51 protein-coding genes, 2 tRNA genes, 1 rRNA gene and 1 pseudogene (1 of these 55 only partly in view) are annotated in these 56,805 nt (G+C 58.5%); 17 read left to right on the top strand and 38 right to left on the bottom strand.

Annotated elements, in window-relative coordinates:
* The 11 genes from recB to rppH all read right to left on the bottom strand — a co-directional run.
* A protein-coding gene (recB, locus tag HP564_RS08695) for an exodeoxyribonuclease V subunit beta (RefSeq protein ID WP_371242121.1) crosses the window boundary here: on the bottom strand, positions 1-3,159 show its 5' portion. The gene continues 378 nt to the left of window position 1, outside the view; the window shows 3,159 of its 3,537 coding nt (coding positions 1-3,159); its start codon is at positions 3,157-3,159; the stop codon falls past the left edge of the window.
* Positions 3,156-6,050 carry a pitrilysin gene (gene ptrA / locus HP564_RS08690; protein WP_371242119.1) on the bottom strand — a complete coding sequence of 965 codons (2,895 nt, stop codon included), beginning with the start codon at positions 6,048-6,050 and terminating at the stop codon, positions 3,156-3,158. The genes recB and ptrA overlap by 4 nt, the downstream gene beginning before the upstream one ends.
* A 118-nt stretch (positions 6,051-6,168) precedes the next feature.
* Positions 6,169-9,546 (bottom strand): exodeoxyribonuclease V subunit gamma, encoded by a 3,378-nt coding sequence (gene recC / locus HP564_RS08685; protein WP_371242117.1) that lies wholly within the window; start codon positions 9,544-9,546, stop codon positions 6,169-6,171.
* Between the two features lie 102 nt (positions 9,547-9,648).
* Complete coding sequence (locus HP564_RS08680) at positions 9,649-9,903, bottom strand: prepilin-type N-terminal cleavage/methylation domain-containing protein (RefSeq protein WP_371242731.1); 255 nt, start codon at positions 9,901-9,903, stop codon at positions 9,649-9,651.
* On the bottom strand, positions 9,872-10,339 hold the full coding sequence (locus tag HP564_RS08675) for a DUF2509 family protein (protein WP_371242115.1): 468 nt from the start codon (positions 10,337-10,339) through the stop codon (positions 9,872-9,874). The genes HP564_RS08680 and HP564_RS08675 overlap by 32 nt, the downstream gene beginning before the upstream one ends.
* Positions 10,336-10,869, bottom strand: a complete 534-nt coding sequence (locus HP564_RS08670) for a prepilin peptidase-dependent protein (RefSeq protein ID WP_371242113.1) — start codon at positions 10,867-10,869, stop codon at positions 10,336-10,338. Before HP564_RS08670 ends, HP564_RS08675 begins: the two co-directional genes overlap by 4 nt.
* Complete coding sequence (locus tag HP564_RS08665) at positions 10,860-11,330, bottom strand: prepilin peptidase-dependent protein (protein WP_371242111.1); 471 nt, start codon at positions 11,328-11,330, stop codon at positions 10,860-10,862. Before HP564_RS08665 ends, HP564_RS08670 begins: the two co-directional genes overlap by 10 nt.
* Before the next feature lie 173 nt (positions 11,331-11,503).
* Positions 11,504-12,298 carry a thymidylate synthase gene (gene thyA, locus HP564_RS08660; RefSeq protein WP_371242109.1) on the bottom strand — a complete coding sequence of 265 codons (795 nt, stop codon included), beginning with the start codon at positions 12,296-12,298 and terminating at the stop codon, positions 11,504-11,506.
* Positions 12,295-13,173, bottom strand: a complete 879-nt coding sequence (gene lgt / locus HP564_RS08655) for a prolipoprotein diacylglyceryl transferase (protein ID WP_371242730.1) — start codon at positions 13,171-13,173, stop codon at positions 12,295-12,297. The genes thyA and lgt overlap by 4 nt, the downstream gene beginning before the upstream one ends.
* A gap of 121 nt (positions 13,174-13,294) precedes the next feature.
* Positions 13,295-15,541 (bottom strand): phosphoenolpyruvate--protein phosphotransferase, encoded by a 2,247-nt coding sequence (ptsP, locus tag HP564_RS08650; RefSeq protein WP_371242107.1) that lies wholly within the window; start codon positions 15,539-15,541, stop codon positions 13,295-13,297.
* 11 nt (positions 15,542-15,552) lie between these two features.
* Positions 15,553-16,083 (bottom strand): RNA pyrophosphohydrolase, encoded by a 531-nt coding sequence (gene rppH, locus HP564_RS08645; protein WP_371242106.1) that lies wholly within the window; start codon positions 16,081-16,083, stop codon positions 15,553-15,555.
* A 685-nt stretch (positions 16,084-16,768) separates the two neighbouring features.
* On the opposite strand from rppH, the gene mutH reads away from it, so the two are divergent.
* The 4 genes from mutH (at position 16,769) to HP564_RS08625 (ending at position 19,760) form a co-directional block, all read left to right on the top strand.
* Positions 16,769-17,446, top strand: a complete 678-nt coding sequence (gene mutH, locus HP564_RS08640; protein ID WP_371242104.1) for a DNA mismatch repair endonuclease MutH — start codon at positions 16,769-16,771, stop codon at positions 17,444-17,446.
* Positions 17,447-17,492: 46 nt separating this feature from the next.
* Positions 17,493-18,203, top strand: coding sequence for a TerC family protein (locus tag HP564_RS08635; RefSeq protein WP_371242102.1), 711 nt, complete (start codon positions 17,493-17,495; stop codon positions 18,201-18,203).
* Between the two features lie 159 nt (positions 18,204-18,362).
* Positions 18,363-18,581: a YgdI/YgdR family lipoprotein gene (locus tag HP564_RS08630; RefSeq protein ID WP_371242100.1), complete on the top strand. Its 219-nt coding sequence runs from the start codon at positions 18,363-18,365 to the stop codon at positions 18,579-18,581.
* 138 nt (positions 18,582-18,719) lie between these two features.
* Positions 18,720-19,760 (top strand): NADP(H)-dependent aldo-keto reductase, encoded by a 1,041-nt coding sequence (locus HP564_RS08625; RefSeq protein ID WP_371242098.1) that lies wholly within the window; start codon positions 18,720-18,722, stop codon positions 19,758-19,760.
* Between the two features lie 160 nt (positions 19,761-19,920).
* Here the strand turns inward: HP564_RS08625 and dinB are convergent, their stop codons facing one another.
* Entirely contained in the window at positions 19,921-20,973 is a 1,053-nt protein-coding gene (gene dinB, locus HP564_RS08620; protein WP_371242096.1) for a DNA polymerase IV, read from the bottom strand.
* A gap of 280 nt (positions 20,974-21,253) precedes the next feature.
* Between dinB and dpaA the strand changes: the two genes are divergently transcribed.
* Entirely contained in the window at positions 21,254-21,997 is a 744-nt protein-coding gene (gene dpaA / locus HP564_RS08615) for a peptidoglycan meso-diaminopimelic acid protein amidase (RefSeq protein ID WP_371242094.1), read from the top strand.
* Here dpaA and HP564_RS08610 read toward each other — a convergent pair.
* Both HP564_RS08610 and lpcA read right to left on the bottom strand, forming a co-directional pair.
* Positions 21,968-22,735 (bottom strand): class II glutamine amidotransferase, encoded by a 768-nt coding sequence (locus HP564_RS08610; protein WP_371242092.1) that lies wholly within the window; start codon positions 22,733-22,735, stop codon positions 21,968-21,970. The genes dpaA and HP564_RS08610 overlap by 30 nt on opposite strands.
* A gap of 54 nt (positions 22,736-22,789) precedes the next feature.
* Positions 22,790-23,368, bottom strand: a complete 579-nt coding sequence (lpcA, locus tag HP564_RS08605; RefSeq protein ID WP_371242090.1) for a D-sedoheptulose 7-phosphate isomerase — start codon at positions 23,366-23,368, stop codon at positions 22,790-22,792.
* Positions 23,369-23,591: 223 nt separating this feature from the next.
* On the opposite strand from lpcA, the gene fadE reads away from it, so the two are divergent.
* Positions 23,592-26,039 carry an acyl-CoA dehydrogenase FadE gene (gene fadE, locus HP564_RS08600; protein ID WP_371242088.1) on the top strand — a complete coding sequence of 816 codons (2,448 nt, stop codon included), beginning with the start codon at positions 23,592-23,594 and terminating at the stop codon, positions 26,037-26,039.
* A 177-nt stretch (positions 26,040-26,216) separates the two neighbouring features.
* Here the strand turns inward: fadE and mtnK are convergent, their stop codons facing one another.
* Entirely contained in the window at positions 26,217-27,416 is a 1,200-nt protein-coding gene (gene mtnK / locus HP564_RS08595; RefSeq protein ID WP_371242086.1) for an S-methyl-5-thioribose kinase, read from the bottom strand.
* Positions 27,417-27,535: 119 nt separating this feature from the next.
* On the opposite strand from mtnK, the gene mtnA reads away from it, so the two are divergent.
* Complete coding sequence (mtnA, locus tag HP564_RS08590; RefSeq protein WP_371242084.1) at positions 27,536-28,555, top strand: S-methyl-5-thioribose-1-phosphate isomerase; 1,020 nt, start codon at positions 27,536-27,538, stop codon at positions 28,553-28,555.
* A gap of 29 nt (positions 28,556-28,584) precedes the next feature.
* Here mtnA and HP564_RS08585 read toward each other — a convergent pair whose 3' ends face one another.
* The 3 genes from HP564_RS08585 to HP564_RS08575 are packed head-to-tail and all read right to left on the bottom strand — an operon-like array spanning position 28,585 to position 30,412.
* Positions 28,585-29,127: an acireductone dioxygenase gene (locus tag HP564_RS08585; RefSeq protein WP_371242082.1), complete on the bottom strand. Its 543-nt coding sequence runs from the start codon at positions 29,125-29,127 to the stop codon at positions 28,585-28,587.
* The gene (gene mtnC / locus HP564_RS08580; protein ID WP_371242080.1) at positions 29,124-29,801 is read right to left on the bottom strand and encodes an acireductone synthase; all 678 of its coding nucleotides are present in this window, start codon (positions 29,799-29,801) and stop codon (positions 29,124-29,126) included. The genes HP564_RS08585 and mtnC overlap by 4 nt, the downstream gene beginning before the upstream one ends.
* The gene (locus HP564_RS08575) at positions 29,798-30,412 is read right to left on the bottom strand and encodes a methylthioribulose 1-phosphate dehydratase (protein WP_371242078.1); all 615 of its coding nucleotides are present in this window, start codon (positions 30,410-30,412) and stop codon (positions 29,798-29,800) included. The genes mtnC and HP564_RS08575 overlap by 4 nt, the downstream gene beginning before the upstream one ends.
* A gap of 131 nt (positions 30,413-30,543) precedes the next feature.
* Here HP564_RS08575 and HP564_RS08570 point away from each other — a divergent pair, with 131 nt between their 5' ends.
* On the top strand, positions 30,544-31,704 hold the full coding sequence (locus HP564_RS08570; protein ID WP_371242076.1) for a pyridoxal phosphate-dependent aminotransferase: 1,161 nt from the start codon (positions 30,544-30,546) through the stop codon (positions 31,702-31,704).
* Positions 31,692-32,483: an amidohydrolase gene (locus HP564_RS08565; RefSeq protein WP_371242074.1), complete on the top strand. Its 792-nt coding sequence runs from the start codon at positions 31,692-31,694 to the stop codon at positions 32,481-32,483. Before HP564_RS08570 ends, HP564_RS08565 begins: the two co-directional genes overlap by 13 nt.
* Positions 32,484-32,530: 47 nt before the next feature.
* On the opposite strand, the gene katG is transcribed toward HP564_RS08565, so the two are convergent.
* The 10 genes from katG to hpxU form a co-directional block, all read right to left on the bottom strand.
* Positions 32,531-34,795 carry a catalase/peroxidase HPI gene (katG, locus tag HP564_RS08560; RefSeq protein ID WP_371242072.1) on the bottom strand — a complete coding sequence of 755 codons (2,265 nt, stop codon included), beginning with the start codon at positions 34,793-34,795 and terminating at the stop codon, positions 32,531-32,533.
* Between the two features lie 103 nt (positions 34,796-34,898).
* On the bottom strand, positions 34,899-35,234 hold the full coding sequence (uraH, locus tag HP564_RS08555; RefSeq protein WP_371242070.1) for a hydroxyisourate hydrolase: 336 nt from the start codon (positions 35,232-35,234) through the stop codon (positions 34,899-34,901).
* On the bottom strand, positions 35,231-35,725 hold the full coding sequence (gene uraD, locus HP564_RS08550) for a 2-oxo-4-hydroxy-4-carboxy-5-ureidoimidazoline decarboxylase (protein WP_371242068.1): 495 nt from the start codon (positions 35,723-35,725) through the stop codon (positions 35,231-35,233). Before uraD ends, uraH begins: the two co-directional genes overlap by 4 nt.
* Positions 35,722-36,981, bottom strand: a complete 1,260-nt coding sequence (gene hpxK / locus HP564_RS08545; protein WP_371242066.1) for an allantoate amidohydrolase — start codon at positions 36,979-36,981, stop codon at positions 35,722-35,724. The genes uraD and hpxK overlap by 4 nt, the downstream gene beginning before the upstream one ends.
* Positions 36,978-38,210: an alanine--glyoxylate aminotransferase family protein gene (locus HP564_RS08540; protein ID WP_371242064.1), complete on the bottom strand. Its 1,233-nt coding sequence runs from the start codon at positions 38,208-38,210 to the stop codon at positions 36,978-36,980. The genes hpxK and HP564_RS08540 overlap by 4 nt, the downstream gene beginning before the upstream one ends.
* Before the next feature lie 18 nt (positions 38,211-38,228).
* Positions 38,229-38,960, bottom strand: coding sequence for an amino acid ABC transporter ATP-binding protein (locus HP564_RS08535; protein ID WP_123798580.1), 732 nt, complete (start codon positions 38,958-38,960; stop codon positions 38,229-38,231).
* Entirely contained in the window at positions 38,941-39,600 is a 660-nt protein-coding gene (locus HP564_RS08530; protein WP_371242728.1) for an amino acid ABC transporter permease, read from the bottom strand. Before HP564_RS08530 ends, HP564_RS08535 begins: the two co-directional genes overlap by 20 nt.
* Positions 39,597-40,262 (bottom strand): amino acid ABC transporter permease, encoded by a 666-nt coding sequence (locus HP564_RS08525; RefSeq protein ID WP_371242062.1) that lies wholly within the window; start codon positions 40,260-40,262, stop codon positions 39,597-39,599. Before HP564_RS08525 ends, HP564_RS08530 begins: the two co-directional genes overlap by 4 nt.
* A gap of 9 nt (positions 40,263-40,271) precedes the next feature.
* Complete coding sequence (locus HP564_RS08520) at positions 40,272-41,057, bottom strand: transporter substrate-binding domain-containing protein (RefSeq protein WP_371242061.1); 786 nt, start codon at positions 41,055-41,057, stop codon at positions 40,272-40,274.
* Positions 41,058-41,238: 181 nt separating this feature from the next.
* The gene (gene hpxU, locus HP564_RS08515) at positions 41,239-42,078 is read right to left on the bottom strand and encodes a MurR/RpiR family transcriptional regulator HpxU (protein WP_371242059.1); all 840 of its coding nucleotides are present in this window, start codon (positions 42,076-42,078) and stop codon (positions 41,239-41,241) included.
* Between the two features lie 136 nt (positions 42,079-42,214).
* On the opposite strand from hpxU, the gene HP564_RS08510 reads away from it, so the two are divergent.
* From HP564_RS08510 to hpxZ, 4 genes are read left to right on the top strand one after another with little or no spacing between them, the layout of a single operon-like run.
* Positions 42,215-43,801 carry a gamma-glutamyltransferase family protein gene (locus HP564_RS08510; RefSeq protein WP_371242057.1) on the top strand — a complete coding sequence of 529 codons (1,587 nt, stop codon included), beginning with the start codon at positions 42,215-42,217 and terminating at the stop codon, positions 43,799-43,801.
* A 12-nt stretch (positions 43,802-43,813) separates the two neighbouring features.
* Positions 43,814-43,999: an oxalurate catabolism protein HpxX gene (hpxX, locus tag HP564_RS08505; RefSeq protein WP_371242054.1), complete on the top strand. Its 186-nt coding sequence runs from the start codon at positions 43,814-43,816 to the stop codon at positions 43,997-43,999.
* Positions 43,996-45,384, top strand: a complete 1,389-nt coding sequence (locus HP564_RS08500; RefSeq protein WP_371242052.1) for an AtzE family amidohydrolase — start codon at positions 43,996-43,998, stop codon at positions 45,382-45,384. Before hpxX ends, HP564_RS08500 begins: the two co-directional genes overlap by 4 nt.
* On the top strand, positions 45,371-45,754 hold the full coding sequence (hpxZ, locus tag HP564_RS08495; protein WP_371242051.1) for an oxalurate catabolism protein HpxZ: 384 nt from the start codon (positions 45,371-45,373) through the stop codon (positions 45,752-45,754). The genes HP564_RS08500 and hpxZ overlap by 14 nt, the downstream gene beginning before the upstream one ends.
* Here the strand turns inward: hpxZ and HP564_RS08490 are convergent.
* The 4 genes from HP564_RS08490 to HP564_RS08475 all read right to left on the bottom strand — a co-directional run bounded on the left by HP564_RS08490 (position 45,751) and on the right by HP564_RS08475 (position 49,076).
* On the bottom strand, positions 45,751-46,497 hold the full coding sequence (locus HP564_RS08490) for an HPP family protein (RefSeq protein WP_371242049.1): 747 nt from the start codon (positions 46,495-46,497) through the stop codon (positions 45,751-45,753). The genes hpxZ and HP564_RS08490 overlap by 4 nt on opposite strands.
* 137 nt (positions 46,498-46,634) lie before the next feature.
* Positions 46,635-47,591, bottom strand: coding sequence for an allantoinase PuuE (gene puuE / locus HP564_RS08485; protein ID WP_371242047.1), 957 nt, complete (start codon positions 47,589-47,591; stop codon positions 46,635-46,637).
* A gap of 34 nt (positions 47,592-47,625) precedes the next feature.
* Complete coding sequence (hpxA, locus tag HP564_RS08480; protein WP_371242045.1) at positions 47,626-48,357, bottom strand: allantoin racemase; 732 nt, start codon at positions 48,355-48,357, stop codon at positions 47,626-47,628.
* Positions 48,354-49,076, bottom strand: a complete 723-nt coding sequence (locus tag HP564_RS08475) for a GntR family transcriptional regulator (protein ID WP_371242043.1) — start codon at positions 49,074-49,076, stop codon at positions 48,354-48,356. The genes hpxA and HP564_RS08475 overlap by 4 nt, the downstream gene beginning before the upstream one ends.
* Positions 49,077-49,220: 144 nt before the next feature.
* Between HP564_RS08475 and HP564_RS08470 the strand changes: the two genes are divergently transcribed.
* On the top strand, positions 49,221-50,717 hold the full coding sequence (locus HP564_RS08470; RefSeq protein ID WP_371242041.1) for an NCS1 family nucleobase:cation symporter-1: 1,497 nt from the start codon (positions 49,221-49,223) through the stop codon (positions 50,715-50,717).
* A 53-nt stretch (positions 50,718-50,770) separates the two neighbouring features.
* Here HP564_RS08470 and HP564_RS08465 read toward each other — a convergent pair.
* Both HP564_RS08465 and dnaQ read right to left on the bottom strand, forming a co-directional pair.
* Positions 50,771-50,847 (bottom strand) — tRNA-Asp (locus HP564_RS08465).
* 139 nt (positions 50,848-50,986) lie between these two features.
* Positions 50,987-51,718: a DNA polymerase III subunit epsilon gene (gene dnaQ / locus HP564_RS08460; protein ID WP_371242039.1), complete on the bottom strand. Its 732-nt coding sequence runs from the start codon at positions 51,716-51,718 to the stop codon at positions 50,987-50,989.
* On the opposite strand from dnaQ, the pseudogene rnhA reads away from it, so the two are divergent.
* Positions 51,672-52,240 (top strand): annotated as a pseudogene (gene rnhA, locus HP564_RS08455) (ribonuclease HI). The gene dnaQ and the pseudogene rnhA overlap by 47 nt on opposite strands.
* Here the strand turns inward: rnhA and HP564_RS08450 are convergent.
* On the bottom strand, positions 52,225-52,959 hold the full coding sequence (locus HP564_RS08450) for a class I SAM-dependent methyltransferase (protein WP_371242037.1): 735 nt from the start codon (positions 52,957-52,959) through the stop codon (positions 52,225-52,227). The pseudogene rnhA and the gene HP564_RS08450 overlap by 16 nt on opposite strands.
* Before the next feature lie 41 nt (positions 52,960-53,000).
* Here HP564_RS08450 and gloB point away from each other — a divergent pair, with 41 nt between their 5' ends.
* Complete coding sequence (gene gloB, locus HP564_RS08445) at positions 53,001-53,756, top strand: hydroxyacylglutathione hydrolase (RefSeq protein WP_371242035.1); 756 nt, start codon at positions 53,001-53,003, stop codon at positions 53,754-53,756.
* 71 nt (positions 53,757-53,827) lie between these two features.
* Complete coding sequence (mltD, locus tag HP564_RS08440; RefSeq protein ID WP_371242033.1) at positions 53,828-55,207, top strand: murein transglycosylase D; 1,380 nt, start codon at positions 53,828-53,830, stop codon at positions 55,205-55,207.
* A gap of 269 nt (positions 55,208-55,476) precedes the next feature.
* Here mltD and HP564_RS08435 read toward each other — a convergent pair whose 3' ends face one another.
* From HP564_RS08435 to rrf, 3 genes are all read right to left on the bottom strand, one after another.
* Positions 55,477-56,268, bottom strand: coding sequence for an endonuclease/exonuclease/phosphatase family protein (locus HP564_RS08435; protein WP_371242031.1), 792 nt, complete (start codon positions 56,266-56,268; stop codon positions 55,477-55,479).
* 166 nt (positions 56,269-56,434) lie between these two features.
* Positions 56,435-56,511, bottom strand: a tRNA-Asp gene (locus HP564_RS08430).
* 74 nt (positions 56,512-56,585) lie between these two features.
* Positions 56,586-56,701, bottom strand: a 5S ribosomal RNA gene (gene rrf / locus HP564_RS08425).
* Positions 56,702-56,805 lie beyond the last annotated feature (104 nt).

Here is a 56,805-nt window from a genome sequence, read left to right as displayed (position 1 = left end):
GAACTCAAGGCGCGGCGCTCTCGCAGAGAGTTTGTCGTGCTCGCGCATCAGCGCATCCAGCTGCGAGGCGTTAAGCGGGCGCTCCAGCGGCAGATAAAATGCCATCTCCACCAGCCGGTCACGGTTTTGCAATGCGCCCAGCGTCAGACCCTCCGGGCTCAGCGGCGTATGCAGTACGCGGTCGATCCAGGCTTCCAGCACCGGTAACCAGTGCAGCGGATAACCGTTCTGTTCCAGCTGCGTCTCCAGCAGTGCGCTGTCTGGTGGCCGGGTAAAATCGATAGACTCAAACAGGCCGTGCAGAAAAGTGCCCGGCGCCGCACCGCGCGGAAAGTGATGCGGCGTCAGCAGGTTCTCTGCCTCACCGCCCTCTTCCCCTGCCGCATCAATATCGAAGGTGGGCATCGCCTCCAGCAGCGGCGAACTGCTGTGCTGCTGCAATCCGGAGTAGCTGGTAACGCGCCAGGCATCGCGCAGGTCGCGTGTCACCTGGCGGCTGCTGAGCGCATCGTCGGGCGGCGCCTTTTCTCGCCAGTTTTCGCCGGGGAGCAGCGCGTCGTCCACCACCTCGGTGTCACCCTCCGCCAGCGTCGACAGGCAGGCTCGTAGTCGTGCTGCGTCACCGCTTTCGCCCTGCTGCACCAGATAACCCAGCGCACTCTTATGCAGATCGCTGTCGCCCTCCTTTTTGCGCGCGCCTTTAAACAGCGGCGCGATACCCACGCTACAGTGAAATACTGAACGCGTTAAGGCGACATAGAGCAGACGCAGATCTTCGGCCAGCCGCTCCTGTTCCGCCAGCGCCATACTCTGCTCATCGCCCTGCACGTCAAGCAGCGTCGCAAAGCTTTCGCGATCGTGATACAGGGCGCTGGCGGCCTCACGAAAACCTGCCGCGAAAGGCAGCCAGACCAGCGGATACTGTAATCCTTTGGATTTGTGAATCGTGACGATCTGCACCAGGTGACGATCGCTTTCCAGGCGCAGCTGTTGATCCGCCGACTGGCTGTTGGGCCGGGCAATCTGCTGGGCAAGATAACGCACCAGCGCATGGGGGCTGTCGAGCTGCGTTGAGGCTTCCTGCAGCAGTTCACCCAGATGCAGCAAATCAGTTAGCCTGCGCTCGCCGTTTTCTGACGCCAGCATATTTTCTGCCAGCTGCCGCTGATTCATGACGTCGCGCAACATCGGCAGGACACCACGTTGATGCCACAGCTGCTGCCAGCCAGCGAAGCGCTCGACCAGCGCATCCCACTCCCGTTCGTTCTGACTAAGCCTGTCCAGCGAGGCGGCATCGATCGCAAAAACAGAGGTCGCCAGCGCGCTACGCAGCAGGCGCTCCTGCTCAGGTGCCTGTACCGCCTGGAGCAGCCACAGCAGTTCGCGCGCTTCTGGCGTGGTATAGACGCTGTCGCGGTTAGAGAGATAGACCGATGGAATCGACAGACCATTTAGCGCATCCCTGATCAGTCCGGCTTCGTTACGGCTGCGCACCAGTACGGTAATATCGGACGCCTGTACCGGACGCAGATTATCGCCTTTGCCCAGTAGCGCGCGCCCCTGCTGTCCGGCAACCAGCCATCGGCTGATGTCGGCGGCGCACTGCTGCGCCATAAACTGCTGATAATCGCTGACGCCTGCCCCGTCGCCGGGCTGCACCCAGAAGCGCAGCGCCGCCTGCGGCTGATTATCTTTCAGCAGCCGCAATTGCTGATTGGGCCCGGCGGGATTGACCGGCAAAAACGGGATCGCAGAGAAAAGAAAAGGCGACGCCATCCGGGCAAACAGACGATTCACGCTCTGTACCATGCCTGGCGACGACCGCCAGTTGGTGTCGAGCGTATAGTGGGCGCTCACCTCACTGCGCGCGCGCAGGTAGGTAAAGATATCCGCGCCGCGAAACGCGTAAATGGCCTGTTTGGGGTCACCGATAAGCAGCAGCGCCAGCTCTGGCTGATTAAGGTAAAGCGTGCGGAAAATGCGGTACTGCTGTGGATCGGTATCCTGAAACTCATCGATCAGCGCAACCGGAAAGCGGCTGCGGATCGTGTCGGCCAGCAGCGCACCGCCCGGCTGCTGCAGTGCCTCGTCCAGACGGCTGAGCAGATCGTCAAAGCCGAGTAAGGCACGCAGGCGCTTCTCTTTTCGCACCGCGTCGCGCACTTCCACCAGCGCACGGGCAATGACCAAATCACGCAGCGAGAGCGGCTCGGCAAGAAAAGCGTCGATCGCCTCAAACAGCGGATGGTGCGGCGGTTCACCCTTTTTGGTTTTCTCCACCAGAACGCGCTGGGCGAAACGCTCCAGCTCTTTCGGGAAGAGATAATCTACCGTTTCACTGTTGGCCCACTGAGTGATCTTCGCTACCCAGAGCGGCAGATATTTACTGCTGTAGCTGCGCTTATCGACGCCAGACTGGCTGACGATGCCTTCAACTTCATCGCTCACTGCCTGCCACTGTTGCTTGATGGCCGTAACGCGCGCCAGGTTAGTGGCGTGGCGTGTCGCCAGCGTTTCATCATCGGCAGGGGGGCGTTTCAGCCGCGGCGATTCGCCCTGTAGCCAGGGCCGCAGGGTGGTTAACAGACTTTCCGGGCCAGTCCATTCAGCAATAATGGCGCGCGCCACGTCCAGCGTCAGGGGATAACAGTGGCGTCGCCAGAAATCTGCCGTCGCCTGTTTAAACAGCGCGGCTTCATCTTCAATCAGCTCCTGCTCAAACAGCATGCCTGACTCAAAGGCATTCAGGTTGAGCATGCGCTGGCAGAAGCCGTGAATGGTAAATATCGCCGCCTCATCCATCTGTCGCTCGGCCGCCAGCAGCAGTGAAGCGGCCTGCGGGAGGTCGGCAATCTGCTCCAGCAGCTGCGCCAGCACGGGACTGCTGCTGGCACCACGCACACAGGCGAGCCGCAGCTCATGAATATTTTCTCGAATACGGCCGCGTAGCTCTGCGGTGGCGGCTTCGGTAAAGGTCACGACCAAAATTTCTTCAACCGACAGCGGCCGGCTATAGGCGTTCTCCTCGCCCAGCCCCAGCAGCAGGCGCAGGTAGAGCACGCCAATAGTGAAGGTTTTGCCGGTTCCCGCTGAAGCCTCAATCAGACGCTCGCCGCGCAGCGGTAGCGTCAGAGGATTCAGCGACTCAGGGTAACTCATTGTGTCTCACTCTTAACCGGTAGCGACTGTTGCAGCTTCGCCACCTCACTCCAGGTTTTCCAGCCCGGCAGCTGCGCAAAGGCCATTTTGCCCGCGCTGTTGCCGGCAATTTGCGAGGTCATTGCCATGCCCTCTTCTTGCATCACGGCGCGATGGAAGAAATCTGCCAGCGCGTCAGGCGTCAGCTGCTGGATTTGTGCAATGACTCTTTGCCGTGTATCAAAGGCATAATTCTGGCGGTCAAAATCGCGGCCAAAGCGTGCCGCTTCTTCATCAAGGGTTTGTGGCCGCTGTTTAAGCTGATTGATCATCGCCTGCTGGTACTGGGCGAAATCATTCGGCGACATAGTGCGCAGTCGTTTTTCCGCCTGGGGATAGAAAGCCTGATAGCGCTGCAGCAGATAAGCGGGCTGCTTGCTGTTGCTCTGCAGCAAAAAACCGATCCCCCACTGACGGCCAATCGCCATCTGGAACGCAAACACCGCATAGCCAAGCTGCTCTTCGGTACGCAACTGGTTATAGAACCAGGGCTGCACAATCTGACTCAACATTGAGCTGTTCGCCATGCTCTGATATTCGTCATAGCCCAGGGGCACGTAGAGCGCTGCCAGCGCCGAATCGGTGCTGCTCCCCGCTTTCTGCAGATTGGCCTTCAGCGGCTCAGCAAAAGAGACGTAGTTGTTGCGCCAGAGACGGGTGCCCTGGGTTTGCATCTGCTGCTTCAGCTCGCGTCCAAGCTGGGTCACGCTGTCGGCGCTGAGGTTGCCCACGACCAGCAGTTCAGGCGTCGCATCATGGATCAGATTGTTGCGATACGCCACCACCTCGTCGAGCGTGATCGCTTTCACCAGCGCGCGACGCGTCTCACGCTGCGTATAGGGCAGCTGTGACAACATCTGCATCGGCTGGATAGCCAGCTCAAATGCCTTACCTTTGTCTGCTGCATCCAGCTGATCGCGATACCAGGACTTCGCCTGCTCCAGCTGCGGCGCAGTTGGCTGAAACGTAGCATAGCCTTCCACCAGCTTTTTCAGCAGCGTCGGCAGTCGCTGGGTAAAACCGCTGGCGCTGAATACCAGCCCATCATTTTCACTGGTAGAAAAGCTGATGCCCCCGACCGACGCCTGCGAGTTCAGCTCATCCAGCGCCAGGCTGGAGAGGTAGTCATTCAGGCCAAACAGCACCTGCTGGCGGGCATCGCTGATAGCATGCTGATTGCGTAGCGCCAGCACAATCGACGCTTTTGGCTCACTGGCGTAGTAGCGGCTGGGCATCCAGTATGCGGGCATGGTGTCTTTGTCGACGGGCAGCGCCACCGGATGGGTGTAGGTTTTACCGTCGCCGGGGATCAGGGTGAAATCGTCGGGAATATAGGGGTTTAGCGCGGGCATCGACAGCCGGATCTGACTCGCACGCTGCTGCCAGTCGGCAAAAGTGGCGTCAGGAATGCGATCGACCTGATAGGGCGCGTTAACAAAATAGGCTTCTTTATTATGCGGCTCTTGCGGGCTGATATACCAGATGCGCGCACGTTGCGGCGTCATCTCATCAAGGCGCGCCTTGATCGCTGCCGCGTCATAGTCGTCGGCCAGATAGGGCGCATCCAGCGTATGCTCGACCGGTACGCGCAGCATGGTATCCGCCAGCCATTCAATGTAGTCCATGTCGCGCGTTAGCGAAGGGTAGCGGAAATCGAGCGCCAGTACGTGAGAAACCTCATCGAAATAGCGTTTGTCGATGCCCTGTTCACGCAGCATAGCGATATAGCTAAAAATCGCCGCGACCACCTCGTCGCGCTGCGCCAGGCCTTTATCCGTCAGCGAGGCCGTAATAGCAAAGACGCCACTGCTGCGCTCGCTCATGGGATCCGCTCCGGCATTTACCCCGTCAGCCAGCCCCTGCTTTTGTAGCCAGTCAGCCAGCGTGTTTTTACTGCGGTTGCCAATCAGATAGCTGATCAGCGTATCGGTTTTGCTGCGAAAGCGATCGCTGTTATTGGCGATACGAAACTCGATCTTCAACTGCTTGCGCGGCTGTGCTGGAACATAGTGAATAATGATGCCGCGCTGGGCATCAGTCACCACCGGCGTGTCGATGGCCGGCACTGCTGCATCATGACGGGCAATATGACCAAAGGTTTTGGCCGCGATTTGTGCCATTTCCGGCAGCGGTTTATTGCTGTAGATCACCGCTTTCATCAGGTTGGCAGAGTAGTGGGTCTGATAGAACGTCGCCAGCGCATCCAGCAGTTTGCTGCCAGGTTTATCTTTCAGCGTGTCGAGGTTGCCGCCAGAAAAACGTGCGCCAGGGTGCGCCGGATTCAGCGTCTCAGCCCCCACCTGTGCCATACGCAGCCCGTCGCGCGAGCGCGCCATCGTGAGCTCGGCATTGACGGCATTACGTTCACGATCGGCGTTGACCGGATCGAGCAGCGGCGCGGCCAGCGCATCCGCCATACGATCGACAGCGGGTTCCAGCGCGTCGTTTTCCACCTCAAGGTAGAAGGCGGTGCGGTAGGAGGCTGTGCTGGCGTTGTGGCTGCCGCCATGCTTTTTCAGAAACTCGGCAAGGTTGTCTGGCTGCGGATAGCGCTTCGATCCCATCAACACCATATGCTCAAGAAAGTGTGCCAGTCCCGGCTGGCTGTCAGGATCGTCCAGCGAGCCGATTGGCAGCGTCAGGGCCGCCAGCGACTTGGGAGCCTGCGCATCGGAGACCAGCAGTACAGTCAGGCCGTTATTTAACCTGATAGCCTGATACTGGCGCGGATCTTTTTCGCTCTTGCGAATGGTCTCGTTGACCGGCTTCCAGCCTGTGGTCGCCTCTGCCAGCGCGGCGCAGGCCGTCAGGCTCAACATCAGCGCCGCTATGCAGCGAGCGTATCTACGCATGTAAACCCCTTCTGTTACCCCTGTCACTGCGCTGCCAGGCAGACGCAGCCGGAAATAATGCAAACTGACATAACGGTGTTATATGGCGTCGACGCGTCAAATCCTGTCGAACGGCCTGCTATTCATCATCCTGGTGGGCCTGCAATACCGGCAGATACCAGCGTTGCGCAGCCTCGGTGATTTCTGTAATTTGCGCTTCATTTAGCACGCGGCACAGCCGCTGCAGATAGGGATCGCCACCCTCGCCTTCCTGCTGATAGCCGCCGGTCCAGGCCTGTAGCAGACGGTTGCGCGCTTTCACCTGACTGGCGTCATCGAGCAGCAGCTGCTGCGTTTTTTTGTCATAGCTGGCTGTCAGCCAGGCCCCCCCACTCTTGTTCAGCAGCATCAGCGGACGCGACATGCCCTGTTTATACCCCTGCATATAGTCCGTCAGGCGTGCCTCAGCCTCCTGCTGGGCAACGACCGGAAAACGCCAGCGGCTGTTTTCTCTCCCCACCATGCGGCTTTCGCCACTGCCGCCCAGCGCACAGTAGATCAAATGCTCCAGCCAGAGCAGCAGGCCGTCGTTGATATTGAGGACGCCAGGACGCCAGCGCAGCAGTCCATCGCGCTGAACCTGGGTCAGCCAGCCGGTCAGTAACACGCCGTCGAGCGACAGATTAACCTCCCAGCTTTCCCCCTCGCTGCGCTGCTCGACCACCGCCGCCGCAACCTCCTGCATCTCTTCCTGCTGCGCCTGCCAGAAGAGCTCGCCAAATGCGCCGTAAGGCAGGTTACCTGCCGCCCGGTGCAGCGCAAAAAGCCGCTGCGTATCTTCACCTTCCACCAGCGCATTCAGCAGCTCGGCATTGATCTGATAGCGCTCCAGGCTGTCGAGCGCAAAAGGCTCGTTATCAGCCAGCTCCGTCTCCTCCAGCCAGAAGGTTACGCCGAGCCGCTGATGAAACCAGGCGCGCACCGGATGTCGCCAGAAACGCAGGAACTGCTCGCAGGAGACAGATTCCAGTGCTGACAGCGGCAGCGGCTGCACAAACTCGGGCTGCGCCTCACCTTTACCCTGAGCAGCGGGCAGCCATTCGCGTGCAAAGCTGTGGCAGCGTGCCTGTGGCTGAAAATTCTCAGCGGCAAACGGCATACGGCTGTGCAGATGCTGAATATGCTGCTGCACGCGCTGCGCGCTGGTATCCAGCTCCTGTTCCTCGTCGCCGGGCAGGCAGAAACTCTGTCCGATGTAATCCAGCAGCTCTGTGACCAGCACGGAGGGATAGCGTTCCGTATTATCCTGAATGGCGCGGCCAATGTAGCTGATATAAAGACGGTCCTGGGCCGAGAGCAGCGCCTCAAGAAACAGATAGCGGTCGTCGTCGCGTCGGCTGCGATCGCCTTTACGTGTCTGCTGCTGCATCAGGTCAAAGCCCGGCGCGGGCAAGGTGCGCGGATAGACGCCATCGTTCATGCCAAGCAGACAAACCACGCGGAAAGGGATCGAGCGCATCGGCATGAGCGTACAGAAGTTGATTTGCCCGGCGAGAAAGCGCTGACTGATGCGCTGCTGATCGAGACGCGCGCGCAGGTCGTCGCGCAGCAGCGTCACTGGAATAGCGGCTTCATAGCGCGCGGCCTGGCCATACTCAATCAGCAGCTTCCACTGCTCTTCCACCAGCAGCAACGCGGCTTCCGCTTCAGCATCGCCGTGGAAGAAGTCATTGATCATTTCGCGACAAAGCGGCAGCCACCCCTCCAGTGGACGTGCCTCGGCAAGCCGTGCACGCCAGTGGTTAAGGCGCGTCAGCAGCTCTGCCAGATGCCCGGCCAGTTCACCCACCAGCCCGCTCGATTCGTCGTAGGGCAAAATGCCCTGCCAGTCACCGTGGTGGCTCTCCATCGCATAGCCCAGCAGCATACGCTCCAGGCCAAAACGCCAGGTGTGCTGTCCGGTGACCGGCAGCGCCAGCGCCTCGGCGCTGTCGTCGTCCAGTCCCCAGCGCACGCCCGACTCGTCTACCCAGCGGCGCAGCAGGCGCAGTCCGCTCTCATCCACGGAGAAACGGTTCGCCAGCGCCGGTACCTCCAGCAGTGCCAGCACATCCTCTGCGGCAAAGCGGCTGTCCGGCAGCGCCAGCAGGCTTAAAAAAGCGAAGATTGCCGGATGCGCCTGACTGGCACGGCGGTCAGAGATAGAAAAAGGCAGATAGCGGTCGGTGGGTGCGTTGGCAAACACCGCCTGTATAAAGGGCGCGTAGCTGTCGATGTCCGCTACCATCACGATAATATCGCGAGGTTTAAGCGAGGGATCGGCCTCCATCATGGCCAGCAGATGATCCTGAAGCACCTCCACCTCACGCTGCGGACTGTGGCAGATCTGCACGCTAATGGATCGATCGTCGGGATCAAGCAGGCGCTTGTTGCCGCTGTAGGCCAGCTCCTCAGCGTTCAGCCCCAGCACCGCATTGTCCTGCAAGTACAGCAGATCGTGCTGCATGGCATGCAGCACATTATCTGCTTCGATCTCGACAAAGGCATCGACGTCATCCGCCTCCTCCATCTGGCTGAGCAGGAATAAATTGTCGCGCCCCAGCTTGCCCCAGGAGGCCAGCAGCGGGTTGCTGAGCTGCTGCTCGCCTTCAGCGTTAAATCGTGCGGGAGCCTCCTGCGGATCGCTGAAAAGATCGCGCGCCTCTTCGCTGTCATGGCGACGGCGCTGGCGGCTCTGTAGCTTCGCCAGAAAAGCGTAATCCTGAATATCACCCCAGTAATCACGGCAGGGATTGGTAAAAAGCAGGTGAATATCAATATGGCGGCCCAGCGCCTGTAACGCCTGCAGATAGACCGGCGGCAACGCGGAGATACCACAGATAAAGACACGCTTTGGCAGGCTGGCGGGCGTTTGCTGCGCCTGCTCCAGCGTCTGGATAAAGCGCGCATAGAGGTTCGCGCGATGCCATTTTGGCTGGCCCAGCGCCTCGGTGTAGGCCACCAGATCGCGCCACAGGGCGGACTGCCACAGCTGGGCATCGCCTAATCCCTCGATCAGCCCGCCCTGCTCCCAGCGGTTCAGCCAGTCGGCGCGATAGACCAGATACTGGTCAAAGAGATCGGCCACGCGGGAGCAGAGCTGGAACAGCTTGCGCTTGTCGCTGTCGTCATGCAGGTAGTGGCGCAGAGAAGCAAAGGCGTCCTGCGTCAGCAGTTCAGGCAGGCGATGCATCAGTTTCCAGCTCATGCTGGCTTTGGTGAAGGCGCTTTCCGCAGGGATGTCTGGCAGGACGCGCACAAACATATCCCAGATAAAGGAGGCGGGTAGCGGAAATTCAATATTAGCGGCGATACCAAAGGTTTGCGCCAGTTCCATCTGTAACCACTGCGCCATGCCGGGGCTCTGCACCAGTACGGTTTCAGCCGCGAAGGGATCGCTGAGTGGGTCATGTTCTATCACCGCTGCCGCGAGAATCTTCAGAACATCGAGCTGGTTTGAGTGATAAACGTGAAACATGAAAACTCCTGTGGTGACACTGTCTGGCGCGGCAAAGCGGCAGACTGGTCACTCTACCGCGTATCGCAAGGGTTGCCCATAGCCCGCCAGGGTTTTTGCCTCTCAGCAACGTAAACGGATCAGCGTAGCGTGCGCCTGATACGCGCCGCTGACGTCGGCGCGCTCCAGCGTGCAGCCAGCGAGTGAGATGTCTGGCACCAGCGAGGTTTGCCAGCCCGCGACCTCATGGCCCAACAGACGCTGTGCGGCGACGCGCACCGCGACGCGCTGCTGCCACTGCTGGTGGACACTCTGCGTCAGGGCGCGATGATACTGGAGCAGTGCGCTAACGCTCATGGCCAGCAGCAGCAGGGCCAGCAGCGTCTCCGGCAGGGTAAAGCCGCGCTGCCTGACGGCACAAGGTGACCGTGGCGAGCGGGCAGTAATCGATCCAGCCGTGCGGCAACGGTTTAAGCTGACTCCCCTCTTTCGCCACCCAGCGCCACAGCGCCAGCTCACTCTCTGCCGCCCGGCCATTAAGCAGTGCCCGTTCATCACTGACCTCCTGTAAACAACTTATCCAGCCCCGTTGTCGATCCTGCTGGCAACCTTGCGCCTGTGATGCTGGCCAGCGCTGCCTCAGGCCCCACTGTAGCGCCGACTGTGCCGCCCAGAAGTCTTGAATATGCTGGCGCTCATCAGCCACCAGCGCCACGCTCTGTGCCAGCCTCTCCCGGCTCGCATGCAGCGTCAGGCTCCCCATCACCAGGAGCATCACCACCATGCCCAGTGCGCCAGTGCCTCTCTGACTCACAAATTCTCTCCTTCCACCCAGCTCTCCAGCGTCTCCAGCCACCGTCCGGCGCGCCCTGCCAGCCGCAGCTTGACCAGCCTGCCTGTGCGCTCAACGCTGAATTGTTCGATAGTCAGGAAGGCGGGATCGGTCAGGCGTTCCCAGCCTGCTCCCTCGCATGCGTCGACGCCGCGCTGGATTTCCAGCTGTTTTTGCCGCAGGCGGAAGCCGTAATAGTCGCTTGACCCGTGCGAGACAGGTTCCCATTTGCCATTGCTGTTGTCGTCCCAGCGCAGCAGCAGACAATCAGCGGAGATGATGAGCATGGTCGTGCCACAGTTGCCGTTGCAGTAGCCCGCACGGCGCACCGCCTTCTCCAGCGTCTGCATCAGCTGTTGTAGCTCTTCCCGCAGCTGAACACGCTGTTGCTGGCGCAGGTTTTCGCCGATAAGCAGCGGCAGAAAACGGCCCGCGCTCAGCATCACGACGGCGCTCAGCGCCATCGCTATGACCGCTTCCAGCAGGCTAAATCCGGCGCTCGCTAGTCGCATCTCTCTTCCTCCGGCTGGCAAAGTCGAATACGTGCACGCGCAGAAATTATGAGGCTCAGCCTGCCGCTGGCGTTGCTGAAGGTCAGGCTACCCGCCTTTGCCATATTGTGTCGGCCATAGAAGCCGGGTTCCCCCCGCAGGCCGGTAACATTCACGTCAGGGTAAGGCGAGACGAACTGCAGCGTTTTGCCGCGTTCACAGCTCCCGCTGGGTTTAGGGCCGCTGCCCAGACACCAGCGATCGCCTGGAAGCAGCCAGAGCACGCGATCCTGATTTTGCCAGTTAGCCTGAGCGCGCAGGCGCAGCAAAAAGCTCTGAAGCTGCCGGGCGGTTTCCCACAGCTGCTGTCGCTGCTGCCAGCGCTGCCATCCCTGCAGGGCACTCAGGCTAAGCATGCTGACGATAACCAGCACAAACAGCAGCTCCGGTAAGGTAAAGCCATAGTGACGTTCTGTTTTCATGCCGCTACTCTGCAACCTGGCGGTCGGTACCGCCAGCGGCATTGTTTAAGCGTGCGTAGAGGTTTCCAGTAAAGGCTTGCGCGTTGCCGCACACCGCAAAATCGTGCGAGGCGGGGCACAAAAAAAGCCCCGGCGAGCGGAGCTGCGCCGGGGCTTTTATTGCCGGTTCGAGGTTATACCGCGACCGGTGCCTTAATAGCAGGATGGGGATCGTAGCCCTCAATCTCAAAATCGTCGAAGCGGTAGTCGAAAATGGAGTCGGGTTTACGCTTAATCACCAGCTTCGGCAATGCACGCGGCTCGCGCGTCAGCTGCAGGCGCGCCTGTTCCAGATGGTTACTGTAGAGATGAGTATCGCCGCCAGTCCAGACAAAATCGCCGACCTGTAAATCGCACTGCTGCGCCACCATATGCACCAACAGCGCATAGCTGGCGATATTGAATGGCAGACCGAGGAAAATGTCGCATGAGCGCTGGTAGAGCTGGCAGGAGAGCTTGCCATCCGCGACGTAAAACTGAAAGAAAGCGTGGCACGGTGCCAGCGCCATCTCATCCAGTTCGCCCACGTTCCACGCCGACACGATAATGCGGCGTGAATCGGGGTCCCGCTTCAGTTGCTCAATCACCTTCGCAATCTGGTCGATCTCTTCGCCTTTTGCGCTGCCCCAGCTGCGCCACTGCTTGCCATATACGGGACCAAGGTCACCCTTCTCGTCAGCCCACTCGTCCCAGATAGTGACCTTGTTCTCTGTCAGATAGCCGATATTGGTCTCACCTTTCAGGAACCACAGCAGCTCGTGAATAATGGAGCGCAGGTGCACTTTTTTGGTGGTCACCAGCGGAAAACCGTCTTGCAGGTTGAAACGCATCTGGTGGCCAAAAATCGACAGCGTGCCGGTGCCGGTGCGGTCAGATTTTGGTGTGCCTTCGTTCAGCACGTGTTGCATCAGGTCCAGATACTGTTTCATTTTACCTCTCGAGTGTGTTGCTGTGGGCGACGATACGCCCAGACCATCATAATGATGCCCGCCAGAATCATCGGAATGGAGAGGATTTGCCCCATACTGACGCCGCCTTCAAACAGGCCAAGCTGCGCATCCGGCTGGCGGAAAAATTCAACGATAATGCGAAACGCGCCGTAGCCGATCAGGAACAGACCGGAGACGCTGCCCATCGGGCGCGGTTTGCGGATAAACAGATTCAGAATAATAAACAGCACCACGCCTTCCAGCATCAGCTCATAGAGCTGCGACGGATGACGCGGCAGCACGCCATAAGTGTTTAGCAGTTCCTGATAGCGCGGGTTATTCACCGCCAGCGCCACATCTTCGCTGCGCGAACCGGGAAAGAGCATGGCAAATTTAAAGTCAGGCGCGACGCGGCCCCACAGCTCACCGTTAATAAAGTTGCCGAGACGGCCAGCACCCAACCCAAACGGAATCAGCGGCGCGATAAAGTCAGAAACCTGAAAAAAGGTGCGTTTGGTACGGCGTGCAAAAATCAGCATCACAACGATAACGCCGATCAGCCCGCCGTGGAACGACATGCCGCCATCCCAGACTTTAAACAGATAGAGTGGGTTATCGAGAAACAGCGGCAGGTTGTAGAACAGCACATAGCCAATACGTCCGCCGAGGAAGACGCCGAGGAACCCTGCATAGAGCAGGTTTTCAACCTCCTCTTTTTTCCAGCCGCTGCCAGGTTTGTTGGCGCGGCGAACCGCCAGCCACATGGCAAAAACAAAGCCTACAAGGTACATCAGTCCGTACCAGTGCAGCGAAACCGGTCCGATGGAGAAGATCACCGGATCGAACTGCGGAAATGCGATATAGCCGTTATTCATCATTCACCATTCAATTTTCAGCCCTGAAAAAAGCGGGCGCCAGGCGGATATGTCAAAGGCTGCGCATCATAGCACAGCCTGGTTTTTTACTGAGAAGCGTAAATGTAAACGAGGATAACGCTCAACGCCCGCCGCGGATCAGACCGCCTAGTCCGCGCCGCTCCATAAAAGCGGCCACCAGATGGCGAACTTCGGACGCAGTATGGGCATTTAGCCCCTGCTCGCTGAGTTTCTGCGTTTCCTCTTTATCCAGATGGCGCAGCAGATATTTCACGCGCGGCACGTTCTTGCCGTTCATGCTGAGATGGTGATAGCCAAGCCCAACCAGCAGCGCGACGCACATCGGATCGCCAGCCATTTCACCACAAAGACAGAGTTCCAGATTCGCCAGACGGGCTTCGGTAGCGATAGTGTGCAGCGCGCGCAGCATGGCGGGATGCAAGGCGTCGTAGAGATTCGCCACGCGCGTATTGTTGCGATCTACCGCCATCAAATATTGCGTCAGGTCGTTAGTGCCGACCGAGACAAAATCGACGCGCGACTGTAGCTGCGGGATCATAAACAGCATCGACGGCACTTCGATCATGACGCCGACGCGCGGTTTAGGGATCGCGTAGCCCAGCATCTCCTCGACTTCACGCCCGGCGCGCTGGATCAGCCGCACCGCATCGTCGATCTCATCAATGTGGCTGATCATCGGCAACAGAATGCTCAGATTACCGGAGGCAGCATTGGCACGCAGCATCGCGCGCACCTGCACAAGGAAAATTTCCGGCTGATCCAGCGTCAGGCGAATACCGCGCCAGCCCAGACAGGGGTTCTCTTCGCTGATCGGCATGTAAGGCAGCTGCTTGTCAGCTCCCACATCCAGGGTGCGTAGCGTAACCGGCTTGTTGTGAAACAGCTGTAGCATCCCCTGATACTGCGCAACCTGCTCTTCCTCTGAGGGGAAGCCATTTTGCAGCATAAAGGGGATTTCTGTGCGGTAGAGGCCGATGCCATCGACCCAGCTGTCGAGCGTCTGCTCATGCTCCGGGCTCAGACCGGCATTGAGCATCACCTGAATGCGTTCACCGCTTTGTAGCTCGCCCGGCTGATCGACCACCCCCTCCGCCATCTTGCTCAGCGCATTCTCTTCGCTGATTAAGCGCTGATACTCCTGCACCAGCACCGGCTCAGGATCGATCAGCAACTCGCCGCGATAGCCGTCAACAATCAGCAGGCGCTTATTTAGCTGCGCAGGCAGGATATCCGCGCCCATAACCGTGGGAATGCCCATGGCGCGCGTCAGAATGGCGGCGTGCGAGTTGGCCGCACCGTCACGCACCACGATGCCCGCCAGCCGCTCATGCGGCAGTTCAGCCAGCGTGGTAGCGGTAAGCTCATCAGCCACCAGCACAAAGCGCTCCGGCCAGGCGTTAGTCCCCACCAGCGAATCGTCGAGATGGAACAGCAGGCGCTGCCCCAGCACGCGCAGATCGCCCGCCCGCTCGCGCAGATAGCTGTCGCTGAGGCTGGCGAACTGAGCGGCAAATTTCTCTATAACCTTTTTGACCGCCCATTCAGCGACCGATCCGCGTTCGATCTCTTCGAAAAGATCTTTTTTCAGCCGCGCATCCGTTAACAGGTGGGAGTAGAGGTCGAAGATGGCCGCACTCTCTTTCTGCACGCCAGCGGCAAAGCGCTTACTGAAGCGGCGAAATTCGCTGGCGGCTTCGCTCATCGCCAGCACCAGACGCTCACGTTCACGCTGAACGTCCAGCGTAGAGGCGGCTGACACCTGATCCAGCAGCGGCTGGGTTTCATCCACCCAGCCCGGCGCGACGGCCACGCCTGGCGCGGCCGCAATGGCGCGCACCCGCGTCTGGCGGAACTGACCAAACAGCTGACCGAGCTGCGACTGCGACAGCAGAGCAGCCATCTGCGTCGCCAGAGTCACCAGGAAAGATTCTTCGCTTTCGTCAAACTGACGGTGTTCGCGCTGCTGGACCACCAGCACGCCCAGCAGCTGTCGTCGGCTAATGATCGGCACGCCGAGGAAAGAGCGATAGCGCTCCTCTTTAACGGCAGGAATATATTTGAAGCTGGGATGGCTTTGCGCGTCAGCCAGGTTGATAGGTTCAGCGAGCCGCCCCACCAGGCCGACGATCCCTTCGTCGAACGCCAGCGTAACGGTGCGGCCACGCGGTTTTTTCAGACCCCGCGTAGCCATCAGGTAGTAGCAATGGTGTTCATGATCCGCCAGGTAAACGGAGCACACTTCGGTGTCCATCGCCAGGCAGATCTCATTGACCAGAATGTCGAGCGCGTCAGTCAGACGCGGCGCGCTCGCCACCTTTTCTACTATTTCGCGCAACTGAGTGAGCATAAGAGCGTGGCCTATCCTCTTTTCCGTCGATGGGCTGGCGCACTGCGCGGCTGCCCTGCACTCTCCTGCATCGACATCACCACGCCAGCGAATTCCTTCATGACGCGGCGATACACATCGCGTTTAAAGGAGACAACCTGACGCACCGGATACCAGAAGCTCACCCAACGCCAGCCATCAAACTCCGGCGTGCTGCTGTGTTGCACATTGATATCCGCGTCATTGCACATCAACTGCAGAAGAAACCACTTTTGTTTCTGGCCGATACACACCGGCTTTGTATCCCAACGCACCAAACGTTTTGGCAATTTGTAGCGCAACCAGTTACGGGTAGATGCAAGTATTCGAACATCTTTACGGTGTAAACCCACTTCTTCGAACAGTTCGCGATACATCGCCTGTTCAGCGGTTTCACCGGGATTGATGCCTCCCTGAGGAAACTGCCAGGAGTGCTGTCCAAAGCGCCTGGCCCACAACACTTGTCCTTGCCTGTTACAGATTACGATACCAACATTCGGGCGGTAGCCATCATCATCGATCACTGGACTACCTCAAAGCTAAATTTGAATAGCCTGATTGTTTCACACTCCTCACAGGCGGTAAACCACTGGATTGACGGGGAGAACACCAGAGAAAACCTGGATAACTCACAGGATCGCCTAAAGTTATAAACAATAATGCACGCAAAGGGGCGATCTTATTCACGTTTTCTGTGGATAGCTTTGTGCAGAACACGGGAATTAGCTGAATAAACTTTTATGCCCCCGGCGCCCTCACCGCACAAAAAATTAAATTTTATTGCGATAAAACAGCGTATTAAACCACTCTTATTCAGAACATCTGCGCCTGATTTTTTTGGAATTATCCCATGCACCGCGCAACTGGTTAAATATCAATCGACGTCGTTTTTATCCACAGACAACGCAGTAAACTTAGTCACGAGTGGCCAAAAAAGCCGCTTTTGCCCTGATGTCAAGGCTGTAAATGAAACCAGTAGCGCGTCTGACCCCGGGTTATCCCACTCTTCTGTGGATAACTCAGGTTCACATCCTGTTCATTGTTACCGTTAATCCGGGATAACCCTGACTTTGACGCTGTCGTCTGTCTGACCTGCCATTAAAAAAGCATGATCAATCATGCTATTATCTGTTTTCTCTCTCCAGACCCCGCTGTGGAAAAGAGGTCGGGAGAAAAAATCGCACAAAATTTAACCACTGGGTTACTGAGATGAATTTCCTCCCTGCTCCGCCCGAAAATGAAGCGATACTCCTGTCGCGCGCCCATGCGCTGGCGGGTCAGACGCTGGAAGAGCTTGCCAGCCAGGCCGGATTACCGATGCCAGCCGATCTCCGGCGCGATAAGGGCTGGGTAGGAATGCTGCTGGAACGCTATCTGGGTGCCAGTGCAGGCAGTAAAGCAGAGCAGGATTTCGCTCATCTTGGCATTGAGCTAAAGACCATTCCTGTTGATGCCCAGGGTAAGCCGCTGGAAACCACCTTTGTTTGCGTGGCACCGCTGACGGGCAATAGCGGCGTCACCTGGGAAACCAGCCATGTGCGTCATAAGCTGGCACGCGTGCTGTGGATACCGGTAGAGGGCGATCGCGCTATTCCTCTGGCACAGCGTCGCGTCGGCGCGCCGCTGCTCTGGCGTCCGAACGAAGAGGAAGAGCGCAGGCTGCGTCAGGACTGGGAAGAGCTAATGGATATGATTGTACTGGGCCAGGTGGAGCGCATTACCGCTCGTCACGGCGCCTGGCTACAAATCCGGCCAAAAGCCGCCAACAGTCGGGCACTGACGGAAGGTATCGGTGAGCATGGCGAGCCGATTATGACGCTGCCGCGCGGCTTTTATTTAAAGAAAAGCTTTACTGCCCCTCTGCTGGCGCGTCACTTTTTACTTTAAGTGCGTATAATCGCCGTTTACTTTTCGTTTAAGATTGAGAGTGAGCATGTTTGAGTGGATAACCGATCCCAATGCCTGGCTGGCACTGGGTACGCTGACCATCCTTGAAGTGGTTCTGGGCATTGATAACATCATTTTTCTGTCGCTGGTTGTCGCAAAACTGCCGAAACATCAACAGGCCAGCGCTCGCCGCCTCGGCCTGATGGGCGCCATGCTGATGCGTCTTGGCCTGCTGGCCTCGATTGCCTGGGTCGCACGCCTGACTAACCCGCTGTTTACGTTGTTTGACCACGCCTTTTCATGGCGCGATCTCATCCTGCTGGGCGGTGGCCTGTTCCTGCTGTGGAAGTCGAGCATGGAGATCCACGAAACCATCGAAGGCGGCGAAGAGGAGCATAAATCTAACGTTCACTCTTTCTTCGGTGCAATTGTGCAGATCATGCTGCTGGATATTATTTTTAGCCTGGATTCGGTGATCACCGCCGTGGGCCTCTCCGATCATCTGTTTATTATGATGGCCGCAGTGGTGATTGCGGTACTGATGATGATGTTCGCCGCACGCGCCATTGGCGAGTTCGTCGATCGCCATCCGTCGATTAAAATGCTGGCGCTCTCTTTCCTGATTCTGGTCGGCTTTACCCTTATTCTGGAAAGCTTTGCGGTGCATGTACCAAAAGGTTACATCTATTTTGCCATGTTCTTCTCCATGGCCGTTGAGTGTTTAAACCTGATGCGCAGCAAGAAAAACGCGGCGTAAAAAGTCAAGGGCGGCCAGGGGCCGCCCTTTTATTTTCGGAATCATGCGATAACGCAAAGCGCTAAAAGGATTTATTACTACACTTTTTGCAGTTGATGCTGTGCCTGAGCGCAAAATGCACAGTTTTACCGGCTGACAGGAGTGAGAGGAACAGGCGTGATGAGAGAGTTGGCAAGCGTGGTAGCATTGATGTTAGCCGCCGTAACCCTGAGCGGATGCAGTTCAGATTACGTTATGGCGACCAAAGATGGACAGATGATCATGACGGAAGGCAAGCCGACCATAGACAAGGAAACAGGCCTGGTGAAGTATACTGACCAGTCAGGCCATGAAGTACAGATCAATGGCGACGAGGTGTCGACCATTATTGAGCGTTAAGTGCCTTTTTAAGTCACCTGCCCTGCGATTTTCCCGGACAGGTGATTTCCCCGATTTTCCCCACTTCCTTCCCCGCTGATTCACGCGTTATAGTCCCAGGCGACACACTTACATTCCCTAAAAATAAGGAAGACGGCTATGCACTATCACCGCATCCCACATAGTACGCTGGAAGTGAGTCAGCTGGGACTGGGAACCATGACGTTTGGTGAGCAGAACAGCGAAGCCGACGCCCACGCGCAACTCGATTTCGCCATCGCCAGCGGCATTAACTTTATTGATACCGCTGAAATGTATCCGGTGCCGCCGCGCCCGGAGACCCAGGGTCTGACTGAACAGTACATCGGTAGCTGGCTGAAAACGCGCGGCAGCCGCGACAAAGTTATTCTTGCCAGCAAGGTGTCTGGGCCGGTACGCGGCGCGGACGCCTCTATTCGTCCCAACCAGGCACTGGATCGCAAAAACATCCGCGAAGCGCTGGACGCCAGCCTGAAGCGTCTGAATACCGACTATCTCGATCTCTATCAGCTGCACTGGCCGCAGCGCCAGACCAACTACTTTGGCAAGCTGGGCTACCAGTACAGCGAGAACAGCGTGCCGGTTACGCTGCTGGAGACGCTGGAAGCACTGGCCGAGCAGGTGCGTGCCGGTAAGATTCGCTATATTGGGGTGTCGAACGAAACGGCCTGGGGGGTGATGCGCTATTTACAGCTGGCGGAGAAACATGAGCTGCCGCGCATCGTCACTATTCAGAATCCCTACAGCCTGCTGAACCGCAGCTTCGAGGTGGGCCTGGCGGAGATCAGTCAGCATGAAGGGGTCGAACTGCTGGCTTACTCCAGTCTGGCTTTCGGTACGCTGAGCGGTAAATACCTGAACGGTGCAAAACCGGCAGGGGCGCGCAATACCCTGTTTAGCCGCTTTACGCGCTACAGCGGCGAGCAGTCGCAGCAGGCGATTGCGGAATATGTCGCCCTGGCGCAGAAGCACCAGCTGGATCCCTCTCAGATGGCGCTGGCCTACGTGCGCCAGCAGCCGTTTGTTGCCAGTACCCTGCTGGGCGCCACGACCATTGAGCAGCTGAAGATCAATATCGACAGCTTCAATCTGACGCTGGATGCTGAAGTGCTGGAAGCGCTGGAAACGATTCACCGCCGCTACACCTATCCAGCCCCTTAAGCCATCCTTTAGCCAGGCACCTGAGCAGGCGCCTGGCACACGGCCTTGATGCGCGCGCGTTCTGCCCCCTCTGTGCGGAACGCGTTGCCGTTCAACCCCGGCGGCCTGCCTTCAGGCGCTGCTGCCGATCGGCAAAACGGCAATTCGGTTGCTCCTCTGGCTACAGCCCCAGCAGCAGTTGCCGTTCAAGCTGGGGGTCGATCAGGGTCACGTGAAGTCCCACCAGCCGAACGCCGCGCCCGGCGCGCCGCTCATCCCACGTCTTGCGCGCCACCGCAATCAGATCCTCTTTGTTCAGCTCCGGCCAGATATGTTCCTGGGTGGTAAGCTGAAAATCGTTGAACTTGAGTTTGACCCCCTGCCGCGCAATCTGCCTGTCAGGCCGCACCTGCGTCAAACGGCGCTCCAGTTCTGCATAGAGAAAATCGATAATCTCCAGGCAGGCTTCCCAGCTGTGAATATCCTCCGCCAGCGTGCGTTCGACGCCGACGGATTTACGTTCGCGCTCAACCACCACGCCACGCTCATCAATACCGTGGCTGCGCTCCCACAGCACTCGACCAAACTTGCCAAAGCGCTTGAGCAACTGCGCCACATCCGTTTTCTGCACGTCAGCACAGGTATAGAGTCCCATCTCCTCCAGCTTTTTCGTTGCCACCTTGCCCACGCCCGGAATTTTCGCCAGCGGCAGCGACAGCAGAAAGCCGGGCATCTCCTGCGGCGTAATCACGTACTGCCCGTTCGGCTTGTTGAGATCGGAGGCGATTTTGGCGAGAAACTTAATGGGGGCGACGCCTGCGGAGGCGGTCAGCCCGGTCTCCTGAAAAATCGCCTCCCGAATATCGCGGGCGATCAGCGTGGCCGAGCCATGACAGTGCTTGCTGTCAGTAACATCCAGATAGGCTTCATCCAGCGACAGCGGTTCAATAAGCGGGGTATAGCGCAGAAAAACATCGCGGATCTGCTGTGACGCTTCTTTGTAGGCGTCAAAACGCCCCGGCAGCAGCTTAAGGTGCGGGCAGAGCTTGAGCGCCGTGGCGGTCGGCATGGCACTGCGTACGCCATATTTGCGTGCCGGATAGTTCGCCGTGCTGATCACGCCGCGCCGCTCACGGCTACCGCCAATAGCAATGGGGATATCACGCAACGCCGGGTTGTCGCGCATCTCTACCGCTGCATAGAAGCAGTCCATATCGACATGTATGATTTTCACGCTCGCTCACCATCCGTTTTCGCCACGCCTGATGATACTGTATAGATGTACAGATGCCAAAGCGTCCAGTGGCAACAAGGTAAAACGGTATGGCACAGCATGACCAAAGTTTACAAATTTTTGGTCGTTAATGATTCAGTAAAGCGCGAATTTAGCAGGTGGCGTCTTGATAAAAAAACAGACAATGCTAATGTTGCGCTGCTGTAGCGGAATTTTCCGATAATGCAAGTCTGAGACGCGTTTCGCGTCACCGTTCTTCCTCACTCAAGGTACACACAGCATGGGCAAAATCGCACTTCTGTTTGCGATGATTTTGATGCCAGCCCTCAGCATGGCAATGACTCCCGAACCGACGCAGTCGTCGACGCCGGTGAGTAAAGAATTAAAGAAACAGTTACTGGGTACGCCGGTTTATATTCAGATCTTCAAGGAAGAACGCACGCTTGAGCTGTATGGCAAAATCGGCAACGAATTCCGCCTGCTGGATGCCTATCGCATCTGTAACTTTTCCGGCGGTCTTGGTCCGAAACGTCGGGAAGGTGACTTCAAAAGCCCGGAAGGATTTTACAGCGTCAGGCTAAATCAGCTTAAGCCGGACAGCCGCTTTTATCGCGCAATCAATGTGGGTTTCCCGAACCAGTATGACCGCGAACACGCCTATACCGGTGCCTATCTGATGATCCACGGCGACTGCAAATCGATTGGCTGCTATGCCATGACCGACGCCTATATGGACGAGATCTTTACCTATGTGAACGCGGCGCTGCGCAACGGCCAGTCAGAGGTGAACATCAGCATCTTCCCGTTCCGCATGACCGACAGTAATATGCAGCGCCATCGCTACTCGACCTATGCCAGCTTCTGGCGCGAGCTGCAGCCTGGCTATGCCTACTTTGCCAAATATCGTCAGCCGCCAACGATTAACGTGACCAGCGGCAGCTATGTGATGAACAGCAGCAGCCCGGTCATGGTCAATCCCGAGGCGGCGTCTAAATCATTCCTGGCGCTCTCCAAGGCAGAATAACGCCCACTCGCCTGGCACGATGCGGTGCCAGGTTTCATTTCCCGTCAGCGGCTGCGTCGCAATCACCGTCACCACATCATTGGCGCTGGTGTGCTGCTGGAAATCAATCTCCACGTCCTGATCCAGCAGCTGCGCTTTGCCGAACGGTGCGCGGCGCGTGATCCAGTAAAGATTGGTCGAGCAGAACGCCATCAGGTAGCGGCCATCGGACAGCAGCATATTAAATACGCCCTTCTGCCGCAGTTCAGACGCCAGTTCGGCCACGTAGCGAAACACCGCAGGCCAGTTAGCGGGCGTGCGCGGATAGCGCATGGCGAGCTTGTGCAGGATCCAGCAAAACGCCTTCTCGCTGTCGGTTTCTCCCACCGGGCGAAAATGGCCAGTTTCCAGCTGGCGATAGCCCTTCAGCTGGCCATTATGTGCATAGGTCCAGTTGCGTCCCCAGAGTTCGCGGGTAAACGGGTGGGTATTTTCCAGTGACACCGGCCCGCGATTTGCCTGGCGGATATGCGCCACCACCGACTGGGACTTGATGGGGTACTCCTGCACCAGACGCGCAATCGGCGAGTTGTAGCTCGGTAGCGGATCTTTAAAGGTGCGGCATCCTCTGTCCTCATAAAAGGTGATGCCCCAGCCATCTTTATGCGGCCCGGTTCCACCGCCGCGCTGCACCAGGCCGGTAAAACTGAAACAGATATCGGTTGGAACGTTAGCGCTCATCCCGAGCAATTCGCACATAGCTACCGCCTTAGTCAGAAATGCCGCCTGGGTTCTCGCCGGCGGCCAGCCTTATTACTTCACCATCTCTTTTTCAATCAAGAGCATCAGGATATGGATCACCTTGATGTGGATCTCCTGAATGCGGTCAGCATAGCCAAAGTGCGGAACGCGAATCTCGATATCCGCAGAGCCAGCCATTTTGCCGCCGTCTTTGCCGGTCAGGGTAATGACTTTCATCCCCTGCGCGCGCGCCGCCTCAATGGCCTTAATGATATTGGCTGAGTTACCAGAGGTCGACAGCCCCAGCAGCACGTCGCCCGGGCGGCCCACCGCTTCGATATAGCGCGAGAAAACGTAGTCATAGCCGAAATCGTTGCTGACGCAGGAGAGATGGCTGACATCCGAGATGGCAATGGCCGGGTAACCTGGACGGTTTTCGCGATAGCGTCCGGTCAGCTCTTCCGCAAAATGCATCGCGTCGCAGTGGGAACCGCCGTTGCCGCAGGAGAGCACTTTGCCTCCTGCCTTGAAGCTGTCGGCCAGCAGCACAGCCGCGCGCTGAATAGCATGAATGTTCGCCTCGTCGCTAAGGAATTTATTCAGCGTATCCGCTGCTTCATTCAGCTCAGAGCGAATGATGTCCTGGTACATAGGGATGTCCTTGTTAGTAAAAGAGTGACCCTGCAAGTTTAACGGAATGGCGAGTTGCCGCAAAGCACAGGCCGCGCGAAAGCCAGCCCGTGCGCCGCGCGGAAAGCCCCGTTTTTGTGAGTAAGGTTGTAATTGTGATGTAAACGAATTGCTAATTATCAGCCAGTGGCATACATCTCTACCTATAACAGGTCAGACCTCTTACTACTACGGAGCTGTGATTATGATGGTTGTGTCGATCCTCGCGACGCTGGTATTGATCAGCGCCCTGTTTTATCACCGCATCTCGCTGGCGATGAGCAGCGCCATTCTGCTGCTGTGGACGCTTGCCTGGTCAGTAGCGAACGTCTGGACGCCCTGGCTGCTGCTGCCGCTGGCCATTATCCTGCTGCCTTTCAATCTGCCTGCCCTGCGCCGTGCCCTGTTTTCGCAGCCGATGCTGCAACGCTTTCAGCAGGTGATGCCGCCAATGTCGCGTACAGAAAAAGAAGCGATTGATGCCGGGACCACCTGGTGGGAGGGCGATCTGTTTCAGGGTAAACCCGACTGGCAGAAACTGCACAACTATCCGCAGCCGCGACTGACGCCGGAAGAGCAGGCCTTTCTCGATGGCCCGGTTGAAGAAGCCTGCCGCATGGCTAACGACTTTGAAATTACCCATGAGATGGCCGATCTGCCGCCGGCGCTCTGGGCCTATCTGAAAGAGCAGCGCTTCTTCGCCATGATCATCAAGAAGGAGTATGGCGGGCTGGAGTTTTCTGCCTACGCGCAGGCTCGCGTCCTGCAAAAGCTGGCGGGCGTGTCAGGCATTCTGGCGATTACCGTGGGCGTGCCTAACTCGCTCGGCCCGGGTGAACTGCTGCAACATTACGGCACCGACGAACAGAAAGATCACTACCTGCCGCGTCTGGCACGCGGTGACGATATCCCCTGCTTTGCCCTGACCAGCCCGGAAGCAGGCTCCGACGCCGGATCGATTCCAGACACGGGCGTAGTCTGTATGGGCGAGTGGCAGGGTGAACAGGTGCTGGGTATGCGCCTGACCTGGAACAAACGCTACATTACGCTGGCGCCGGTGGCCACCGTGCTGGGCCTGGCTTTCAAGCTCTCCGATCCTGACCATCTGCTGGGTGACACCGAGTCGCTGGGCATTACCTGCGCGCTCATCCCAACCAGCACGCCCGGCGTTGAAATTGGCAAACGTCATTTTCCGCTTAATGTGCCGTTCCAGAACGGCCCGACGCGCGGCAACGATATCTTTGTGCCCATCGATTTTATTATTGGTGGACCACAGATGGCAGGTCAGGGCTGGCGCATGCTGGTCGAGTGTCTCTCGGTTGGACGCGGCATTACCCTGCCCTCTAACTCCACTGGTAGTCTGAAGAGCCTGGCGCTGGCGACTGGCGCGTATGCGCATATCCGTCGCCAGTTCAAAGTCTCTATTGGCAAGATGGAAGGGATCGAAGAGCCGCTGGCGCGCATCGCCGGTAACGCCTATGTGATGGATGCCGCCGCTACCCTGATCACCACCGGCATTATGCAGGGTGAAAAACCAGCGGTGCTGTCAGCCATTGTGAAGTATCACTGCACCCATCGCGGCCAGCGTGCCATTGTGGATGCAATGGATATCGCAGGCGGCAAAGGCATTATGCTTGGCAGCAGCAACTTCCTTGCCCGAGCCTATCAGGGCGCGCCTATCGCTATCACTGTAGAGGGAGCCAATATCCTCACGCGCAGCATGATTATCTTTGGTCAGGGTGCCATTCGCTGTCATCCGTTCGTGCTGAAAGAGATGGCGGCCGCAGCCAGCCACGATCTTAATGCATTTGACCGCGCCCTGTTCAGCCATGTTGGCTACGTCGGCAGCAACGCGGTACGCAGCCTGTGGCTTGGCCTGACGGCGGGACGCACCAGCGCGTCACCCACGCGCGACGTGACGCGTCGTTATTACCAGCACCTTAACCGGCTGAGCGCGAATCTGGCGCTGCTGGCGGACGTGTCAATGGCCGTTCTGGGCGGCAGCCTGAAACGCCGCGAGCGCATTTCGGCCCGCCTGGGTGATGTGCTGAGCCAGCTCTATCTCGCCTCTGCCACGCTGAAACGCTATGACGATGAAGGGCGTCACGAGGCGGATCTGCCGCTGGTGCACTGGGGCGTGCAGGATGCGCTGCATCAGGCTGAGCAGGCGACTGACGATCTGCTGCGCAACTTCCCGAATCCGCTGGTGGCCGGCGCGCTGCGCCTGATGATTTTTGCCGGTGGCAGGCACTGCCCGGCACCGAGCGATCGCCTGGACCACAAGCTGGCGAAGCTGCTGCAGCTGCCTTCCGCGACGCGTACCCGCCTGGGACGCGGCCAGTATCTGACGCCGAGTGAGCACAACCCGGCAGGCCAGCTCGAACAGGCGTTGCAGGAGGTCATGGCAGCAGAGGTCATTCACGATCGTCTCTGCAAGCAGCACAAGCAGCACTTCTCTTTTACCCGACTCGATGTGCTGGCGCAGCAGGCATTAAAAGCGGGCTGGATTGACGCCGCCGAAGCTGATGTGCTGACCCGCGCCGAAGCGAGCCGCCTGCGGGCAATTAACGTCGATGAGTTTGAGGCGGATGCGCTGGCGGTGCCGGTGAAAAAGCCAGCGGTAAAGGCGGCACGTGAGAGTGAAGCGGCATAGCGCAACGGTGAAAGCCGCCAGGAGCCTGCGCGGATGCCTCTCTTATCGCGGAGGGGCATCCCGTAGCAGGCTGACGTGCTGCGCCAGATGCTTCTGACATTAAGCTTTCTGCGGTGCGAGGCCGCACCTCCTCTCCCCTGCCATCCCGCGTTACCGTCACCGGCTGGGGCGCGGCGCTTACCCCGCCTGTCGAATGCGCGCGATCAGCGCCTCGACATCCTCTACATGATCCGCTGCCAGAATCAGCGTGCGTCCCAGCGTGATGCAGCTGCGAATGCACTCGGTGCGCATCGCGTCATCCTTAATCAGCTTCATATCGGCAACGTGTGACATCCCAACGGTACGGCGAATAAGTTCGGTACCGCAGTAGCCCAGGGTATCGGCCCAGACTTTACGCAGAAATGCCTGGGCATAGCCCGGGTAGGCCAGCGCCACATCGGTGGTTTTCTCTTCTGCCAGCGCCAGGAAGCGGGCAGCAAAAGTATTCCATACCTCTCGTACGTCGTTCAGTCGTCGCTCGCGTCCTTCAGCCGCCTCGCGCGTGGCCAGCAGCCCCGGCAGGCCACAGTAATTAATCAGCAGGTTGCCCAGCGCCGTCCCGACGTCAAAGCCTATTGGGCCAAAATAGCCAAATTCTGCGTCAATCGCTTTCAGGCTGCCGTCTGCCACGAAGAGTGAGCCGCTGTGAATATCACCGTGCAACAGCGCTTCCGCATGGGCAAAAAAGCGGTGCTTCAGTCCGGCAACGGCGATCTTCAGCGCGTCGTCGCTGCGCAGGCTGGCGGCCAGCGGTTCCAGCGCCTGCGGATAGCTGTTGCGCTCGTGACGGGTGTAGGGATCGTTAAAGAACAGGTCTTCGGTAATCTCGCACATCTCAGGGTTGATAAAGCGCGCCACCTCCGCTTTTTTCTTGTGCGGATGCAGGATGAAATCGGAGGTGTGAAACAGCGTTTGCGCCAGGTATTCGCCCAGCTGGGTCGCCGCCTGCGGATAGTACGCGCCTCTGACCAGTTCACCGCGCCAGATGCGGTGGCTGGAGAGATCTTCCATCACCATCACCGCCAGCGTTTCGTCATAGTGCGTTACCTTCACGGTATGCTGCGGACAATATTTATAGTGCTCAACCAGAGTTTGTGCCTCCAGCCGCGCGCGATCCAGCGTCAGCGGCCAGGACTCGCCAACGCAGCGCACGTAGGGCAAGGCCTGCTTGACGATAACCCGACTGTTACCCTGACGGTCGAAGATTTTGAACACCAGATTGAGGTTACCATCGCCAATTTCTTCCGCTTCAACCAGCGAAGTGGGATCGTCCACGCCGCCAAACTCTCTGGCATACTCAACTGCATCCGCTGCGGTGAACGTACGGTATTGCGACATTGCCATTCCTCTTAAACGAAACCCGCCAGGGCACTGTAATAAGCCGTTCAGACGTCTATACATCCGTTCCGCATGTTGGCACAATACGCGACATCAACGCAACAGAGATTTTACAGACCATGCAAACGCTCCAAACCACCAGCTTACAGGTTCGTGACAATCAGCTCTGGATCCTCGATCAGCAGGCGCTGCCGCAGCAAAAAAACTGGCTGCCGGCGCACGATGTCGCGCAGCTCGTCGCACATATTCACGCCCTGCGCGTGCGCGGCGCGCCGCTTATCGGACTCTCCGCTTCGCTGCTGCTGGCGCTGCTGGCTGAACAAGGGGCAACCCGCGATGCACTGGCGCAGGCGCTGGAGGTGCTGCGTGCGGCGCGTCCGACGGCGGTCAACCTGATGAATAACCTGGACCGCATGAAGGTGGCGCTGGCGCAGGAGGCTTTTGTCGCCGCGCTGTCGCAGGAGGCGCTGCGCCTGGTAGAAGAGGATCGCCAGCTGTGCGACAACATCGCCGAGGCGGGTAGCGCGCTGGTAAAACCGGGCAGCCGGTTGTTGACCCACTGCAATACGGGCGGACTGGCCACCGCAGGCGTTGGCACCGCGCTGGGCGTCATCGCCCGCGCGCATCAGCAGGGCAAGGTGGCCTGCGTCTGGGTCGATGAGACGCGCCCGCTATTACAGGGTGGCCGCTTAACCGCCTGGGAGCTGGGCGAGCTGGCGATCCCCTATCGGCTGATCGCCGACGCCATGGCGGCCAGCCTGATGGCGAGCGGCCAGGTTGACGCCATCTGGGTTGGTGCGGATCGCATTGCGGCCAACGGAGATGTGGCGAACAAGATCGGCACCTACAGCCTGGCGGTGCTGGCGCATTATCATCAGATTCCGTTTTACGTTGCTGCGCCGCATACCACGCTGGATCGCCACTGCGCCAGCGGCGGCGATATTCCTATTGAACAGCGCGACGCCAGCGAAGTAACTGGCGTAGCGGGCAGCTTTGGCCGCGTCCAGTGGGCACCGGAAGCGGCGGCCGTGTACAACCCGGCGTTCGACGTAACGCCTGCGGGGTTGATTAGCGGCTGGGTACTGGATACAGGCGTGGTCACGCCTGGAGAGGTTGCGGCAGGCTTTTTTCAGCCATAAACGGGCGCGCCGGGCGCGCCCGTTTGCTGCTAGGGCAGGCGCGGATAGGCATCGGCAATGGTATCGCCGGTAAAGTGCGCCACCCAGCCCTCCTGATTATCAAAAATGCGGATCGCAGTGAAGTGCGGCGACGATCCCATATCAAACCAGTGGGGCGTTCCGGCAGGCACGGAGATCAGATCGTTTTTCTCACACAGGATCTGATAAACCTGACCATCCAGATGCAGGCAGAAGAGACCCGCACCTTCAACAAAAAAACGCACCTCATCTTCACCGTGCGTATGCTCGGAGAGAAACTTTTCGCGCAGTACTTCTTTCTGTGGATTGTCGGCGCGCATGCTGATGACGTCCCAGCTCTGATAGCCTTTCTCTGCCACCAGTTGATCGATGGCGTGCTGATAGGCTTCAATCACGCTGGCCGGCTCCGGATTGTCACCTAAATCGCGATCCGCTGCCCAGCGTTCAAAGCGCACATTTTTTGCATTCAGCCGTTCACGGATCATCTCCGCATCGGTACTCTGCCACACCGGCAGCGTAGCCTCGGTATCGGTAAAAATGGTCAATGCACTCATGCTAAAACGACTCCGGAAAAAGTGTTCACCTGATGATGGCGACTCTCGCTGTCAGCGGGGCCGCGAATTAACTGCACAGTGTTCCATCCGGCTTCCGCTGCCGCATCCAGCTCCTGACGAATGTCGGAGAGGAACAGCAGCTGCTCAGCGGGCAGGCCGGTTTTTTCAGCGATAGTACGGTACGCGTTTACCTCGCGCTTGGCCCCCACGTGGGTATCAAAATAGCCGCTAAACAGGTCAGTAATATCACCTTCATCACTGTAGCCAAATAACAGTTTTTGCGCCGCTACCGAACCGGAAGAATAAACGTAAAGCTGAATGCCCTGCTGATGCCAGGCTCGCAGTGCAGGCAGCACATCCGGATAGAGATGGCCGGTAAACCGGCCGTTCAGATAGCCGTCGCGCCAGATCATGCCCTGGAGCGCCTTTAGCCCGGTGGATTTACGATCCTCATCCATAAAGCCCAGCAGGATCCCGATCACGGCAGCAAGATCGGCCTCTGGCTGGCCCGCTTCAGCGCGCACCGCATCGAGCGCCGCGCTAACGTCCGGGTGGTGATGCTGCGCCTGAAGAAAGGCGGCGAGATGGTCGCGCGCATAGGGAAACAGCACCTCATGCACGAAGCGAATATCGCTGGTCGTGCCTTCAATATCGGTAACAATGGCGCGGATCATTGGGCCTCCAGCAGGCGACGTTGACGTTCACACTCAAACAAAAATTCCAGACCTTCCAGATGACGACGCGCTTCAGCGACGTCCCTGCCCCAGCAGGTCAGCCCGTGGCCGCGCAGCAGAAAGCCGTAACGAAACGGGGTTTCTCGCGCATATGCCGCAATACGCTGCGCCAGCGCCTCAATATCCTGGTCATTATCAAAAACCGGGATCGCCACGGCGTCGAGATGGCTGTGCTGGCCCGCCAGCGATTTCTGCATCTCATAGCCCTCCAGCCGCAGCGTGCCGCTCTTCTCAACCCGCGACAGCACCGTCGCGTTGACCGTATGGGTATGCAGTACCGCGCCCGCATCGGGAAACAGTCGGTAGATCAGGGTATGCAGCCCGGTTTCCGCTGAGGGTTTCCGCCCGGAGGGCACGCTGTTGGTGGCTATCTCCACCTCAATAAAATCGTCTCGCGTCAGGCTGCCTTTATCCTTGCCCGATTCACTGAGCAGGCAGAAGCGGGCATCCTCGCGAACGGACATATTGCCGCCGGTGGCGGGTGCCCAGCCTTTGGCACCAATCCAGTGGCAGGCGGCCACCAGCTGGTCGAGCAGAGTGTGTTGAGACATCGCGTTTCGGCATCCTGTAAGGTAGGTTTTAGACGTCTAAGCGTCTCGATTGCTAAATAGTAACATCCTGTTTATAGTGGCTTCAACACAGGGTTACTTCGCAACGACATTCGCGCTTAAGGCTATTAACAATGACGCAGCCCAACCTGACGCCGGAGAGCAAACTGCCCGCTCTCGGCACCACGATCTTCACCCAGATGAGCGCGCTAGCGCAGCAGCATAACGCCATTAACCTGTCGCAAGGTTTTCCCGACTTCAGCGGTCCGCACTATTTGCAGGAGCGTCTGGCTTATCATGTCAGCCAGGGTGCCAATCAGTACGCGCCGATGAGCGGTGCGCTGCCGTTGCGCGAGGCAATCGCCGAGAAAACCGCTGAGCTCTACGGCTATCGCCCCGACGTACACAGTGATATCACCGTTACCGCAGGCGCGACGGAAGCGCTCTATGCGGCAATCACCGCGCTGGTACGCCAGGGCGATGAAGTGATCTGTTTCGACCCGAGCTATGACAGCTATGCGCCTGCCGTCGAGCTGTCGGGCGGCATCCTGAAGCGCATCGCGCTGCAGCCACCGGGCTTTCGCGTGGACTGGACGACCTTCGCCAGCCTGATCTCCAGCAAGACGCGTCTGGTGATCCTTAATACGCCGCACAACCCCTCTGCCACCGTCTGGCGCAAAGCAGATTTTGACGCGCTGTGGCAGGCGATTGCCGGGCAGGCGATCTATGTGCTGAGCGACGAAGTCTATGAGCACATCTGCTTCGACGAGGCGGGCCACGCCAGCGTGCTGGCGCATCCGCAGCTGCGCGCGCGCGCAGTGGCCGTTTCGTCGTTTGGCAAAACCTTCCATATGACCGGCTGGAAAGTAGGCTACAGCGTCGCGCCTGCTGCCATCAGCGCCGAACTGCGCAAGGTGCATCAGTATCTGACCTTTTCGGTGAATACCCCTGCGCAGCTGGCGATTGCCGATATGCTGCGCAACGCACCGCAACATTATCGCGAGCTGCCTGCTTTTTACCGCGCGCGTCGTGACCGTCTGGCACAGGCGCTGGAAAAGAGTCGCTTTAAGGTACTGCCGTGCGAAGGCACCTACTTTCTGCTGGCGGACTACAGCGCCATCTCCGATCTTGACGACGTCAGCTTCTGCCAGTGGCTGACAAAAGAGGTCGGCGTGGCGGCAATTCCCCTGTCGGTGTTCTGTGCAGATCCCTTTCCCCACAGGCTGATCCGCCTCTGTTTTGCCAAACAGGAGGCGACGCTCGACGCCGCTGCGGAGCGCTTATGTCAGATTTAAAGATAACGGTGTTGCAGGAAACCCTGCACTGGATGGATGGTGAGGCGAACCTGCGCCACTTCGACACGCTGCTTGAGGGCATCACGGGACGCGATCTGATTGTGCTGCCAGAGATGTTTACCACCGGATTCGCGATGGAAGCGGCGCAAAACTCGCTGCCTCAGGCGCAGGTGGTGGCGTGGCTGCACAAGCACGCCCGGGCAAGCAATGCGATGACTGGCGGCAGCGCGGCAATTCAGACGGAAAACGGCGCGGTAAACCGTTTTCTGCTGGTAGAGCCAGACGGTACGCTGCACCAGTATGACAAGCGTCATCTGTTTCGTATGGCGGACGAGCATCATCACTATTTGCCGGGTGAGACGCGCGAGGTCATTGAGTGGCGCGGCTGGCGTATCCTGCCGCAGATTTGCTACGACCTGCGCTTCCCGGTTTTTGCCCGCAACAACAACGATTACGATCTGGCGCTTTATGTTGCCAACTGGCCCGCCCCGCGCGCGCTGCACTGGCAGGCGCTGCTGCTGGCCCGTGCCATTGAGAACCAGGCGTATGTCGCGGGCTGTAACCGCGTGGGCAGCGACGGCAACCAGCACCGCTACAGCGGCGACAGCCAGATTATCTCCCCGCAGGGGGAGATCCTCAGTGAAGCCGAGCCCTTTGCACAGGCACGACTCGACGCCACGCTCTCGCTGGCGGCGCTGACCGCGTATCGCGAGCGCTTTCCAGCCTGGCGCGATGCCGATCGTTTTACGCTGACATCGCCCGGCGAGCGCTGCCCATAAAAAAAACCGCAGCACAGGGCTGCGGTTTTTTTATCTTAACGCCAACGTTACAGGTCGAAACGATCCAGGTTCATGACCCGGGTCCATGCGGCCACAAAGTCGGTGACAAATTTCTGTTGCGCATCGCTGCTGGCATAGACTTCCGCCAGGGCGCGCAGGATAGCGTTAGAGCCAAACACCAGGTCAGCGCGGGTGGCGTGGTATTTCACTTCGCCGCTCTGACGGTCGCGCCCTTCAAACAGCTCCTCGCTTTCGTCGGTCGCGCGCCATGCGGTGCGCATATCCAGCAGGTTAACGAAGAAGTCTGTGCTCAGCACGCCCGGGCGATCGGTAAAGACGCCGCGATCGCTGCCGTCAAAGTTAGTGCCCAGCACGCGCAGGCCCCCCAGCAGTACCGTCAGCTCCGGCGCGCTCAGCGTCAGCTGCTGCGCTTTATCCAGCAGCAGCGTTTCGGTTGAAGAGCCCCCCTGCACGCGGCGGTAGTTACGGAACCCATCCGCCAGCGGCTGAAGCAGCGCAAAGGATTCACTGTCGGTTTGATCCTGACGCGCGTCGACGCGACCCGGCGTAAAGGGCACCTGCACAGCGACGCCTGCCGCTGCTGCTGCCATCTCGACGCCAACATTCCCCGCCAGCACAATCACATCCGCCAGTGACGCTTTGCCAGAGGCCTGCTGAATCGCCTGCAGAACCGGCAGCACGTCATGGATGACGCTGGCGTTTACCGCCCACGTATTCTGCGGAGCCAGCGCCAGACGCGCACCGTTTGCGCCGCCGCGTTTGTCTCCGCCGCGGAAGGTAGAGGCGGAGGCCCAGGCCACCGACACCAGCTGGCTAACGCTCAGGCCGGAGGCAGCAATGCTGGCTTTCAGCTCGCTGATATCGCTGGCGGCAGGCTGATGAACGGCTGCCGGTAACGGATCTTGCCACAGCAGATCTTCCTTCGGCACTTCCGGCCCCAGGTAGCGCGCTTTCGGCCCCATGTCGCGGTGAGTCAGCTTGAACCAGGCACGGGCAAAGGCTTCATTGAACGCCTGCGGATCGTTGAGAAAGCGGCGTGAGATCTTTTCAAACTCAGGATCGAAACGCAGCGTCAGATCGGTAACCAGCATGGTTGGTTTGCGCTTTTTCTCCGGATCAAAGGGATCCGGAATAATTGCGTCAGCATTGCTGGCTTCAAACTGAATCGCACCCGCCGGGCTTTTCGTCTGCACCCACTCATATTTGAACAGGTTCTCAAAGAAATAGTTGCTCCACTGGGTTGGCGTCTGCGTCCAGATCACCTCAAGACCAGAGGTGATGGCGTCGGCACCTGCGCCACTGCCGTAGCTGCTGCGCCAGCCGAAGCCCTGAGCTTCAATCGGCGAGGCTTCCGGATCGACGTCAAGGTGGCTGGCAGCGCCCGCACCGTGGGTTTTACCCAGCGTATGCCCGCCCGCAATCAGCGCGACAATCTCTTCGTCGTTCATGCCCATATTGCCGAAGGTGGCGCGAATGGCCGGTGCCGCCGACGCCGGATTACCGCTCGCTTCCGGCCCTTCCGGGTTAACGTAAATCAGCCCCATTTCGGTGGCGCCCAGCGGGGCGTTAGCCAGGCTTTCCGGATGACGGTGCGCCAGCCATTCGGTTTCGTTACCCCAGTCCACGTCCATATCCGGTTCCCACACGTCTTCGCGACCGGCACCAAAGCCAAAAGTACGGAAGCCTGCGTTCTCCAGCGCGACGTTGCCCGCCAGAATATAGAGATCGGCCCAGGAGATTTTCTGACCATATTTCTGTTTCACTGGCCACAGCAGACGGCGTGCTTTATCCAGGCTGACGTTATCCGGCCAGGAGTTAAGCGGTGCAAAGCGCTGCTGGCCGCGACCTGAGCCACCGCGCCCGTCAACGGTGCGGTATGTTCCGGCGCTGTGCCACGCCATACGAATAAACAGGCCAATATAGCTGCCCCAGTCGGCGGGCCACCAGGACTGGGAATCGGTAAGCAGCGCCCGAATATCCGCTTTCAGGGCGGAGTAGTCGAGCTTGCTGAATTCTTCGCGGTAGTTGAAATCGTCGCTGAGCGGGCTGGAACGGCTGGAGTGCTGGTTTAACAGATCGACACGCAGCATGTTGGGCCACCAGTCGCGGTTAGAGGTGCCGCTCCCCGCGCCGCGCGCCAGCACACTCTTCTCTTCTGAGGCACCATGGTGGAAAGGACATTTACCGGCGTCGGCGCCACTCTGCTCTACGCGTTTTTCTTCAGCCGCACCGTGAGGAAAAGGGCATTGACCTGCGGCGGCTGTATTATCGTTATTTTCTGGCGTGCTCATTATCGGCTCCGTTGGCTCTGGGTTACCGGATTACGATAGCGGGACGCCTGAGCAAACTCTATCTGGAAAGGCCGACGGTTTTGATAGCCGGTAGCTTTCAAAATCAGCTGCCGCGATAGGTAGACCACGACCAGGGCGAGATAAGAAAGGGCAGGTGAAAATGACTGCCCGCCTCAGCAATAACAAAGTCAATCTGCGCTGAGACATAGAGGGCATCACGCCCGCCAGCGGCAAAATAGTCCCCTATCTCTGCCGTCAGGCGATAATGGCCGGGTGTTAACGGCTCCGGCGTCAGATCGCTGACGCGTCCGTCGCTGTTGGTCGTTGCTTCAGAGACCGGCAGCCAGCCCTCAGGACTGTTCTGCTCCAGAGAGATCGCCACCCCTGTCGCAGGTTTGCCTAACGCGGTATCAAGAATGTGGGTCGTAATCGTGCTCATGTCAGGCTCTCCTTCAGGCGTAATAAGGTAATTTCACGTAGCTGTTCCAGCGTTTCGCGCTCTTCGGTTTGCGGGTCCTGACCTAAGCGACGCTGAAGCGCCGACAGCATCTCCTCGCCGCTGCGTCCCTTCGCGCGGATCAGGAATACACGGCCAAAACGCGCCTCATAGGCCTGATTGCCCTCTTGCATCGCCTGCTTCAGCGGCGCATCCGCACTTCCCATCGCAGCCTGCTCCTGGCGCGACAGCACCGCTTCTTTCTCCGCCCCGCTGGCGCGTTCGCCGATGCGTGGGTGCGCCGTCAGAGCCTGGCGCAGATCTGCGGCGTCCCAGTTCCGGGCCAGCCGGTCAGCTTCTGCTATCAGCGCTGCCGCAGAAAAAAATGGCCGCGCGGAGACCAGCGCCAGCTGCCAGTGCGGGATGGCCACGCAGTGGGCAATGGCCGCCTGCGCCGCCGCCGGCGACAGTGTGTTAAACGTGGCAAGGTTCATACCTCACCTCGCTGGGCAATCTGACACACTGCATGGAGACAGGCGCGCACCCCCAGCGCCACGTCGCCGCTCATCACCGCTTCTGCCGGGTGATGGCTGATGCCACGGTGGTTGCGCACAAACAGCATGCCGACCGGCCAGCGTTCGGCGATAGCAATGGCGTCATGCCCTGCGCCACTGGGCAGCGCCAGCGTGCGGCCCTGCACCGTTTCTATCGCGCTGCTCAGCGCCTGTTGCAGCCCGCTGTCGCAGGCGGTGGCGCTGATGCGATAAAACTCTTCTGCCTCGAAGCGCAGCCCGCGCCGCAGCGCGATCGCCTCGCCCTGCGTCAGCAGGCTCGACAGCAACTGCTCCAGCGGCAGATCCTGCGGGCCACGCACGTCCAGCGACAGCGTGACCTCGCCGGGAATGACGTTGACGGCGCCAGGCGCGCAGCTCAGGGTTCCCACCGTTGCCACCAGCTGCGGATCCTGCTCGCGCGTCGCGGCCTCAATAAATACCATCCACTCTGCGGCGGCGGCCAGTGCATCTTTGCGATGTGTCATTGGCACCGTGCCCGCATGACCTGCCTCGCCGGTAAAGCAACAGCGCAGCCGACGCGCGCCATTGATGGCGGTAACCACGCCGAGCGCCAGCCCCTCCTGCTCCAGACACGGACCCTGTTCAATGTGCAGTTCAAGATAGGCCACAATGTCGTTGAGATCGCGCGCCGCGCGCGGGATTGCCTCCGCGTCGAGACCGACATCCGCCATCGCCTGCGCGACGGTGATCCCGTTACCGTCCGGATGCGTGGTCCAGCTCGTCGGCCAGCTGCCGGTAATACCCCGGCTACCCAGCAGGGTAATGCCAAAACGCGTGCCTTCTTCGTCTCCAAAGCCCACAATCTCAATCGCCAGCGGTAAACGCTGCTGCTGATCGTGCAGCCACTGCACGGTTTCAATGGCCGTCAGCACCCCAAGCATGCCGTCGTAGCGCCCGGCGTTGCGCACCGTATCGAGATGCGAGCCGAGCAGCAGCGCGGGCGCGCCCTCGGCCGCCCCTTCATAGCGGCCGCAAATATTGCCCACTTCATCCTGCCAGACGCGCATTCCCGCCTGTGCCATCCACTCACCCACCTGCGCATTGGCACGCAGATGTTCCGGCGAGAGATAGACGCGCGTCAGGTTATCCGGCGATTCGCTGATCGCCGCCAGCGCATCGCAGCGCGCCATCACGCGTTCGGCAGCAAGCGCCGCTTCAACGGCGTTCATTATCATGCCTGGCTCCCGTAGTGATCCCAGGCCGCCTGCATGGCTGCACCCTGTGTGGCGCGAAAGCCGACGTGCGCCAGCACGGCTTCCAGCGCTGCCAGCGTGGTCATCACGCAGTCTTTGCGAGCGTTGTAGCCCATTGTGCCGATGCGCCAGACCTTGCCGTGCAGCGGGCCGAACGAGGTGCCAATTTCAATGCCGAAATCGTTCAGCATCAGCTGACGCACCTGGTCGCCGTTAACACCCTGCGGGATCACCACCCCGAGTACGTTGTTCATTTTGTTCTTCAGATCGCCGAACGTTTCCAGCCCCATGCCCTGGATCCCCTTCAGCAGGGCATCACCATGCAGCTTGTGGCGCGCGATCCCCGCATCCAGCCCTTCCTGCACAATCAGTCGGGCGCATTCGCGCGCGCCGAACAGCGCCGTGGTGGCTTCAGTATGATGGTTAAGGCGCTCTGGCCCCCAGTAATCCATGATCATGCCGAGATCGAAGTAGTTGGAGTAGATCATCTCTTCGTCCCCATCCTGATGGGCCGCGGTGCGGATCCCCTCTTCGACGCATTTACGTCTGCGGATCGCCTCCTCCATCTGCGGGCTTAAAGTAACCGGCGAGGTTCCGGACGGGCCACCGAGACACTTCTGCATTCCTGCCGATACCGCGTCGAGTCCCCAGGCATCGGTCTCCAGCGCGTTGCCGGCGAGTGATGCCGTGGCATCGGTATAGAACAGCACGCCGTAGCGTTTGCAGATTGCGCCCAGCTCCGCCAGCGGCTGCAGCATGGTCGTAGAGGTGTCACCCTGTACCGTTAGCAGCAGGCGCGGCCTGACGCGTTTAATCGCATCCTCGATCTGGTCCGGCGTGAAGACTTCGCCCCAGGGCACCTCGATGGTATGCACTTCAGCGCGGCAGCGGCGGGCAATTTCGCACAGCAGGTGACCAAAGCGGCCAAACACCGGCACCAGCACCCGATCGCCAGGGCGGATCGCCGACAGCAGGATCGCCTCAATGCCCGCGCGAGACGTGCCGTCAATCAGCAGTGTCCAGCGGTTTTCCGTGCGGAAAACCTCGCGGTAGAGCGCCATGACTTCGTTCATGTAATGCGTCATCGCCGGATCGTACTGACCAATCAGCTGAGTCGACATGGCGCGCAGCACGCGCGGATCGGCGTTGATAGGGCCAGGGCCCATCAGCAGGCGCTGCGGTGGATTAATTTGCGGGTAGCGATTTTCCATGTTGATTTCCTTATGAATTTAGAGTCTTACCGAGGAGATAAACTGTTTCAGCTCCGGCGTCTGCGGCGCGGCAAACAGGGTTTTGCTGCTGCCCTGCTCCCAGACGCGCCCCTGATGCATAAAGACCACGCGATCGCCGACGTCGCGGGCGAAGTTCATCTCATGGGTAACAAGGATTAATGTCATGCCTTCCGCGGCAAGCTGCTCCAGCACTTTCAAGACTTCCCCCACCAGCTCAGGGTCGAGCGCGGAGGTGATTTCGTCACAGAGCAGTACTTTAGGATTCATTGCCAGCGCGCGGGCAATGGCGACGCGCTGCTGCTGGCCGCCGGAGAGATTCGCCGGATAGTAGTCAAGGCGTTCGCCCAGGCCGACTTTTTCCAGCATCTGTGCTGCCAGCGCACGGCACTCGGCCTCGCTTTTTTTCAGCACGCGGCGCGGTGCCAGCATCACGTTCTCCAGCGCAGTCATATGCGGAAAGAGATTGAAGTTCTGGAATACCATGCCAACCGAGCGGCTGATTTCACGCGCCTGGGTATCCCGGTCGGTAATGGTCATCCCGCCCAGCTTGATGCTGCCTTCCTGATAGCCTTCCAGCCCGTTCATGCAGCGCAGCAGCGTGCTCTTTCCCGAGCCGCTGCGGCCGATGATGGAGATCACCTCGCCCATTTCAATATCGAGATCGACGCCCTTCAGCACATGGTTGTCGCCGTAGTACTTCTGTACCTGATTAATGGTGATGAGCGGCATGGAATTTTTTCTCCAGGTACTGGCTGTAGCGAGACAGCGGATAACACATCAGGAAGTAGCCCAGCGCCACCAGGCCAAAGACCTTGAACGGCTGATAGGTCACATTGTTCAGAATGGTTCCGGCTTTGGTGAGTTCGACAAAGCCGATAATCGAGGCGAGTGCGGTCCCTTTAATCACCTGTACCGCGAAGCCGACCGTTGGCGCGATGGCGATACGGATGGCCTGCGGTGCGATGACCCGGCACAGCGTCTGGCCGAAGCTCAGGCCAAGACAGCGCGACGCCTCCCACTGCCCTTTTGGTAGTGCGCGGATGCTGCCGAACCAGATATCCAGCAGAAAGGCGCTGGTGTAAAGGGTCAGGGCCAGCGACGCTGCCGTCCACGGAGCCACGTCGATGCCAAACAGGCCAACGCCGAAGAAGGCCAGAAACAGCTGCATCAGCAGCGGCGTCCCCTGAAACAGTTCGGTGTAGGCACGGATCAGCCGCGTCAGCCATTTACGCGACAGCAGGCGTAAAAACAGCAGCGGCAGCGTCACCAGCGTGCCGCCGAAAAAGGCGGTCAGCGACAGCAGAATAGTCCAGCGCGCTGCCAGCAGCAGGTTGCGCACAATGTCCCAGTCGGTAAAGGTTGTCATCATGCCTGGGCTCCAAACCATTTTCGCCCCAGCGCCAGCAGGATCTGGCGCATGGCGATGGATAACAGCAGATAGATCAGCGTGGTCACCAGATAGACCTCAAAGCTCAAAAAGGTGCGCGACTGGATCAGGTTGGCGGCGAAAGTCAGCTCTTCATACGAAACCTGCGACACTACCGAGGAGCCAAGCATCACGATAATGCACTGGCTCACCAGCGCGGGATAAATACGCTGTAGCGATGGCGGCAGCACCACACGTAAAAACGTCTGCGCGCGCGTCAGACCCAGCACGCGCCCCGCTTCCCACTGCCCCCTGGGCGTGACCTGAATGCCGGCGCGAATAATTTCGGTGCTGTAGGCCCCCAGGTTAATGAGCATCGCCAGCAGCGCCGCTTCGCCCGCGGTCAGCTTCAGCCCCAGATTGGGCAGGCCAAAAACGATAAAAAAGAGCTGCACCACGAAAGGCGTATTGCGGATGATTTCGACATAGCCCCCCCACAGGCGGCTGGCCCAGCCCGGCTTGCCGCTACGCAGCGCCGCGCCAAGGATCCCCAGGCCAACGCCGCCTACGGTAGCCAGCACCGTCAGCTGAATCGTGACCCAGAGTCCGGCGAGCAGCTCTGGCCAGTAGGGCCAGAGTGCAGGAAAGTTAAGTTGCCCGAGCATGATGCGCCCTTATGCGCCGAGACTGGCAGGCAACGGCGCTTTCAGCCACTCTTCCGAGAGCTTGTTTAGCGTGCCGTCTTTAATCCCCTGTTCGATCAGCGCATCCACTTTCGCCTTCAGCGCCGGCTCCTCTTTTTTCAGGCCGATAAAGCAGGGCGAATCTTTCAGCATAAACTGCGCTACCGGTGCTTTTTGCGGGTTCTGACGGGCAATGGCGGCCACCACCAGGTTGCCGGTTGCCACATATTCAACCTGTCCGGACAGGTAGGCTGACAGCGTGGTGTTGTTATCTTCATAGCGCTTTATCTGCGCCTCTTTAGGTGCCAGGCTGCTCAGCACCATATCTTCAACCGCTCCGCGCGTGACGCCGATGGTTTTACCGCTCAGCGCCGCTGCATCTTTCACGGTTTCGCCTTTCGCGCCAAAAACGCCGAGGAAGAACGGCGCATAGGCACGGCTGAAGTCGATCACTTTTTCGCGCTCCGGGTTTTTGCCCATGCTGGAGATCACCAGATCCACCTTATCGGTTTGCAGATAGGGCACGCGGTTAGCACTGGTGACCGGCACCAGCTGCAATTTAAGTTTCATCTGCTTTGCAAGGTATTTCGCCGTATCAATGTCGTAACCCTGCGGTTGCAGATCCGTTCCGACCGAGCCAAACGGCGGGAAGTCCTGCGGCACGGCCACGCGCAGCACGCCACGCTTCTCAATATCCTGCAGCTGATCCGCCAGCGCACCGCCAGCCTGGATCATCAGTAAGGTTGCTGCTGCGACCGCCATTAACGCTTTTTTCATTATGCACCCCGGTAAATTGACATGAAACAAAAGATTCTTGCATATGTGATTTGCAACTAATGTGCCAACCCCTGCTGCGTTAAATCTCTCTGCCTGCCCGCTTATTTTTCGCTGAAAAGGCGGTTATTTACCGCCTGGAAGGAGGGGATCAAAATGAGGCAAAGCACCAAAATGGTGCTCTTTAACGGTGCTCCAGCTCGTCGAGCTGCTGGTAGAGATCGGCAATCTGATGAATGCGCTGGCGGCCCTGAGAGAGCATTTCGTGCAGCAGTGCGTTGGTCAGCAAATTAATCAGGCTCATCGCCGACGCGTAGCTGTCGAAGGCAGAGACGCTGTCGAGCGGCGCACAGAGCTGCCAGCGTGCCAGGCCGCTCACAGACTGCGCCTGCGGCTCGCACAGCGCCAGCAGTGGGATCTGACGCTGCTGGAACTGCTGCATCAGCGGGCGGATCAGGCGCGTGCGGCGACGAAATGCCATCATCACAACCATATCGTCCGGCGTAATATCGACCACTTCCTCCGCCAGCGTCTGGCCCGGCTGCGGCAAAATATGCACACTGGCGCGCGTCTGCAGCAGCTGCTGACGCAGGTGTAGCGCCAGCGGCCAGGAGTTACGCATGCCGATAATAAAAATGCGTTTAGCCTGCGTCAGCTGCTCTACCACCTCGCCAAACTGCCGGGTATCCAGGCTATTGACCCACTGCGTCAGGTTCGCCATCTCCTGCTTGTAGTGGCGCGCCAGCAGCGTATTGCCCTGTACCGCATCGCGGTTATCGGTCAGCGGCATGCCGCTCTGTCGCAGGGTACGCAGCTCGTCGCGCATATCCTTATATTTGTCATAGCCCAGCCGTCGGAACAGGCGGCTGACGGTCGCTTTCGATACGCCGCTGAGCCGCGCCAGCTCAGCGCTGTTGTAGCTGATCAGGTCGTCGAAGTGGTCAAAGACAAAATCCGCAATGCGCTGCTCCTGCGGTGAGAGCTGCGGGTAATGATTCCTGAGCCGTTCATCAAGCTGTTTCATGCGTTGTCCTGTAACTTTCGTTTCAGCAGAAGCTAGCACAATTCGATCCAGGTTACCGCTGCTGCGCTGCGCATCCGGGAAAACTGGAACGGCTCTTGCTTGGATCGCTGCTCTGTTCCCGATAAGAAGCGTAAATATGATTCAGAGTAATATGGCACCGCTGGGCATGGCGGTCGCACCGCATCACCTGGCGAGCGAGAGCGCACTGGCCGTGCTGCGCGACGGCGGTAACGCCATTGAGGCGATGGTTGCCGCAGCGGCCACGATTGCCGTGGTCTACCCCCATATGAACGGCCTTGGCGGTGATGGCTTCTGGTTGATACTGCCGCCAGGCGGCGATCCCATCGCCATTGACGCCAGCGGCGCAGCGGGTTCGCTGGCCCACCCCGACTTTTACCGCGGCGCGGCCGCTATTCCCCACCGTGGCCCGACCGCCGCATTAACGGTGGCCGGCACGGTAAGCGGCTGGCAGGAGGCGCTGACGCTTTCTGCCGAGCTGGGCGGTACACAGCTGCCGCTGCCGCGTCTGCTGCGCGACGCTATCCGCTACGCCGCAGACGGAATGCCGGTCACCGCATCCCAGGCTGCCGCGACTGCCGCCAAGCGCCAGGAGCTGGAGCAGCAGCCCGGCTTTGCCGCTACCTTTATGCCCGACGGTGAGCCACCGCGTGCGGGCAGCCGTTTTACCCAACCCGCCCTGGCGCAGACGCTCAGCGTGCTGAGCGAGCAGGGGCTCGACAGCTTTTACCGCGGCGAGCTGGCGCAGCATCTGGCGCGTGAGATGGCGACGCTGGGAATGCCGGTGACGCTGGCGGATCTCCAGCAGCAGCGCGCACGTCGCTGCACACCGCTGCATGTCGCACACAGCGAAGGCGATCTGTGGAACATGACGCCGCCGACGCAGGGCCTGGTTTCACTGGCGATCCTTGGTATTACCGATCGGCTTGATATGGCGCAGGCGGATGAGACGCAGACCGTGCACCGTATCGTTGAGGCAACGAAGAAAGCTTTTGATCTGCGCGACCGCCACATCACCGATCCGCGTCATATGGAGTGTGAAGCGCAGTCGCTGCTGACCGATGACTATTTTGCCACCCTGGCCAGCCAGATTAGCGACGCCAGTGCCGCGCCCTGGGGAACCGGACGCGGCCCTGGCGATACGGTGTGGATGGGGGTGATCGACAGCAGCGGTCTTGCGGTCTCTTTTATTCAAAGCATCTATCACGAGTTTGGCAGCGGCGTGGTGATCCCCGGTACCGGCATCACCTGGCAGAATCGCGGCGCGGCTTTTAGCCTCGACCCCGCGCACCTGCTGGCACTCTCGCCAGGCAAGCAGCCGTTTCACACGCTTAACCCCGCCGCCGCGCGCCTGAAGGATGGCCGCACGCTGATTTACGGCGCAATGGGAGGCGACGGCCAGCCGCAAACCCAGGCAACCCTTTTCACCCGCCATGTTATTCAGGGCATGCCGCTTCAGCAGGCGATTAGCGCGCCGCGCTGGCTGCTGGGACGCACCTGGGGCCAGACGTCCGACTCGCTAAAACTCGAGGGCCGCTTTGCGCCAGAAACCGTTGAGCGGCTGCGGCAGCTGGGACATGAGGTAGAGCTGCTGGCTGATTACAGCGAGGCGGTTGGCCATGCGGGCGCGATTGTGCGCCATAGCAACGGCATGCTGGAAGGCGCATGCGATCCGCGCAGCAACGGCAGCGCCAGTGGATTCTGACAGGAGCAAAATATGAATCAGACAACAGAGTGGACCCTTTACCTTAGCCAGATGGAGCGCATTCTGGCGCTGGAACTGGACGACGCGCGCCGCGCCGAGCTGGTCATTCAGCTGGCGCGCATTGCTGCCCTTGCCGAACCGCTGATGGCGTTTCCGCTCGACGATCGGCTGGAAGTGGCGGGAGTGTTTCATCCATGACGATCGGCGACCTTTCTATCCAGGCGTTGCAGCAGGCCATTCAGTGCGGTGATATCAGCGCACGCGAAGTGGCGCAGTGGACGTTACAGGGCATTGAGCAGCAGAGCGCGCTGAATGCCTGGACCGACATGACCGCCGACCGCATGCTGCGCGAGGCCGATGCGGTGGACAGCCGTCAGCAACGCGGAGAAAGCCTGCCGCCGCTGGCGGGGATCCCGTATGCAGTAAAGAATCTGTTTGACGTTGCGGGCCATACCACACTGGCCGGGGCTGCGCTGTTTCAGGATCGCCCCGCCGCGGAGCAGGATGCCTGGGCGGTAAATCGCCTGAAACGCGCGGGTGCACTGCTTTCCGGCATGCTGAATATGGATGCCTATGCCTACGGCTTTACTACCGAGAACACCCATTTTGGCGCGACGCGTAACCCTCACGATCGATCACGGGTAGCCGGGGGCTCTTCCGGTGGCTCTGCCGCCGCCGTTGCGGCCGGGCTGGTGCACTTCTCGCTCGGCACCGACACCAACGGGTCAATTCGCGTGCCCGCCTCGCTGTGCGGCATCTTCGGCCTGAAGCCGACGTTTGGACGTTTGTCACGCAGCGGCAGCCACCCCTTTGTTGCCAGCCTTGATCATATTGGCCCCTTTGCGCGACGCGTTGACGATCTGGCGCTGGTTTATGACGTGCTGCAAGGGCAGGACAAACATGACGCCTTTCAGGCCAACCGCCCTGCCGAGCCGACCCTGGTCGGGCTGGCGGAAACGGGGCAGCGCTGTGCCGTGCTGGGCGGTTTTTTTTCAACCTGGTGTGACGATGATGCGCGGAGCGCGCTGGCGCGGGTCGCCCGTGCGCTCAATATTCAGGATGAGGTGACGCTGCCGGAGGCCGAACTGGCGCGCTCGGCCGCCTTTATCATGACCGCCAGCGAGGGCGGGAACCATTACCTGCCTGCGCTACGCGCTTCACCGGCGCGTTTTGAACCCGCCTCGCGCGAGCGGCTGCTGGCGGGCGCCATGCTGCCTGCGGCCTGGTACGTGCAGGCACAGCGCTTCCGTCGTCACTTCCAGCAGCAGGTACTGCCGCTGTTTGAGCACTTCGATGTTCTGATTGCGCCAGCCACTCCCTGTACGGCCCCCCGCATTGGCCAGGAGACCATCCATATTAACGGCACAGATCTGCCGTCACGCGCCAGTATGGGCATGCTGACGCAGCCAATTTCGTTCCTTGGCCTGCCGGTGTGCAGCGTACCGCTGGCAACAGCAGGCGGTCTGCCGATAGGACTGCAGCTGATTGCCGCCCCCTTTAACGAAGCTGCCGTGCTGCGCGTTGCTTTTGCGCTGGAGCAGCAGGGTATTACCTGTCTGGATAATCTGAATGGAAAACCGTGAAATTAATTTGCCGCACGTTGTGGCAGAGGTCACCGCCGCCTTTTACCGCTACGAGCAGGCGCTGGTGAGTAATGATATCGACACGCTGGATGCGCTCTTCTGGCACGATGCCCGCACCGTCAGGCTCGGTGCGGGAGAAAATCTGTATGGCATTGAGCAAATCCGTGCCTTCCGCGCTCAGCGTCCCTCTGCCGGGCTGGCGCGCACGCTGCGCAATAGCGTTATTACCACCTTCGGTGAAGATTACGCCGTATGCAGTACGGAGTTTACCCGTGAAGGCACGGAGAAAATCGGACGGCAGCAGCAGAGCTGGGTCAGGCTGCCGGAGGGCTGGCGCATCGTTGCCGCGCAGGTGAGCCTGATGAGCTAACTGGCACGCCGCAGAGGCGGCAACAGCGCCCTCTGGCGGGCCAGCGCAATCTCCTCTGCACGCTTAAGCAGTTGCTGAAGATCGTCTTCATCCACATCCAGCAGCTGCCCCTCCTCCAGCGCCTGATGCAAATCGTCCCGTGTGATCGGCACATCCAGTACGACCGGCTGGGGCTTTGTTTCGGCGGCGGCCAGCGGATGCGGATAACGGCGGCCCGCCAGATTATTGAAGATGACAGCCAGCAGCGCCAGACAGACGGAGTTAAGCAGTACCGGCGTCAGAACATAGTGGTAGCCCAGTTGATGGACGCTGCTGCCGCCCAGGATGGCCGTCAGCGCCACCGCACCGCTGGGCGGATGCAGGCAGCGCAGCCGGAACATCACGGCAATCGCCACACTCGCTGCGACGCCGCAGGCCAGCGGAGCATACGGGATCAGGATGGCCGCGGTCACGCCCGTCACTCCTGCGACCACATTGCCCCCCACAATTGACCAGGGCTGCGCCAGCGGACTGTTTGGCAGGCCAAACAGTAAAACGGCCGACGCCCCCATTGGCGCGATAAACCAGAGGTTGAGCTGGCCCAGCAGCCAGTGACTCATCAGGCTGGTGATCGTCAGGCCCAGGCCGGCACCCAGACTGGCGATAACAATCTGTTTTTTAGCGACCGGTAGTGGATGCGGCCAGAGACGGGCAAGCAGCGTGCGAAGCGTTTGAGTCCACTTCGCCTGATGGGGTTCAGTCATGATTACAGCGCTCATTCATCAGAAAACATGAGGGGAGCGGCGATTCTCGCTGATTGTGCAGACGGTAACAACCACAGCTTTTTCAGGCTTTTTTGGCGCAATGGCACGGCTGACGGCGCAGCCGTGCCTGACCATTATCAGGGTTGCGGGGCAGGATGTGTCGCCATCCAGTGATCGGCAATTTGCTGGCGCGTACAGATCCAGACGTCACTGTGCTGCTGAATATGGTCGAGAAAATTCTGAAGTGCTTTGAATTTGCCTGGCCGTCCCAGCAGACGACAGTGCATCCCAACCGACATCATTTTAGGCTGGGTTTCTCCCTCTTCATACAGCACATCAAAAGTATCACGCAGGTAGGTGAAGAACTGCTCAGCGGTGTTAAAACCCTGTGGCGTGGCGAAGCGCATATCGTTGCACTCCAGCGTATAGGGAATGATCAGATGCGGTTTCACCGTGCCGTCCTGACAGGTGACCTGCGTCCAGAACGGCAGATCGTCACCGTAATAGTCGCTGTCGTAGGTCAGGCCACCCTGCTCTACCACCAGCCGCCGCGTGTTAGGGCTGTCGCGTCCGGTGTACCAGCCGGTTGGTGCTTTGCCAAACAGGTCAGTTAATACGTCAATCGCCTGATGCATATGCTGACGCTCGGTTTTGGCGTCCATTGCCTGATAGTGGATCCAGCGCCAGCCGTGGCTGACCACATCATAGTCGGCCTGCTTGATCGCCGCGACAATCTCGGGATGACGCGCCAGCGCCATTGCCACACCAAATATGGTCAGCGGCAGCCCGCGTTTCTGAAATTCACGGTGGATGCGCCAGAACCCGGCGCGCGAGCCATATTCATAGAGCGAATCCATCGACATGTGGCGATCGGGATAGCTGGCCGCGCCGATGATATCGGAGAGAAACTGCTCGGATCCAGCGTCGCCGTGCAGCACGTTGTTCTCCGCGCCCTCCTCATAGTTGAGGACAAACTGTACTGCCACGCGCGCCTTGTTCGGCCAGGCGGCATGCGGCGGTGTTTCGCCGTAGCCGATCAAATCGCGCGGATAGTTTTTGTTGAAGCTGTACTCTTTCTTCTCTGCACTATCCATTAAGTGATTCCTGTGTAATAACGACAAGGTTCCGTTAGTTTAGATGCTGAAACGCGCCTGAGAGAGGTTTGGCCATCGGCAGGGCAAGATCGCCATGCTTGCTGGTGCCCAGGCCAAGCGCCACCAGCGACTCCACCATTTTCACTGCCGCGCTAACGCCGTCGATCACCGGCATACCCAGCTCCAGCGTCAGTTCACGCGCCAGCGCTGCCATGCCGCCGCAGCCCAGCACAATTGCCCCACAGCCATCTTCCCGCTTCGCCTGCAAACAGCGTTGACGTACTTTTTCCTGTGCAACGCCGCTGCCATCCTCCAGCGCCAGCACCGGCAGATCGATAGCGTGCAGCGCAGCGCAGTGATGGGTAAAGCCATACTGCTGCAGCAGATGGCGCGCAATCACCAGCGTGCGCGGGAGCGTTGTGACCACCGAAAAGCGCGTTGCCACCAGCGTGGCGGTATGCATTGCGGCTTCGGCGATGCCAATTACCGGGCCGCTGGCCAGCTCGCGCGCCGCCAGCAGGCCAGGATCGCCAAAGCAGGCGATAACATGGCCGCTGACCCCCTGCTCCCGGCCCAGTTTGACCTGCTCCAGCACGCCGATTGCCGCTATTGCCTCATCAAAATGCCCTTCGATTGAGGGCACACCGTGCGCTGGCGACACCGCACTAATCTCTGTGCCCGGCGCAGCCACCGCGCGTGCAGCGGCACCGATGGTTTCCGTCATCGCCAGGCAGGTATTGGGATTGATGACCTGGATCAGGCTCATGGTGTCACCTCTTTATGACGGGCAAATAAACGTGAAAAGTCCGGCAGCGTTTCGCCGCTGCGCTCGAAGTGCAGGCTGGAGAGAATATGGTCGAAGTGATGCTGAAGCGCGTTAGTCAGTGCGGCAAGATCGCCGCTGCGCAGATGGTCAACCAGACGATCGTGATCGTCACAGCGGCAGCCCTGTTGCCAGGGAGCACCGTAGGCCGCGATCACCAGCGACGAGCGCTGGGCCAGGCGCGTGACCAGCTCGGTCAAAACCTGGTTACCCGCGATCGCCTGTAATTCGATATGAAAGGCGGCAGAGAGACGGATCGCCGCCGCGCCGTCGCGATCCTCATGCGCCGCCTGCTCCTGGTCAATACGCCGCGTCAGGCCTGCCAGGTGGGGCGGCTGAACATGCGCCAGCACCGCAGGCAGATTGGCGCACTCGATCAGCGCGCGCGTGCGAAAGATATCGCGTGCCTCGTCGACGCCAGGCGTGGTGACCTGTGCACCACGCCTGGGCAGCAGCGTGACCATCTGCACTGCCGCAAGGCGCTGGAGTACCTTGCGGATCCCGGTGCGGCTGACGCCAAATACCTCAGCCAGCGCCTCTTCCGGCAATTTGCTGCCGGGCGGCAGCTGGTGTTCGACAATGGCGTTCATCAACGCCTGATAGATAGGTTCGTCTTTATCCGTGAGATCGGCGGCCGTGCTCTGGCCCGGTTGAGTTCTCATGTCTGGCTCCCTTGAGTCGCTGCATCTCCACATCGTATACGTGAAAATAATTTTTTGTATACAAGATTTCCATTCTGGCCTGGATCCTGCAACACCCTCTTATGTTACGAAGACCCTTAAACGTCGTTATGAGGAGCAGGTTTCATGCCAAACCCAAAAAACCCGTCAGCCGCATCGGCCGCTGATGCCCGCGCATACTACAGTCCGCGGCTGACTAACGAAGATCTGGCCCCAACGCGCCAGCAGAACTGGACCTGGTACAATATCTTTTCGTTCTGGATGTCCGATGTACACAGCATGGGCGGATATGTCGTCGCCGCCAGTTTCTTTACGCTTGGTCTGGCGAGCTGGCAGGTGCTGATTTGTCTGCTGGCCGGTATCTGTATCGTTCAGCTTTGCGCTAACCTGGTGGCGAAGCCAAGCCAGATGGCGGGCGTGCCTTATGCGGTCATCTGCCGCCAGGCATTTGGCGTCTTCGGCGCCAATATCCCTGCTGTGATTCGCGGGTTAATCGCCTTCGCCTGGTATGGCATTCAGACCTATCTCGCAGCCAATGCGCTGATGCTGGTGCTGCTGAAATTCTTTCCGTCGCTGACGTCAATGACTCACACCAGCTGGCTGGGCCTGTCGCTGCTTGGCTGGTGCTGCTTCGGCGTCATGTGGCTGTTACAGGCGATGGTCTTCTGGCATGGGATGAGCGCCATTAAGCGCTTTATTGATGTGGCGGGACCGGCAGTCTATGTGGTGATGGTGGCGCTGGCAGGCTGGATTGTATACAAAACTGGCTTCGACGGTATCTCTTTTACCCTGGCGAGCAAGTCGTTAACCGCAGGCGAACAGAGCTGGCAGATGATTACGGCGACCGCGCTGGTGGTCTCCTACTTTTCTGGTCCCCTGCTTAACTTTGGCGACTTTTCACGCTATGGCAAAAACATGGGTGAAATCCGCCGCGGCAATCGCTGGGGACTGCCCTTTAACTTTTTGCTGTTCTCCGTGGTGACCGTGGTGATTGTCTCCGGTACGCAGTCGCTGTTTGGTAAAATGATCACCGATCCTATCGAAACTGTCAGCATGGTTGGCAACGATCTGGCGGTGGCAATTGGGCTGTTGACGATGATTACGGCCACTATCGGCATCAATATCGTGGCGAATTTCGTTTCGCCCGCCTTCGATTTTTCCAACTGCTCACCGCAGAAAATCAGCTTTCGGACCGGCGGCATGATCGCCGCAGTCGGTTCAGTACTGCTGACGCCGTGGAATCTGTTCCAGTCGCCCGAGCTAATCCACTATACGTTGGACGTGCTGGGGGCGTTTATTGGGCCGCTGTTCGGCATTCTGCTGGCCGATTTCTACCTGATTAAACGCAGCCGCGTTCACGTTGATGACCTGTTTGACGCAACGCCAAAAGGCCGCTACTGGTATCGCGGCGGATTCAATCCCAAAGCCATTGCCGCCCTGCTCCCTTCAGTGGCTATCGGCCTGGTAATAAGTTTTGTGCCGTCGCTGCACGAGGTTGCCAGCTTTAGCTGGTTTATCGGTGCGGCGCTGGGCGGCGGATGCTACCGCTATCTGGCACGCCATGAGCGCGAGGCGGGTGAGACGAAGCCGTTCGCAGGCGATATTGCCATGCAGGAGAAGTAAAAAGCAGAAAAGCAAAAGGCCGATTCATTGCTGAATCGGCCTTTCTGAAGAGTTGGCGGTGCGGACGGGACTCGAACCCGCGACCCCCGGCGTGACAGGCCGGTATTCTAACCGACTGAACTACCGCACCGCGCTGTGTTCCCCGTCGGGAACGAGGCGCATATTAATGGCCCCTCTGAACCTCGTCAACGCTTTTTAGCTTCAGGCTGCGCGTTTGCTGTTTTTTTACGCTTGCTGTTGATTTAAAGCGCAAAACAGTGCGATTTGGCTCAGCCGCGCCACAGGCAGCTTCCCCCTTTTTTCATCACCAGATCGAGGCGTGATTCATGCGCCATGACTTCTTCATCCGATGCCGCCACCACACGCAGCGCTGAAGCAGGACGGGCAATACGCTGGATCGTCTCGCCCTCCGTCTGCCGGTTATTCTCACCCTCCAGCGAAAAGGCCAGCGACGTCTGGCCGCCCGTCATCGCCAGAAAGACTTCCGCCAGGATTTCGGAGTCAAGCAGTGCGCCGTGCAGGGTTCGTTTGCTGTTATCGATTTCATAGCGCGAGCAGAGCGCATCCAGGCTATTACGCTTGCCCGGAAACATCTTGCGCGCCATTGCCAGGCTGTCGGTCACGCGGCAGAAGGTTTCTGTTTTCTCAATGCCGCGTTGCAGCATAGCGAATTCATAGTCCATAAAGCCGATATCAAACGGAGCATTATGGATCACCAGTTCAGCACCGCGAATGTAGTCAAGGAACTCATCCGCAACCTCAGCAAAGGTTGGCTTGTCGGCAAGGAACTCATCCGCAATACCGTGGACGTTGAACGCTTCCGGATCCACCAGCCGGTCGGGCCGCAGATAGACATGGAAGTTGTTGCCGGTCAGGCGACGGTTCACGACCTCAACCGCACCGATTTCAATGATGCGGTGACCTTCGTAATGCACACCGATCATATTCATGCCGGTGGTTTCAGTATCGAGAACGATCTGGCGGTTATTTGCAGTGCTCATAGGATTCGTTTTGTGTCAGACTTGGCGTTTTTATCAGAAGGGAGTCTACCAGAGATGCGCAAGCAGGTAGAAATATTCACCGATGGATCCTGCCTTGGCAATCCCGGTCCCGGCGGCTACGGAGCAATTTTGCGCTATGGCAAGCACGAAAAACTGTTTAGCGCAGGCTATCGGCTCACCACCAATAATCGTATGGAGCTGATGGCGGCGATTGTTGCCCTTGAAGCGCTGAAAGAGCCGTGCCATGTGGTGCTGAGTACCGACAGCCAGTATGTGCGCCAGGGGATTACCAGCTGGATCCATAACTGGAAAAAACGCGGCTGGAAAACAGCCGAGAAAAAGCCGGTAAAGAATGTTGACCTGTGGCAGCGGCTCGATAGCGCCCTGGCAAGTCATGAGATCCAGTGGGAATGGGTTAAAGGCCACGCAGGCCATCCGGAAAATGAACGCTGCGATGAACTGGCACGCAGCGCGGCACAGCGTCCTCAGTCAGACGATATCGGTTATCAGGTTGAGTCTTGATCTCTGGTGGCGCGGAACTGCCGCGTGGCATTGACCGCCGGGCGTAGCTGCGCCTGGGCCAGTGATTTTTTCGCCTTTGTTGGCGTTAGCGGAAAAGTGCGTTTGCGTGCAATAACAATGTTCAGACAGCCCAGCGCCGGCAGGTGCGCGCTGATCACTTTACCGCCCTGCTGATGCCAGGGCACCACCTGAAATCGCGTGCGATAAACCACTTCATAATTAAGCAGGTTCAGCCAGTCGAGCAGCCGCATCTGGCTGAACATCCTGCTGCTCCACGGCGCTTTACGCTGAATGCCCGGCAGCATTTTGCTGATACCCAACAGCGAAAACGGGTTAAAACCGCTGATAATCATCCAGCCATCGTCAATCAAAACGCGATCGACTTCGCGCAACACCCGATGCGGATCCTGGCTCCATGCCAGCGTGTGCGCCATCAGGACAGCATCGACAGATTTTGATTCGAACGGTAGCTGCGTAGGTCTGGCCAGGACCTGTAACAGCTCACCTTCACTGCCTACATTTACCTGATGTGAAATAGCGCAGTTCTCGGTGTTGATTTCTGCACTAAGGTTGCCAATCTTAAGCATATGAAAGCCATAGAGCTTTCCAAGGTAAGGCTGTAGCTGCTGAGTCAGCGCATCGCGAAAATAATTCCCCCACGGCATATCGCGCCATGAGTGCGGCGCGGTCAGAATCTGGCGTGTTTTAGCGGGCTTCATGCTTTACCATCTTCCTTTTCTAACGACCTCGAGAGGTGATAATGAATCTTACCAGCATTCCCGCATTGCAGGATAATTACATCTGGGCACTGAATGATGACGCTGGCAACTGCCTGATTGTTGACCCGGGCGAAGCACAACCGGCGCTGGAAAAGATCTATGCAAACGGCTGGAAACCCGTCGCGATCCTGTTGACGCACCATCATCGCGACCACGTCGGTGGCGTGCCAGCGCTACTGGAGAAATTTCCTGACCTTCCGGTTTACGGTCCACAGGAAACTGAAGATAAAGGAGCCACGGTTATTGTCAGTCAGGGAGATACGGTTTCACTTTTGGGACTGGATTTTGCCGTCCTGCATACCCCCGGGCACACTTTAGGACATATCTCATATTACAGTGCGCCTTATCTTTTTTGTGGCGATACGATGTTTTCAGGGGGTTGTGGACGTCTCTTTGAAGGTACAGCTGAACAGATGTACGAATCTTTTCAGAAGCTTGACCAGCTACCCGGTGACACCCTGGTTTGTTGCGCCCATGAATACACTTTATCCAATTTAAAGTTTGCTGCGGCTATTCTTCCTCATGACCCGCAAATTATGGCCGAATATCTTAAAATTAAAGACTTACGTGCCAAAAACAGCATTACTCTACCCACAAAACTTGCGCACGAACGGCAAATAAATTTATTTCTTCGTACGCAAGATCCTGATTTTAAAAGAGCATTAAACTCAGATTTATCTCCAGAGCACGTATGGGACACTTTCGCGCTTTTACGTAAGAAGAAAGACCATTTTTGATCTTATGGGTTGTGTTGTTCCGGGGTGTCACGTATAGTTGCTCGTCTTTTAAGCGAACTATTGACACACACATGAAGGCTAAAGCGATATTACTCGCCTCGGTCTTGCTGGTGGGATGTCAGGCATCACGGAATGACGCCAATATCCCCGAACAGCATGCCCAGAGTTTGTCTTCAGCTGGTCAAGGTGAAAATGGAAAGTACGGTGATCGAATGTTATCGCCGCGATGGCAGGAAGATGGAACTGGCCTCGCAGAAGATACCGATCTCTGGAGTTTCATTAGTGACGAGTTGAAGATGGGGATCCCGGAAAACAGCCGGATCCGCGAACAGAAACAGAAGTACCTGAGAAATAAGAGCTATCTCCACGATGTAACATTACGGGCAGAGCCGTACATGTACTGGATAGTCGAGCAGATACATAAACGTAAGATGCCGATGGAACTGGTACTGCTACCCATAGTGGAGAGCGCTTTTGACCCACACGCAACTTCATCCGCCAATGCCGCTGGTATCTGGCAGATAATTGCAACAACGGGCAAAAACTATGGTTTGAAACAAAACCAGTGGTATGACGGCCGTCGCGATGTGGTGGCCTCGACCAAAGTTGCGCTGGATATGATGCAACGTCTGAACAAGATGTTTGACGGCGACTGGTTACTGACCGTTGCTGCTTATAACAGCGGTGAAGGACGCGTGCTGAAGGCGATCAAACAGAATAAGGCCCGCGGTAAGCCGACCGATTTCTGGAATTTGTCGCTGCCCCGCGAAACCACGGTTTACGTACCCAAGATGTTGGCCCTGAGCGAGCTGCTTAAGAACAACAAGCGTTACGGTATTAAACTGCCTACGCCTGACGAGAGCCGCGCACTGGCACGTGTGGAAGTGGGCCAGCAGATGCAGTTGACGCAGGCTGCGGAAATGGCAGGTATGTCGCTCAGCAAGCTCAAGAGCTTTAATACCGGCTATAAAAAAGGTGCGACTGCGCCCAACGGACCCCAGTACATTTTAGTACCAAAGTCCCACGTCGCGAAGCTACGCAACTCGCTGGCTTCTGGTGACATTGCAGCAGTGCAGCCGACTCAGCTGGCGAAAGCCAGTTCGTCAGGCAGCAGCTACAAAGTACGTCGCGGCGATACCCTGTCAGGTATTGCCAGCAAATTAGGCGTAAGCGTTGCCATGCTGAAGCAGAAGAACGATCTGCAAGGTGCCAGTATCCGTCCCGGTCAGACGCTGACCGTTGACAACAGCGGCACAAGCCTGGCTGATAATAGCAACAGCATCACCTATCGCGTGCGTAAAGGTGATTCTCTTGCCAGTATTGCACGCCGCCATGGTGTCGATATCAAAGATGTGATGCGATGGAATACGGTCCTGAGCAGCACAAAGGATATCCAGCCCGGCGACAGGTTAACGCTTTACGTTGATAATAATGCATCACCCAATACCTGATGCGTCGAAAAGGCCAACAAATGTTGGCCTTTTTCATTTCTGCTCATCCTTCCGGCAGTTTTCCCGTTTTTTTCTGTTTATTACGTAATCTGACTGGTGTGCGGAATCGCTGCCAGGTACATCATGGCGCGCGCGGCGGTGGGAAGAAGAAAGTAAGCGCTATACAGAATGTCAGAGCGGTTCAGGCGGCAAGCAAATGCTGACTCTAATCCTGCGGATTTATCACGCTTCACTGCGTATGAAGAAAACAGCGTGCGATAGCCTTACTGTCAGCGTGCGGCATTAAACTCAACCAGTAAGGGATTATGGTCCGAAGCGCGCGTAACCAGTACAGATGCCTTACTGACGTTCATGTCACGATAGAAAACAAAATCGAGCGGGCGGCCAAAGGCTTTACGTCGATGATCGTCTGTAAACCTCACCTCTTTCAACGCCATTTCTCTCGCAAAGCGATAAAGAGCATGGATGCGCTGACGGCTCCACGCATTGAAATCACCCGCCATGATAACCGGCCCCTTATGGTGCAGGATCTGCTCACCGATTGGTCCCAGCTGTTTACTGTATACGTCGATGCCGAGGCTGAAATTGATGGCGTGAATATTGACGACCATCAGCATTTCGCCGGTAGGCAGCGGATAGGCAGTGACCAGTGCAGATTTAGCCAGCCGCAGTAACGGCTCTCGCTCTCGCAACGGGCAACAGTAGACGGGATGCGCCGATGCCAGCGTCATGACCCCAGAAGGGTGCTGTGGCAGTACAAAAGCGGGCACCTGATCGGCAGCGAGATAGTTACTGGTAGCGAACTGAATCAGTTCTGGCGTGGTCTGAGCTTCCTGTAGCAGAACGAGGTGCGCATCTTTGCCGAAGCCCTGTAGCACTGACATCCAGTCAGCGCGCTGCTGTTTGAAGATGTTCCACACCAGGACCTTTACATTTGCATCAGGCGTCAGCGGTGCGCCAGGAGGAAGCGCCTGGCCAAGATGTAGCATGGCTCGGGGAGGAAAGATCTGCTCAACAGGCTGTCCTGCGATATATCGCATTGCATAGGTTTTTTTTTGCACGTTATTGCCCAATTCCTTCCATATCCGTTGCACCTGTCTGTTATAGGGATTTTAGACCGGGGTTTCAATCGGTGTACTCAATTGTCGGAATCATCGCGTGCTGATACGCACTTTTTGCAGGCAAAAGAAAAAGCCCTGACTTTTCAGTCAGGGCTTATCGATAGGGTGGCGGTGCGGACGGGACTCGAACCCGCGACCCCCGGCGTGACAGGCCGGTATTCTAACCGACTGAACTACCGCACCACCGAATACTGCTGCTACCAGCGGGGTCTCGCTGATAACCGGTGTCGCCCTCGCGGGCTGATACCAAATTGGATGCCTGGCAGTTCCCTACTCTCGCATGGGGAGGCCCCACACTACCATCGGCGCTACGGCGTTTCACTTCTGAGTTCGGCATGGGGTCAGGTGGGACCGCCGCGCTAGTGCCGCCAGGCAAATTCTGTCTTCCGCGCCGCCCGCAGGCCGCGCAGATATGTCCGTCACAAGCTGAAAATCCCGCGTCTCACAAAACGCCTCTGGCGTTGTAAGGTTAAGCCT

This window comes from Pantoea sp. KPR_PJ (assembly GCF_041386365.1).
Taxonomy (GTDB): Bacteria; Pseudomonadota; Gammaproteobacteria; order Enterobacterales; family Enterobacteriaceae; genus Pantoea.
This window is presented reverse-complemented; position numbering and strand designations above follow the sequence as displayed.

Excerpts from the sequence above, each read along its gene's own strand:
- hpxK (WP_371242066.1), bottom strand. The coding sequence starts at position 36,981 with ATGATAATGAACGCCGTTGAAGCGGCGCTTGCTGCCGAACGCGTGATG.
- HP564_RS08585 (WP_371242082.1), bottom strand. The coding sequence starts at position 29,127 with ATGAGTGCATTGACCATTTTTACCGATACCGAGGCTACGCTGCCGGTG.
- katG (WP_371242072.1), bottom strand. The coding sequence starts at position 34,795 with ATGAGCACGCCAGAAAATAACGATAATACAGCCGCCGCAGGTCAATGC.
- mtnC (WP_371242080.1), bottom strand. The coding sequence starts at position 29,801 with ATGATCCGCGCCATTGTTACCGATATTGAAGGCACGACCAGCGATATT.
- HP564_RS08490 (WP_371242049.1), bottom strand. The coding sequence starts at position 46,497 with ATGACTGAACCCCATCAGGCGAAGTGGACTCAAACGCTTCGCACGCTG.
- fadE (WP_371242088.1), top strand. The coding sequence starts at position 23,592 with ATGATGGTTGTGTCGATCCTCGCGACGCTGGTATTGATCAGCGCCCTG.
- HP564_RS08665 (WP_371242111.1), bottom strand. The coding sequence starts at position 11,330 with ATGAAAACAGAACGTCACTATGGCTTTACCTTACCGGAGCTGCTGTTT.
- hpxX (WP_371242054.1), top strand. The coding sequence starts at position 43,814 with ATGAATCAGACAACAGAGTGGACCCTTTACCTTAGCCAGATGGAGCGC.
- HP564_RS08670 (WP_371242113.1), bottom strand. The coding sequence starts at position 10,869 with ATGCGACTAGCGAGCGCCGGATTTAGCCTGCTGGAAGCGGTCATAGCG.
- hpxU (WP_371242059.1), bottom strand. The coding sequence starts at position 42,078 with ATGAAACAGCTTGATGAACGGCTCAGGAATCATTACCCGCAGCTCTCA.
- ptrA (WP_371242119.1), bottom strand. The coding sequence starts at position 6,050 with ATGCGTAGATACGCTCGCTGCATAGCGGCGCTGATGTTGAGCCTGACG.
- HP564_RS08630 (WP_371242100.1), top strand. The coding sequence starts at position 18,363 with ATGAGAGAGTTGGCAAGCGTGGTAGCATTGATGTTAGCCGCCGTAACC.
- HP564_RS08450 (WP_371242037.1), bottom strand. The coding sequence starts at position 52,959 with ATGAAGCCCGCTAAAACACGCCAGATTCTGACCGCGCCGCACTCATGG.
- HP564_RS08565 (WP_371242074.1), top strand. The coding sequence starts at position 31,692 with ATGTCAGATTTAAAGATAACGGTGTTGCAGGAAACCCTGCACTGGATG.
- mltD (WP_371242033.1), top strand. The coding sequence starts at position 53,828 with ATGAAGGCTAAAGCGATATTACTCGCCTCGGTCTTGCTGGTGGGATGT.
- dpaA (WP_371242094.1), top strand. The coding sequence starts at position 21,254 with ATGGGCAAAATCGCACTTCTGTTTGCGATGATTTTGATGCCAGCCCTC.
- HP564_RS08475 (WP_371242043.1), bottom strand. The coding sequence starts at position 49,076 with ATGAGAACTCAACCGGGCCAGAGCACGGCCGCCGATCTCACGGATAAA.
- HP564_RS08530 (WP_371242728.1), bottom strand. The coding sequence starts at position 39,600 with ATGATGACAACCTTTACCGACTGGGACATTGTGCGCAACCTGCTGCTG.
- uraH (WP_371242070.1), bottom strand. The coding sequence starts at position 35,234 with ATGAGCACGATTACGACCCACATTCTTGATACCGCGTTAGGCAAACCT.
- HP564_RS08470 (WP_371242041.1), top strand. The coding sequence starts at position 49,221 with ATGCCAAACCCAAAAAACCCGTCAGCCGCATCGGCCGCTGATGCCCGC.
- mtnA (WP_371242084.1), top strand. The coding sequence starts at position 27,536 with ATGCAAACGCTCCAAACCACCAGCTTACAGGTTCGTGACAATCAGCTC.
- HP564_RS08575 (WP_371242078.1), bottom strand. The coding sequence starts at position 30,412 with ATGTCTCAACACACTCTGCTCGACCAGCTGGTGGCCGCCTGCCACTGG.
- ptsP (WP_371242107.1), bottom strand. The coding sequence starts at position 15,541 with ATGCTCACTCAGTTGCGCGAAATAGTAGAAAAGGTGGCGAGCGCGCCG.
- HP564_RS08535 (WP_123798580.1), bottom strand. The coding sequence starts at position 38,960 with ATGCCGCTCATCACCATTAATCAGGTACAGAAGTACTACGGCGACAAC.
- HP564_RS08610 (WP_371242092.1), bottom strand. The coding sequence starts at position 22,735 with ATGTGCGAATTGCTCGGGATGAGCGCTAACGTTCCAACCGATATCTGT.
- uraD (WP_371242068.1), bottom strand. The coding sequence starts at position 35,725 with ATGAACCTTGCCACGTTTAACACACTGTCGCCGGCGGCGGCGCAGGCG.
- dnaQ (WP_371242039.1), bottom strand. The coding sequence starts at position 51,718 with ATGAGCACTGCAAATAACCGCCAGATCGTTCTCGATACTGAAACCACC.
- HP564_RS08635 (WP_371242102.1), top strand. The coding sequence starts at position 17,493 with ATGTTTGAGTGGATAACCGATCCCAATGCCTGGCTGGCACTGGGTACG.
- HP564_RS08500 (WP_371242052.1), top strand. The coding sequence starts at position 43,996 with ATGACGATCGGCGACCTTTCTATCCAGGCGTTGCAGCAGGCCATTCAG.
- thyA (WP_371242109.1), bottom strand. The coding sequence starts at position 12,298 with ATGAAACAGTATCTGGACCTGATGCAACACGTGCTGAACGAAGGCACA.
- hpxZ (WP_371242051.1), top strand. The coding sequence starts at position 45,371 with ATGGAAAACCGTGAAATTAATTTGCCGCACGTTGTGGCAGAGGTCACC.
- recC (WP_371242117.1), bottom strand. The coding sequence starts at position 9,546 with ATGTTTCACGTTTATCACTCAAACCAGCTCGATGTTCTGAAGATTCTC.
- lgt (WP_371242730.1), bottom strand. The coding sequence starts at position 13,173 with ATGAATAACGGCTATATCGCATTTCCGCAGTTCGATCCGGTGATCTTC.
- gloB (WP_371242035.1), top strand. The coding sequence starts at position 53,001 with ATGAATCTTACCAGCATTCCCGCATTGCAGGATAATTACATCTGGGCA.
- hpxA (WP_371242045.1), bottom strand. The coding sequence starts at position 48,357 with ATGAGCCTGATCCAGGTCATCAATCCCAATACCTGCCTGGCGATGACG.
- HP564_RS08520 (WP_371242061.1), bottom strand. The coding sequence starts at position 41,057 with ATGAAAAAAGCGTTAATGGCGGTCGCAGCAGCAACCTTACTGATGATC.
- lpcA (WP_371242090.1), bottom strand. The coding sequence starts at position 23,368 with ATGTACCAGGACATCATTCGCTCTGAGCTGAATGAAGCAGCGGATACG.
- HP564_RS08570 (WP_371242076.1), top strand. The coding sequence starts at position 30,544 with ATGACGCAGCCCAACCTGACGCCGGAGAGCAAACTGCCCGCTCTCGGC.
- HP564_RS08540 (WP_371242064.1), bottom strand. The coding sequence starts at position 38,210 with ATGGAAAATCGCTACCCGCAAATTAATCCACCGCAGCGCCTGCTGATG.
- mutH (WP_371242104.1), top strand. The coding sequence starts at position 16,769 with ATGAATTTCCTCCCTGCTCCGCCCGAAAATGAAGCGATACTCCTGTCG.
- mtnK (WP_371242086.1), bottom strand. The coding sequence starts at position 27,416 with ATGTCGCAATACCGTACGTTCACCGCAGCGGATGCAGTTGAGTATGCC.
- puuE (WP_371242047.1), bottom strand. The coding sequence starts at position 47,591 with ATGGATAGTGCAGAGAAGAAAGAGTACAGCTTCAACAAAAACTATCCG.
- HP564_RS08625 (WP_371242098.1), top strand. The coding sequence starts at position 18,720 with ATGCACTATCACCGCATCCCACATAGTACGCTGGAAGTGAGTCAGCTG.
- HP564_RS08525 (WP_371242062.1), bottom strand. The coding sequence starts at position 40,262 with ATGCTCGGGCAACTTAACTTTCCTGCACTCTGGCCCTACTGGCCAGAG.
- HP564_RS08510 (WP_371242057.1), top strand. The coding sequence starts at position 42,215 with ATGATTCAGAGTAATATGGCACCGCTGGGCATGGCGGTCGCACCGCAT.